This is a genomic window from Flavonifractor plautii ATCC 29863 (genome assembly GCF_000239295.1).
Taxonomy (GTDB): Bacteria; Bacillota; Clostridia; order Oscillospirales; family Oscillospiraceae; genus Flavonifractor; species Flavonifractor plautii.
In genome coordinates this window covers 1-41,146 of the sequence record NZ_JH417652.1, presented here as the reverse complement: position 1 = coordinate 41,146, position 41,146 = coordinate 1, and the positions used below count along the sequence as shown (strand labels likewise).

Here is a 41,146-nt window from a genome sequence, read left to right as displayed (position 1 = left end):
GGTCGAGGGTTCAAGTCCCTTCCGCGTCGCCATTCGCCTCTGTAGCTCAGTTGGTAGAGCAGGGGACTGAAAATCCCCGTGTCGCTGGTTCGATTCCGGCCGGAGGCACCATTTCTCCGGTGGATACCCAAGGTATCCACCGGGGGAATCTTTCAAAAGCAGGTATCAAGCGTGTGTGATCCGCATAGAATGGATCAGGGCATGCAGGTGTAGCTCATCTGGTAGAGCGCCACCTTGCCAAGGTGGAGGTAGCGAGTTCGAGCCTCGTCACCTGCTCCATACAAAAGATAGCAGGAGCAAATCTTGCTCCTGTTATCCATACGGCGACATAGCCAAGTGGTAAGGCAGAGCTCTGCAAAAGCTCCACCCCCAGTTCAAATCTGGGTGTCGCCTCCAAAAAAGAAGCACCTGCTTTGCAGGTGCTTCTTTTTTGCAGTCTGTGGAAAAAAGTCTTAACCATAGCCTGCCGGCCTTTTTAATGGCGTCCGGCGGGAAACGCGGGAGAAAGGAAGGCGCCGCAATGATCTATCTCGAACCGCCCGGTACGGACCCCTATTTTAATCTGGCGCTGGAGGAATATGTCTTTGAGCAGATGGACCGGAGCAGGGCCTATTTTATGCTCTGGCAGAACAGCAACACCATTGTGGTGGGCAAATATCAGAACACCGCCGAGGAGATTAACCAGGCTTTTGTGGATGCCCACGGGATTCGGGTTGTGCGGCGCCTGTCCGGCGGCGGGGCGGTGTACCACGATACAGGCAACCTGAATTTTACCTTTATCGTGGACCAGGACACCGCCCCTGGCCTCAACTTCAAGATTTTTGTCCGCCCTGTGGTGGAGGCCCTGGCCCGCTTCGGCGTCCACGCCGAATTCACCGGCCGCAACGACCTGACCATCGGCGGCATGAAATTCTCCGGAAATTCCCAGTACGCCAAACACGGGCGCCTGCTCCACCACGGATGCATCATGCTGGACTCCAACCTGACCGACGTGGCCGACGCTCTGCGGGTGAGGCAGGCCAAGTTCGACTCGAAGGCCGTGAAGTCGGTGCGCAGCCGGGTGACCACCATCAACACCCACGCCCCCACCCCCATCGCTATGGAGGACTTCAAATCGGCGCTGCGGGCGTGCGCCATGGCCGGTGGAGCACTGGAGCCCTATACTCTGACCGCAGAGGATATGCTGGCCGTACAGAAGCTGCGGGACGGGAAGTATGTCACATGGGCGTGGAACTACGGCTTCTCACCCCCTTATGACATGCGGCGGGAGGCCAGGTTTCCCGCCGGGCTGGTCACCGCCCACCTGCGTGTGAAGCAGGGATGCATTCAGGCCGTCCGGTTCTACGGCGACTTTTTCGGCAGCGGGCCTCTGGAGGAGCTGGAGGCGGCCATGGCCGGTCTGCCCCTGGACGCACAACTGGCGGAGGCCCTGGCCCCGCTCCATGTGGAGCACTATATGAGCGGCATTACTGCGGAGGAGCTCGCCCGTCTTCTGCGGGGGTGAGGCGCGGGGAGCTGCCGGCGGTGGTCAGCCCTCCGCCCAGAGGGACAGCAGCTCCTCCGGGTCGGCGTACAGGGCCTGATACAGCGCATGGTACTGCTCCTGTACCCCCTCCCCCGCCTCCCGCAGGCTGGGCAGCGGGGCCTGGAGGCCATAGAGATAGAGCCAGCAACCCTCCCGGCCGCCCAGCAGGGTATCCCGGCCTGTGAGCACCTCCAGGGGTTCCGTCTCAATGTGCAGCTGCGCGATGCCGCCGCACTCCGGCCCCAAGGCCCGGCAATAGAGCAGCAGACCGCCGCCGTCCAGCGCCTGCACCGCCCCGAGGTCCGGCCAGGGCTCCGGCAGGGCCAGGGAAAAGCCCCTGGCGTCCACATAGAAGTGCTCCCGGAGCAGGGCCCGCAGGTCGATGCTCCTGCCGTGCAGGGCGGCGTCATAGGTTCCTGTCCGGCCGCCGTGGGGCGGCCACACCTCCATGGTCAGCTCGGTGAGATCCGCCGCCTGTCCCGGCGACAGATAGATGCCATAGGTCTTTTCCGCCGTCCAGTCCTCCCCGTCAAAGTAGTGGAGGCTGATTCCCCCCAGCGCCTCTGTCTCCGCCCGGCCGGCGATGTGAAGGTTCCACTCCTCCTCCGGGCCGCTGTGCTCCGGCAGGCGAAAGGAAATGCAGTATTCCAACTCGCCGGGACCTATGTCATACTCCCGCACCTCGATGCTCTCCTCCAGCGCGTCCATGGCCTCCTCCGCCGTGAGGAGCCGCTGTTCACAGGCCGCCAGTGAGGTGACGGCCAGGGCGGCAGCCAGCACGAGGCCGGCCGCCGCCGCCCCCCTTCGCCTGTGCTGGAACAGATTCGCCAGCCGCGCCCGCAGCAACCGTCCTCCCCCGCCGAAGCGGGTGGACAGGACCGGCCCCCGCCCTCCTGCGGCCAGATGCAGGAGGGCGGTGCCGTAGCGGCGGCGGAACGCTTCATCCCTCCCCCGCACCACACGGGCGTCGCAGCACAGCTCCAGGGTGCGCCCCGCCTCCCGGGCCATCCACCACACCAGGGGATTGAACCAGTGGACTGCGCAGGGCACAAACAGCAGGGCCTTGTGGGCCAGATCATGCCGCCGCAGGTGGGTCAGCTCGTGGAGGAGCACCACCTCCCGCTCGTCCGCCGGGAGGGGCCTGCCCGGCAGCAGAAGCACCGGCCTCCCAAGTCCCACCACCAGAGGGGCGTCCGCCTCCCCTGTCCTTAGCAGGCGGGGCGTACGGCGGAGTCCCAGCTCCGCCGCCAGGGCCGCCAGTTGGGCCCTCTCCTCCTCCGTGCCCGGCTGCGCGCCCCGGAGCAGACGGCGGCGCGCCAGGAGATAGGCCGCCCCCTGATAGCCCACCAGAGCCAGCCCGCCGGCCAGCCACACCCAGGCGGCCAGCTCCAGGAGCGGCAGGGGCCTCCCCTCCGGCGCGGCTGCCGGGGGTACCGCCCGGGGCGGTTCCACGCTCTCCGGCCCGGCGGGCTCAGGCACTTCCGCCGGCGCCCGAGGGGCGGCCGGCAGGGTCACAGACGAGAGGGCGGACACATCCACCGTCACCGCCGTCCACGGCAGGGAAAGCGGGACGGGCAGGGCCATCCGCAGGGCCAGTACCAGCCAGAGCACCGAAAGGGTCCCCGCAGCATAGCGGCCCCGCAGGCGGGGCGCCAGCAGCAGGAGGGGCAGCAGCACCGCCGAGCCCGTCAGCGACAGGGTGAGCACCCGTACAAACAGCGACTCCATCCTACTCCTCCCGCCTCAGCGTGCGGAGGTACTCCTCCAGCTCCCGCACCTCCTCTTCCGTCAGGCTCCCGCCGTCGTGGAGGGCGGCGGCAAACCGCCGGAGGGAGCCCGCATACAGTCTGTCCAGCACCGTCCGGCTCTCCTGCTGCTCATACTCCGCCCGGGACACTCTGGCCCGGTAACGGTTGGTCTTTCCCTCCTTGCCGCAGCTCAGAAAGCCCTTTTCCTCCAGGCGCTTGAGGTAGCTGTGCAGGGCGCTGGCAGTCAGGGGCCGCTCCAGCCGCGCCAGGATGCCGGGGGCCGTGGTCCCCTCCTCCCCGGCCTCCCACACCGCCAGCATGAGTTCCAGCTCCGACTCCGGCAAGCGTCCATTCCACTTCATCGCTGCTCCTCCTTTTCTGCATTTGCAAATCTTCCTGTTTCCATTGTAGGATCAGGGCAAAGCTCTGTCAAGCATTATTTTGCATTTGCAGAAAATAAATTCAAAAAAGGGGCGGCCTCCGGCCGCCCTATGGAATGTCCAGCGTCACCACGTCCAGCCCCCGCTTCATGGCATAAGAGATGGTATACATGGTTCCCCCCAGCATGCCGTCGTACACCGCAATCAGCATGGCCGAGTGGTCCACCAGGTAGCGATTCCGCCGGAGCATGCACCCCCGGTCGTAGTGGTGCTGGAGCATGGTCTCATTGTCGCAGCGCTCCACCAGGGAGAACCACCGTTCCCGGTCCCGCTCCCGCCAGCGGGCGGCCTGCTCCTCGCAGGGGATGACCGCCTCCACCGTCACGCCGGGGCGCCGCTCCCGCAGGGCCAGCGCCGCCTCGCAGCAGTAAAAATCCGCTCCCCGGGCCATACCGCACAGGAAATGCCGCATCCCTTTTTCGTAGGCGGCCTCCACCGCCCCGGCCAGCCTGGCCTTCAGCTCCAGGCACCGGGGATCCCCCTCGTCCTCCCGCCAGGGCAGCTTCTCCGGCCTGTGGCCGGTAAAGCAGCAGGTTGTCTCTCGGTTCATTCCGCCCCTCCGTCCTCTGAATGTTGTTCCCATTGTAGTATATCCAGAACGGCAAGTCAATGTTTATCGAACATTTGTTTTTTAAATTGGGGCTTGCATTTTTCCACTTCGTGTGTATAATAGGGATTGGAACAACTGAATGAGATGTCTTCAGGGCAGGGTGAAAATCCCGATCGGCGGTACAGTCCGCGAGCCGGAAACGGCAGACCCGGTGCAACTCCGGGACCGACAGTGACGCGCATATCCCAGGGCGCGAAGTCTGGATGAAAGAAGATGTGTTGAAATTGGGCACGCTCCTTTTGATTTTAACACCTGGAAGGCATACGTCTTTCGGGTGTTACCAAATCAAAGAGGAGTGTTTTATTATGTCCGCCAAATCCGCCCGCGTCAAGAAGCTGGCCCTGTTAGCCATGTTCACCGCCATCGGTGCTGTGCTCATCACGCTGGTGCACTTCCCCCTTTTCCCTGCCGCTCCCTTTCTCCAGTATGATCCTGCCGATGTCCCCATCCTGATCGCCGCTTTCGCCTTCGGCCCAGTAGCGGGCATTCTTGTGACCGTGCTGGCCTCGTTTATTCAGGCTTTCTTTTTGGGCGGCGATGGTATATACGGATTTTTAATGCATGTTATTGCCACCGGTATTCTGGTCACCGTAGCCAGTACACTCTACCGGAAGTTCCATACCAGAACCGGTGCGATAATCGGTTTGCTGCTGGGCACATTTGCTATGGGCGTAGGCATGATGATCGCCAACCATTTCATTACTCCATTTTATATGGGGGCCCCCACTGAGATGGTGGATGCCATGCTGGTAACCGTCATTCTCCCGTTCAATCTGCTCAAGGCTGGTATCAACTCTGTTGTCACCTTCTTGGTCTACAAGTCTGTGTCCAAGTACATCGTCCACGGCGAGGAGTTTGCCAAGGCCCCCAAGAAGGCCGCCGGCGAGATCTGAGCAGATACCAAACGCCCCGCGCCTCCCAAAGAGGCGCGGGGCGTTCCGCTATTTCGCGATATGAACCGGGACGCCATTGACCTCCACGCCCTCGTCGGCGCGGATGAGGATGTACTTGACCCCGTCGATCACCCGTGTGTCCACCAGATCGCTCCGCTCCGGGCTGACCTTGATCACCACGTCAGGAGTACACACCTCGATCTGCTTCTCCACCAGATTGCGGGGGCTGAGGGCCATATCGGCGCCGAAGGCGTCGTCATAGCGGAGGGCGAACTCCTCCACATGGGAGTCGGACACGCCGCAGGACTTGAGGACGCACTTGACCGCCCCTTTGGAGAGGGTCAGGGGCTCCGCCTCCTTCCGCTCCCTGTGCTCCTCCACCAGCTCGCAGAGCTGGTCGTGGACCGCCTGTACCACCTCACAGCTACACTCGTCGGCCAGGGTGTCGCTCAACAGGGTCTGGAACGTCTCCTTTTGCGCGGCGGCGGGCATGGGTGCCTCCCGCCGGAACACCGCCTCCACCAGCTCCGGGTGGTTCTCGCCGCTGTCCCTGGTGTAGTAGAGGGCGTTATACAGGTTGGTGCTGCGGTCGTCAAAGGCGGGAAAGAGGAAGCCCAGCTCCGGCGGGGACACCAGCCAGTCGGCCCGCCGGTTGTGGAACTCGTTCTCCCGCACGTGGTAGCTCAGGGCGGGCTTGGTCTGCTTCACCGGGCAGATGGAGCACAGCAGGTAGGAGTACACCTCGGCGGCGGCGTCCTCCTGCCGCTCCCCGTCCTTGGCGCGGTAGGGCACGTCGTAGCGGTCGTACACCAGGAGGATCAGGTAGTTGCCCTCCAGGGTAAGGGACTGGCGCACCAGTTGGAAGAATTCCTCCACCGCCTCCTCGTCCTTCAGGGCGGTGTCCCGCAGGCGCATGAGCCGGCGGTGCTCCTCCCCCTCCACCACCTGCCGGGTCTCGAAGGAGAGGTCCAGCAGGTTCTTTCCCAGAGTTCCCGACAGGGTGCGGCGCAGCAGGGCCAGCAGGGTCTCGGTCTCCTCCTGGGTCATGAGGGCCAGAGACTGGTCAAACTGGGCCACGCTCTCCCCCATCTCGTTGACATAGCACCCCCGGATGTGGGTAATACTGTTTTTCTCCGGGCGGAGCCGCCGGCGCAGCTCCCCCACCTCTTTTTCATTCATTGCAATACCTCCGGTCAAAAAAGAAGGGGCAAGCCGTCCGGCGGCTTGCCCCTTTGTCTCTTGGGCTTATCATTACATGAGGCGCACGGTATAGTATACCGCCAGGATCAGCAGCCAGGCCACCAGCACACCGTACAGCACGGCCAGCCCGCCCAGCAGCAACGCGGCGATCACCACCGCGGCCACCACGCCGCAGGTGACGTAGAGCAGGGCGTAGTTGGCGCTCTTGGGCAGCACCTCCACCCAGTTCCCCTTCAGGCGCAGCTTGCCCCCGGCGGCCTGCATCACGCGGAACACCACCACGGCCCCCACCAGGGCAACGCCCAGGACGACGGCGTAGCCATAGGCAATGGCCGGGAAGCCGAAGTGGTAGGGCACCACCTTCACACCCAGCAGGCCCAGGGCGCTGAGCACGGCGGCGAAGAAGAACTCCCGCTGGTAGAGGTAGTAGATCAGCGCCAGCACCGCCACGGCGGGCACAGCCACATACAGCAGCCGGATACCGCTCTCGTCAAAGACGCGGATTACCACGGCGCAGACCGCCAGGGCCAGCATCACGCCGGCCAGCACGGAGGACAGGCGGGTGAATTTACCGGACTTGCGGGCCGCGACCGCCCAGATCAGCAAAACGACAAAGCAGATGGGCAGGGCGATCATCAGCACGGAAAAGACATCCCGCAGGGACTTGGCCAGTTCAATCTGCTCGACAGTGTAATTGGCATATACCTTGTTCAGAAGGAGAAGCAGCGCCTCCAACACCACGGCCCCCACGATCCACCAGAGGACCTTGTTCAAAACCACGTCTTCCTGCTTTGCGCGCTGGGCTTGTTGTTCTTTCTTGTTCATGTATCCATCTCCTGTGGCCGGGCGCCCGGTTTCTATAAAAGTGCCCCTCCGCTGGGGCTGAGCGCCTCAGAGTCATCAATCTTCTATATTCTAGCAGAAAATTCGCCGCATTGCAAGTGAAGAATCCCTTTCCTCTTTCCAGCGGCGCGGAACTGTGGTAAACTGTCCTTAATCAACATCATGATTATTAGGAGTATACCATGAAACAGCGTATTTCTTTCCTCCTTGCCTGTGTTTTTCTGTGCTTGACCGGCTGCCGCGCCTCCGGGGCGGAGCAGACCTTTTTCGCCATGGACACCGTGATGTCCGTCCAGGTGTCCGGCCGCCGCGGACCCCAGGCCGTGGCGGCCGCCCGGGAAGCGGTGGAGCGGCTGGACGGCCTGCTCTCCCGCACCGACTCAGACAGCCAGATCGCCCGGCTCAACACCGCCGCCGGGGACGGCGCGGCCGTGGCGGTGGACCCCGACGTGGCGGAACTGCTGGCCTTTTCCCAGGAAATCGCCCGGCAGCTCCCAGGCGACTTTGACATCACCATCGCCCCGGTGATGGACGCCTGGGGCTTCACCACCGAGGAGCGGCACGTACCCGCGCCGGATGCGCTGGCCGCCGCCATGGCCCTGGTGGACAGCGAGGAGCTCTCCGTGGACACGGAAGCCTCTGCCGCCTCACTGGCCCGTGCTGGCATGGAGGTGGATCTGGGCGCCGTGGCCAAGGGCTTTGCGGCCCGGGAGGCCGAGGCGGCCATCCGGGATGCGGGAGGGACCTCCGCCATGCTGGATCTGGGCGGCAACGTCACGGTCATCGGCGCCAAGGAGGACGGCTCCCCCTGGCGGGTGGCGGTGAAGGACCCCCGGGACACCGGCAGCTACCTCTGCGTCCTCGCCCTGACTGACGTGACCCTCTCCACCTCCGGCGGCTACGAGCGCTATTTCGAGGAGGACGGGGTGCGCTACCACCATATCATTGACCCTGAGACGGGCTATCCGGCGGATTCCGGCCTGCTGTCTGTCACCGTTGTCTCCGCCGACCACCTGCTGGCCGACGCCCTCTCCACCGCCCTGTTTGTGGCGGGGCCGGAGGAGGCGCTGGACTTCTGGCGGAGCCGGGACGACTTCGAGCTGGTGCTTTGCACCGGCCAGGGAGAGCTCCTGGTAACCGAGGGGCTGGAGGACGTTTTTACCTTTGCCGGGGCAGACAGGGGGTATACCTATGAGATCGCCCGCCGCTGAGCGCCGCCGGCCCACGCTGCTGGACGGCGCGGCGGCCCTGCTGGTGGCCGCCGCCGCCGTGGCGCTGCTTTTTTTTCTTCAGCCGGAGGAGAGCAACTTTTTGACCGCCTCCGTCGTCTTAGAGGGTGAGACCATCGCGGAGTATGAGCTAAGCACCCTCACCGGTCCCGTCACCCTGGTGGTGGACGAGGCCCCCTATCCCCTGACGATCCAGGCCGAGCCGGGGCGCATCCGCATCGCGGAGAGTGCGTGTCCCAGCCAGGACTGCGTTCACACCGGGTGGATCAGCCGGGCCGGACAGCAGATCATCTGCCTGCCCGACAAGCTGGTGATCTCCCTGTCCGGCAGCGGCAGCCAGGAGTTTGACGCAATCAGCGGCTGAAAAGTTCCCGCTGTTTTCTCATTCTGAAAGGAGGCGCTCCCCCTTGTCCTCATCCCTGCGGCGGCTGACCCGCTGCGCGGTGCTTACCGCCCTGGCGCTGGCCCTCTCGGTGGCGGAGGGGCTGGTTCCGCTGACCATTCTCTTCCCCCTGCCCGGCCTGCGGCTGGGACTGGCCAATCTGGTCACCGTTTATGCCCTTTGCCGCCTGTCCGGGCGGGAGGCCCTGCTGATTCTGGCCGCCCGCTGCCTTCTGGGCGCCCTGCTGGGGGGCAATCTGATGGCCCTGGCCTTTTCCCTCACCGGCGGGCTGCTGGCCTTTGGCGTCATGGCCCTGCTGCTGCGGTGCAGCTTTCTCTCCCTCTTTGGGGTGTCCATCGCCGGGGCCGCCGCCCACAACACCGGCCAGATTCTGGCCGCCATGGCAGTACTGGGCAGCCGGGCCCCGCTGGTGTACCTGCCGCCCCTGCTGCTCTGCTCCCTGGTCACCGGGGCCGTCACCGGCGGCGCGTCCATGCTGCTGGTTCACCGGATTCCCCTTCCGGGTGACATAAAATCGTAAGGATTTTGTCATCCTTTTGTTGTTTCCTTTTGCCGCCCGGTGTCGTAAGATAACAGCTATAGAGATATTATGTGGGAGGAACCATACCAATGAACCATATCATGCCAAAAGCCGTTGCCCTGGCGCTGGCCTGCGCCCTGACGCTCCCCCTGGCCGCCTGCGGCGGGGACAAAACCAACCAGCCGTCCCCGGACACTACCCCTGTAGCCGCGGCCACACCGGAGCCCACCCCCACCCCCGCAGCCGACCCCTACGACGCGGTGCGCACCTACTGGAGCGCGGACCAGCTCACCCAGGCCTGGGGCCCCGACCAGGCGGTGGAGCACCTGTTTTTCCACCCCGTCATCGCCTATCCTGAGTATGCCTTTTCCGACGCAGTGCCCTACGACCGCCAGGTGGGGCTGGACGAGTGGATGGTGACCGCGGACGAGTACAAAAAGATCCTTCAGAGCGTCTACGACAAGGGCTACATTCTGGTCAACATGGGGGACGTGTGGAGTGAAGTCACCGGCGAGGACGGCGTCACCCGCATGGAGCGGAACACCCTCATGCTCCCCGAGGGAAAAAAGCCCCTCATCATCTCTTTTGATGATGTGAACTATTACGACTACATGCTGGCTGAGGGCTTCACCTCCAAGCTGGTGCTGGGGGACGACGGCCAGATCTGGGCCCAGTGCACCGATCCCAACACCGGCGAGACCTTCCTCACCCAGGATCTGGACGCTACCCCGATCCTGGACCAGTTCGTGCTGGAGCACCCCGACTTCTCCCTCAACGGGGCCAAGGCCATCTTCTCCCTCACCGGCTACCAGGGCATCCTGGGCTACCGTACCCAGAACGACATCGACATCGCCGCCGACGATCCCCGCCGCCCCGCCTTTGACGCCAACCGTCAGGCGGAGATCGAGGCCGTCAAGCCGGTCATCGAGCGGCTCAAGGAGACCGGCTGGACCTTCGGCTCCCACACCTGGGGCCACATCCGCCTGGACAGCCGCCCCCTGGAGTCCGTGCAGCGGGACACCGTCCGCTGGGCGGAGGAGGTGGGCTCCCTGGTGGGCCCCACCAACATCCTGTTCTACCCCCACGGCGGCCGCCCCGACGGGGACGACTGGCACTCCACCGGCCCGGTGTTCCAGTATCTCCAGAGCCAGGGCTTCCGCATCTTCGCCAGCGTGGGCATCAACTCCTTCTCCTACATCAAGAAGGACATTTCCGCCGTCATCTGCGACCGGCTCCACCCCGACGGCACCACCCTGCGCAACGGCAAGGCCCTGGAGTGGTACAGCCAGTTCTACGACGCGCGGGAGATCATTGATCTCGATGTGCGCCCCGACCTGGGTGTTACCTGGTAAGGGAACCTACAGCAGCGCCCCCGTCCGGCCGATGCCGGGCGGGGGCGTTTTTTCGGCTTGACTTTCCCCGGATACCGTGGTAGTATAATCACCCTTTACCGCGGCTGGGAAAGGAATGGAACGCTATGATACCACACTGGAAGCAAAAATTCGCCCTCCTCTGGACAGGGCAGGCCCTGTCCATCCTCAGCAGCATGATTTCGCAGTACGCCCTCATTTGGTACCTGACCGACCTGACCGGCTCCCCCGCCGTCCTCTCCCTGGCCACCATGGCGGCGCTGGTCCCACAGGGAATCCTGTCCCTCTTCACCGGAACCTTTGCCGACCGCTTCGACCGGCGCTGGATCATGATAATCTCTGACGGGGCCATCGGGCTGGTGTCCCTGATGCTGGCGGCCGCCGCCTTTGCCGCTCCTCTTCCGGTGGCCCCTATCCTGGCGGTGGCCGCGCTGCGCAGTGTGGGCGGCGCATTTCATGCCCCCTGCATCCAGGCTGTCACGCCCCTGTTGGCCCCTCCCGATGCCCTGACCCGGTGCGCCGGTTGGAGCCAGGGCATCCAGACCGTCTCCATGCTCCTCTCCCCCGCGCTGGCCGCCGTTCTTTATGCCCGCATCCCCCTGGCTTGGATCCTCCTGCTGGACACCCTGGGGGCCGCCTTTGCCATCGCCGGAGTACAATTGGCCCGGCTGCCCGCCCTGCGGGCCGAAGCACAGGGCCGGCCGCTCCGGCTCTGGCAGGACACCCGCGAGGGGCTCACTGTGCTGCGTTCTCACCGCTGGCTGTGGGAGCTGTCCCTCATCTGTGCCCTGTTCTCCGTGGCCTTCCTGCCGGTGTCCGCCCTGTTTCCCCTAATGAGCATGGAGTATTTCGGAGGGGACTCCGCCGCTGCCGCTCTGGTGGAAACCCTGTTTTCTGCCGGAATGCTGGCCGGATCGGTGCTCCTGGGCCTGTGGGGAGGTACCCGGAACAAAATCATCACCATGACGGCGGCAGTGCTGGGACTGGGGCTCACCCTGGTGCTGGCCGGCTTGCTGCCCCCCTCCGGCTTCCGGGCGTTTGCTGGCCTGTCCCTGCTGATGGGCCTGTCCGCTCCCTTTTTCAACTCGGTGTTCATGGCCCTGATCCAAACCAAGGTGGAGCCGGAGTACCTGGGCCGTGTGCTGGGCCTCACCGGGGCCATCATGACACTGGCCTCCCCCCTGGGGCTGGGACTCACCGCCCTGTTCGCCGATGCCACCGGCGTTCCCCTCTGGTTCCTGCTGGCCGGGGTAATCACTCTGACCTGCGGCGGGCTGATGCTCCTGCTCCCGTCGGTGCGTACCTGTGGCCGTCCGTGATTGCGCTGACACGGAAAACGTGGTATAATGGCTTACACCTTTTATACCACGTTTTGATAAGGAGGTTTCCCTATGACCGACCAGGAACTGGTGGAGCTGGCCTTTACCATGCTGGAGCGCTCCTATGTCCCCTACTCCCATTTCCCGGTGGGCGCAGCCCTGGAGTGCGCCGACGGGACGGTGTTCACCGGCTGCAATGTGGAAAACGCGGCCTACGGCTCCTCCATCTGCGCTGAACGCACCGCCTTGGTGAAGGCGGTGAGCGAGGGGCACCGGGACGATTTCACCCGCATCGCCGTGGTGGGCAACTCCACGGAGCCCTGCTGGCCCTGCGGCGCATGCCGCCAGATGCTCTATGAGTTCGCCCCCGGACTCACCGTACTGGTGGCGCAGAGGGATCACAGCTTCGTGAAGCTGCCCCTGTCGGAGCTGCTGGCCCACGGCTTCGGCCCCAAGTCTCTGGGGTAAGTTCCGCGCCCCTCTTGACAGAGGGGCGCGGTTGTGCTATTTTAAACATACCGACGGTATGTATGCAAAGGAGGGGGCCCCATGGCCCGCAACAAGCATCCAGAGGAGACCGTGGCCAAAATTCTGGACGTGTCCATGCGCCTGTTCACCGAGCAGGGCTACGAGCACACCACCATCCAGGACATTGTGGACGCCCTGGGCATGTCCAAGGGGGCCATCTACCACCACTTCAAGTCCAAGGAGGATATCCTGGACCGGATCAACGACCGCTACTACGAAAACCTGGAGTGGTTCTCCGACCCCGCCAAGCTTCCCGGCCGGAACGGCTTGGAAAAACTGCGCCACGCCTTCCGCCACTTTCTCACCGACCCGGCCAAGCGGGAGGTAGACCGGCTGGCGATCCACCACATTGTAAAGAACCCCAAGATTGCCCTGCTCACGCTGGAATCCACCTTTCGGGACGCCGCTCCCTATGTGGAGGGGATGATCCGGCTGGGCATGGCCGACGGGTCCCTGCCCGGCGTGACCCACCCCCACGAGATCGCGGAGGTGCTCATGCTTCTGACCAACGTGTGGACGGGTATGTTCCCCGGCAGCCGGGAGGAGTTCGCCGCCAAGCTGCGCTTCTGCGGGGAATTTCTGGACCGCTTCGGCCTGCCCGTGCTGGACGAGGCCCTCCAGGCCGACGCGCTGAATTACTATGACCAGGTGCTCCAGGACGATTGAGCCGCCCGCTCCTCCACCGCCCCTGCGGGGGCGGTTTTTCCGGGCAAGATACATACCAACCGCCGGTATTAAAAAGAAAGGTGGATCTCTATGAAGAAAACATGGCTTCTCCCCGCCCTGGCCCTGGCGGCCCTCGCCGCCTGCGTTCTGCTCCGGACGCGCCGCTCAGACGGCGCGCCCGCCGCCCGAAAGGAGCCGCCCTATGCGCTCTGACCGCCTGTTTTCCCGCGACTTCACCCTCATGATCCTCGGCCAGATCATCTCCCTGTTCGGCAACGCCACCCTCCGCTTCGCCCTGTCCCTCTATGTGCTGGACACCACCGGCTCCGCCGCCGCCTTCGGCGGCATCCTGGCCGTGTCCATGGTACCCACCATCCTCTGCTCCCCCCTGGGGGGCGTCCTGGCCGACCGCGTCCCCCGGCAGCGCATCATGTGGGGGCTGGACTTCTTCACCGCCGCCCTGGTGCTGGGGTACGGCCTGTTCTTTGCCAGCCGGGGCACGGTTCTGGCCGTCGGGGTGCTGATGGTGCTTCTGGCAGCCATTCAGGCCCTCTACCAGCCCTCAGTGCAGGCCAGCATACCCGCCCTGGCATCGGAGGAGCACCTGCCCGCCGCCAACGGCGTGGTGGCCCAGGTACAGGCCCTGGCCAATCTGCTGGGCCCCATCCTGGGCGGTATGCTCTACGGCTGGGTTGGCCTGCTCCCCATGGTGGCGGTGGGCGGGGCCTGCTTCTTCTGCTCGGCTGTGATGGAGCTCTTTCTCCGCATCCCCTTCCAGCGCCGAACCCTCGCCGGCCCGCCGCTGGCCGCCCTGTGGAGGGATCTCCGGGACGCGGGCCGGTTCCTGACCCGGGAGCAGCCCGGCCTGCTGCGGGTGCTGGCCCTGGTGGCCCTGCTCAACCTCTTCCTCTCCGCCCTGCTGGTGGTGGGTCTGCCCTATCTGGTGAAAATCAGCCTGGGCCTGTCCTCCCTGCACTACAGCTTTGCCGAGGCCGCCCTCAGCCTGGGCTCCATCGTGGGCGGGCTTCTCTCTGGGCTGGTGCTCCGCGGCGCGGATATCCGCCGGGCCTGGCGGTTTCTGCTGGGCACCTCCCTGCTGCTGCTCCCCATGGCCCTGGCTCTGGCGCTGGGAATTCCGTCCCTGGCCGCCTATGGAGTCATCCTGGTCTCTGTTTTGCTGGGCATGGCCTGCGCCATGCTGTTTACCGTCTCTGCCCAGACCTATCTTCAGCGGGCCACGCCGCCCCACCTGCTGGGCAAGGTGGCCTCCTTTGTGGCAGCTATTTCCACTTGTGCCATGCCTCTTGGGCAGGCCTTGTACGGCCTGCTGTTCGATGCCCTTCAGGCCCACGTCTGGGTGGTTGTGGCGCTGGGCATGGGGGCCAGCCTGCTGGTGACCTTTTCCTCCGTCCGGGCCCTGGGCCGCCTCCCCGCCCTTGACGAAGCCCCCTCCGGCGGGTATACTGAACAGAGTTTGGATTCCTAGGAGGGGTTTCATGGAGGGCAACCGGGTCTATCTGGCCGCCTGTCCGGACTACGGACAGGCGGAGGCAAAGCTGCGTGAGGCGGTGGCCGCCTTGGGCGGGATGGAGCGCTTCGTCCGGCCGGGGGAGCGCATCCTGCTCAAGGCCAACCTGCTCCGGGCCGCGCCGCCGGAGAGCGCCATCTGCACCCACCCGGCGGTGGCTGCTGCGGCGGCGAAGCTGGTGGCGGAGGCGGGGGGCACGGCGGTGATCACCGACAGCCCCGGCGGGGCCCTCCACAAGGAGGCCGTCCTGCGGGGCCTGTACGAAAAGACCGGCATGGCCCAGGCCGCCGCCGCTTCCGGGGCGGAGCTGTGCTATGACGCCTCCACCCGCACGGTGTCCCTCCCTGCGGGACGGGTTCTCAAGCAGGCGGAGGTGATCGCCCCGGTGGCGGAGGCCGACGGGGTGTTTGACCTGCCCAAGCTCAAGACCCACGTGCTTATGAGCATGACGGGAGCGGTGAAAAACCTGTTCGGCGTGCTCCCCGGCCTGTCCAAGGTGGGCTACCACGCCACCCATCCCAGCCAGGAGCAGTTTGCCGACGTGCTGCTGGATCTGGCGGAGTACGTCAGGCCCCGGCTGAGCATCATGGACGGGGTGCTGGCCATGGAAGGGGACGGCCCCGGCGCCTCCGGCACCCCCAGGCACGCCGGAGTGCTGCTGGTGTCCGACAGTCCCCTGGCCCTGGACGCGGCGGCCGCCGCCCTCATCGGACTGCCCCAGGCCTCCAATCCGGTTCTGCTGGCCGCCCAGCGCCGGGGGCTGAAGCCTAGCCGCATCGAGGAGGTGGAGCTGCTGGGCGAGCCGCTGGAGGCCCTGCGGATGGACGACTACCGCTTCCCCAGCCGCATCAAGGGCAACCTGATGGAGTTTCTGGGGCCCCTGGCCGGGCCCGCCGGCAAGCTGTGCAAGAGGGTGCTCTCCCAGACCCCAAAGATCCGCACCAACGCCTGTGTGGGCTGTGGCATCTGCAAGAGCGCCTGCCCGGGGAAAGCCATCTCGATGGACGGCCCCGGTGGAAAGGCCCGCATCGACCCCAGGGCCTGCATCCACTGCTACTGCTGCCACGAACTCTGCCCCCAGAAGGCCGTGGCCCTCCGGCAGAACTGGCTGGGCCGTTATTTGAAATAAAATGGTTTTGTATGATTTTCTTCTCACCGGAGATACTAGTCACGGTATCTCAATGTGAGGAGGCAGTACAACCCATGATTTTAGATAAGATTGCCCTGATTCTCGCCATTATCGGCGGGCTGAACTGGGGCAGCATCGGCCTGTTCCAGTTCGATTTCGTCGCCGCTCTGTTCGGCGGACAGGACAGCGCTTTCAGCCGCGTGATCTTCGCGCTCGTGGGCCTGGCGGCGCTCTGGTGCATTTCGCTCCTGTTCCGCGACACCCACGGCAAGGAATAAAAAGCCAAGGCCCTCTGAACAAGAGGGCCTTGACTTTTTTTACGCTTTGCCATATACTACACCCCAGGGGGGTGTTAACCGCATGATGGCAGATGAAAAGAAAGTCCTCCGCCTCCTCAAGACCGCCCGCGGGCAGATGGACGGCATCATTAAGATGGTGGAGGAGAACCGCTACTGCATCGACATATCCCAGCAGCTCATGGCAACCGAGGCCATTCTCAACCGCGCCAACAAGGAAATTTTGGCCGCCCACCTGAAGCACTGTGTGCAGGAGGCCGCCAGCGATGCCGAGCGCGGACAGAAGATCGATGAGTTCGTGGCCACCCTGGGCCGTATTTTGAAGTAGGGGCGGCCCTTGAACCCTCACGCACATTAGAAAGTCTGGTGAACCCTATGAAGCAGAAATTCAATGTTACAGGCATGACCTGTTCCGCCTGCTCCGCCCACGTGGAGAAGGCGGTGCGCCAGGTGGAGGGTGTGGACAGCGTCAGCGTCAACCTCCTGGGCAACTCCATGCTGGTAGAGTACGGCGGCAAGACCGGGCCGGAACAGATCATTCAGGCGGTGACGGACGCCGGGTACGGCGCCTCCCTCCCCGGCCCCGCCGGGAAGGCCGCCCCGGCCGCCCGGCCCGCCGACGCCATGGAGGAGGAGCTGGCAGGGATGAAGCGCCGCTTCCTCACGTCCTTAGTGTTTCTGGCGCCCCTGTTCTACATCGCCATGGGGCACATGATGGGCTGGCCCCTGCCCGCCTTCTTCCACCAGCCGTCCAACGCCCTGGTGGTGGCCTTCCTCCAGTTCCTGCTCACCCTGCCCATCCTGTATATCAACCGCAAATACTATACGGTGGGCTTCAAGACCCTGTGGCACCGCGCGCCCAACATGGACTCACTCATCGCCCTGGGCTCCTCCGCCGCGGTGCTCTACGGCGTGGCGGCCCTGTTCCTCATCGCCTGGCACCTGGGCCGGGCGGCCTATGGCGCGGGCGACGCGGCCGCCGAGCTGGCCCAGGTGGAACACTGGGCCATGGATCTCTACTTTGAGTCCGCGGGCATGATCCTCACCCTGATCACCCTGGGCAAGTGGCTGGAGACCCGCTCCAAGGGCAAGACCAGCCAGGCCATCACCCGCCTGATGGATCTGGCCCCCAAGACCGCCATGGTGCTGCGGGACGGCGCGGAGGTAGAGGTACCCGTGGAGGACGTGGCGGTGGGCGACCTCATCGTGGTCCGCCCCGGCGGCCGCATCCCGGTGGACGGGGTGGTCACAGAGGGGGCCTCCTCGGTGGATGAGTCCGCCCTCACCGGCGAGAGCCTGCCCGTGGAGAAGCTGCCCGGCGCCAAGGTGGCCGCCGCCTCCATCAACAAGTCCGGCTCCTTTACCTTCCGGGCCACCCGGGTGGGGGAGGACACCACGCTGGCCCAGATGATCCGTCTGGTGGACGAGGCGGCCTCCTCCAAGGCCCCCATCGCCAAACTGGCCGACAAGGTGGCGGGGGTATTCGTCCCCGTGGTCATCGCTATTGCCGTCGTCACCGCCGCTGTTTGGCTCATCGCCACCGGCGGGGACGTGACCCGGGCCCTCACCGCCGGGGTGGCGGTGCTGGTCATCTCCTGCCCCTGCGCCCTTGGATTGGCCACCCCCGTGGCCATCATGGTGGGCACCGGCAAGGGCGCGGAGAACGGCATCCTGATCAAGTCCGCCGAGGCGCTGGAGACCCTGCACACCATCCAGACCGTGGTGCTGGACAAGACAGGCACCCTCACCCAGGGCAAGCCGGTGGTCACCGACTGCCGCCCCGCCCCAGGTGTGACGGAGGAGGAGCTTCTGTGCCTGGCCGCCTCCCTGGAGAAGCCCTCCGAGCACCCCCTGGCCGACGCCATCACCGCCGAGGCTCAGGCCCGGAACATCCCCCTGGCCCCTGTGGAGGACTTTCTGGCCACCCCGGGCCGGGGCATCCGCGGCGTCATCCAGGGCCAGCGGCTCCTGGCGGGCAACCGGGCCATGCTGGAGGAGGCCAGCGTCCCGCTGGACGGCTTCGACGCGGTAGCGGAGGGGCTGGCCCAGGCGGGCAAGACGCCGCTGTACTTCGCCGGGGACGGCCGGATGCTGGGCGTGGTGGCGGTGGCCGACACCCCTAAGCCCACCAGCGCAGAGGCTGTCCGCGCCTTCCAGGCCATGGGCATCGACGTGGTCATGCTCACCGGCGACAACGCCCGCACCGCCGAGGCGGTGGGCCGCCAGCTCGGCGTGAACCGGGTGGTGGCAGAGGTGCTGCCCCAGGACAAGGAGAAGACCGTGGCAGAGCTCCAGGCCCAGGGCAAGCGGGTGGCCATGGTGGGCGACGGCATCAACGACGCCCCCGCCCTGGCCCGGGCCGACGTGGGCCTGGCCATCGGCGCGGGCACCGACGTGGCCATCGAGTCGGCCGACGTGGTGCTCATGAAGAGCGATCTGCTGGACGCGGTCACCGCCGTCCAGCTCTCCAGGAAGGTCATCCGCAACATCAAGGAGAACCTGTTCTGGGCCTTCATCTACAACATTATCGGTATACCCCTGGCCGCCGGGGTGTGGTATCCCCTGTTCCAGCTCCAGCTCTCCCCCATGTTCGGCGCGGCGGCCATGAGCCTGTCCTCCGTGTGCGTGGTGTCCAATGCCCTGCGCCTCAAGTTCTTCCGCCCGGAGCGCCGGGAGTCCCCCGCCGCCCCGGTTTCAGAAGGAACCCCCAAATCTGTGGAAACGAAAGGAACGAGTGCTATGACCAAGACCATGAGCATCAACGGCATGATGTGCGCCCACTGCCAGGCCCACGTGGAGAAGGCCCTCAACGCCATCGACGGCGTGGAGGCCAAGGTGAACCTGGAGGCCAAGACCGCCACCCTTACCCTGTCCAAGGACGTGTCCGACGACGTGCTCAGGGGCGCTGTCACGGAGGCGGGCTACGAGGTGGTCTCCATTCAGTAACAGCCCTCCCAGGAAAAGGGCCCGGTGCAGACTGCACCGGGCCCTTTTTTGGTATTTTCATTTGCTTTTATAGTTCCTGGTATGTGGGCACATTCTCCTGTTTTCGATAAAATAAAAGTTTCAGATCAAAAAAAGGAGGACGGAACGTGGCTGGAACAATCTACGGCTATATCCGAGTCAGTACCCGGGAACAGAACGAAGACCGGCAGCGGCTGGCTCTGGCTGCCCTGCCGGTGCCGGAGGAGAACATCTATATGGACAAGCAGTCCGGCAAGGACTTTGAGCGCCCCCAGTACCGACGGCTGGTGCGCCGCCTGCGGCGGGATGATCTTCTGTATGTCAAAAGCATCGACCGACTGGGGCGCAACTACAGCGAGATTCTGGAACAGTGGCGGATGCTCACCAAGGAAAAGGGCGTGGACATCGCCGTACTGGACATGCCCCTTCTGGACACCCGGCGAGGCAAGGATTTGATGGGCACCTTTCTCAGCGACATTGTGCTCCAGGTGCTCTCCTTCGTGGCGGAAAACGAGCGCGACAACATCCGCCAGCGGCAGGCGGAGGGTATCGCGGCAGCCAAGGCCCGGGGCGTACGCTTTGGCCGCCCTCCCCTTCCCCTCCCAGACAATTTCCACATGCTCCATCAGGCCTGGCGGGGCCAAAAAATAACACTCCGACAGGCGGCCAGGGCCTGCGGAATGCCCACAGGGACCTTCTATTCCAAGGCAATAAAACTGGAAACACCGGACTAAACAAATGGAGGTATTTCCGAAAATTTGAAAACCTGTACTTTTTTAAAAATTTAACTCTGTCCCCATATTTCTGAATATGCTGCGTGTTTTACAAGAAATCAATTAGCAGCAACAAGTTATTTAAATCATAAAATGAAGCTGAAAAAGCACACTTTTTCAAACAATTAAAGCTGGTTTTGAGATTCTCTGTTCTCCAATCTTTAATCGGAGCAATCTGGGTTCAAATTAAGCCTTTGCTACAATTTTTTTAATTTTAAAAGGTACACGTTTTCAAACAGAAAGGAGGGCGCGGCGCAGCAGCCAATTCGCGTTCAAGGATGCATCTGTTATGAGAGATAGAGAATAAAGGAGAACATACCTTATGAGAACACAGGAAAAGCGTGCAACACGGTTTCGCTCCATCCAGACCTCACTTATATTCGTTATCGTACCGGTAGTTATTATATCCATGGCAGTCCTCTCGCTGATGGGATACCTGAGCTCCAAGGCCATCATCCAAACCAGCGCAGGCAACGAAATGTCCCAGTGCCTTTCGGTAGCCATGGGTTCCATCGAAATGTCGCTGTCCAATAACCGCATGGTTGCTGAAACTATGGCGCGCGGCGTGGAGGCTGTCCAAAGGCAGGCTGTAAAGGGGGAGCAGACCGCGTCAGATTGGGATGCGGCAGCCTATCAGGAAATTCTGACCTCCTTTGTGGGGAGCAACCCGGAGACGTTCGGCGGCGGGATTTGGTTCGAGCCCTACCAGTACCGACCGGAGCAGCGGTATTTCTCTCCCTATTGCATGCGCCAGAATGGAGCCGTCACTTATGTAGACAACTATTCTCTGGGGGAGGGCGTCTATTATACCGACCAGGATTGGTACACAAACGCCGCCAATACCACTCAAAAGTCCGTTTGGTCTGCTCCATATTACGATGAATTTGCCCAGATTTCCATGGTGACCTCCTCCGCACCGATCTACGACGAGACCGGCCGCCTGCTGGGAGTCGCCACAGCGGATATTGACCTGACTCAGATGCAGCAGATGGTGCTCTCGCTGGACGTTGTGGCCAACGGCCGTGCCTTTCTGATTGATGATACTGGGGTATACATTGCAGACGAGGACAGCGAGAAGCTCCTGTCCGCCAACATATTGGAGGATGACAACCCTTCATTCGCCGCGCTTGGGCGGCAGATTCTGAGCCAGCAGGAGGGCTCCGGCAGCTACACGGCAGACGGTCAAACCTATCTGGCCTGGTACCGCCAGATCCCGGACAGCGGCTGGTATATCGTCACCACAGCCTCGGAGCAGGAGCTGATGGCGGACGCCCATACGCTTGGCATCACGCTTTCCATCCTGTGCGCGGTATTTGCCGCCCTTCTGTTTTTCATCCTTCTGGCCTATCTCCGGCGGAGCATCGTCCGGCCCCTCCACACCCTCCAGGCTACCACACAGAAAATCGCGGACGGAAACCTGTCTGTGGAGATCCCGCGCAATTCCAAATATGAATTTGGGGCTGTAAGCCTTTCCCTGGAGCAGATGGTGGAGCGGTTAAGGCTGTATATTGATTACATCTCCGAGATATCTGCTGTTCTGACCCAAATGGCGGACGGAGACTTTTCCTTTGCCCTCCAGCATGATTACGCCGGAGAATTCTCCTCCATCAAGGAGGGGCTCCTCAACACGAGAGGCCGGGTATCCGATGCACTGAAATCCATCGCGTCGTCTGCGGACCAGGTGAGCTCCGGAGCAGAACAAATTGCCATCAGCGCCCAGTCCCAGGCGCAGGGAGCCACCGAGCAGGCATCCAGCGTCCAGCAGTTGGCTGCCATGATGTCGGAAATGGAGCACGATGTCGATCTGAACACGGAAAAAATCACTGAGGTCAACCAAAAAATGCAGGAGGTTTCACAGGAGGTTCAGGAGGGCGGCCGCAAAATGGAGCGCATGCTGACGGCTATGGATGAGATCACCTCTACCTCCAATGAAATCGGGCAGATTGTCAAAAATATTGAGGATATCGCCTTCCAGACCAATATTCTCGCCCTGAACGCGGCGGTAGAGGCCGCCCGTGCCGGCAGCGCCGGAAAAGGCTTTGCAGTGGTGGCGGACGAGGTACGGAGCTTAGCCGGCAAGACCGCAGCGGCATCCAAGGAAACTGCGGAGCTGATCGCCAATGCCCTCTCAGTGGTGGAGAAGGGCAAGGCTCTCGCCGATGAAACCGCCGCTTCCTTCCGACTCGTCACCCAAGGGGTTACCCTGGCGTCCGACAGCGCCCAGGTCATCAGTGAGCTCTCCCAACAGCAGAAGTCTTCCATTCACCAGGCCAAGGCAGGATTTGACCAGATCTCCAGTGTTGTACAGACCAGCTCCGCTACGGCGGAGGAGAGCGCCGCCGCCAGCGAGGAGCTGTCCGGACAGGCTGAGCTGTTGAAGGAGCAGGCTGCGAAATTCAGGCTGCATACCGAGGAACTGTAACCGTCCTTCCCCCGCCGGAGTCTTGTGGCAGGCTGTACAGACCCTCCCTCCCCTTCCAGAACTTCTGCATTGAAATGCTCCTACTGTTTTAGTATGATAACACCACAGCCCGCGCCGGACGCCGGCCGGGACGTTCAACAAAAAGGAGCATCATCTATGCGAAAGATTCCTGCCGCCCTGCTCTCCCTGGCCCTGACGGCCTCCCTGACCGCCCCGCTGGCCTCGGCCGCCGGAACCGGAAGCACTCTGCCGGAGCTGGACGGCCACTGGAGCCAGTCCGCCTTCGAGCGCTGGCACGCCTACGGCATTGTAGAGGGTGACAGCCGCGGCATGCGTCCCGACGCCAACATGACCGTGGGCGAGTTTGCCGCCATTCTGAGCCGCGCGATGGGCTACACCGAGACTGTGGAGAACCCCTATGCCGATCTGAAGGGCACCGAATGGTACGCCCCCTACATCCTCCAGCTCACCGCCGCCGGGATTCTCCAGGGCGACGGCACCAACTGCAACGCCGAGGAGCCCATGAACCGGGAGCGGGCCACCGTGCTCTTTGCCCGGGCCCTGGGCATCCGTCCCACCGCCCAGCCGGATCTGAGCGGCTTTGTGGACGGCAAGGACGCCGCCGACTGGTCGGCCGGGTACATTGACGCCATGGCGAAGGATGGCATCATCCAGGGCGTGGGCAACCAGACTCTGGCCCTCGGGTCCAGCATCACCCGCGGCTCCGTGGTCAAAATACTGGACAGCTCCGTGGCCGAATATGCCGTGGAGGAGGGCGCCACCATCGACCAAGATGTGGACGGCATCCTGCTGGTGGCCGCCGATGATATCACCGTGGACGGCGCCGCCGTGTCCGGCAATCTGCTTGTAGCCCCCAAAGCCGGCGAGGCCAATCTGACCGTGAAGAACGCCAGGCTGGAGCGGGATCTGCGGGTTTCCACCCACGGCGCCACTCTGACTGTGGCCGATTCCCAGGTGGAGGGCGACGTGGCCCTCTCCGGTGACCGCGCCAGCCTGACCCTGGGCAGCGGCGCGCAGCTTGCCCGTCTGGCTGTGGACGGGGCCGGCAGCTCCGTGTCCGTGAAGAGCGGCGCCTCTGTGGAGACCCTGACCGCCCGCGCCGCCGTCAAGGTGGACAACCAGGGCGCCATTAACAAGGCGGAGGTACAGGCCGACAACGTGGTGCTTGACGGCAAGCGGCCCGCCCACGTGGAGGTCGCCGACGATGTGGCCCCGCCCCAGAACAGTGAGGGCGAGGAGGTCACCGGCTCCGAGGACAGCCAGGAACCCGGCCAGGGTGGCGGCGGTTCCGGCGGGGGCGGCGGCTCCGTGTCTGAGGAGGCCGTAGCCGGCATCGTAGGCGTCCGCCCTGTGGATCAGGACGGGGTCGAGGAGGACATGCCCTCCGTCACCGCCAAGGCCACCAAGAAAACCGGGGAGAATTTTGTCCGCATCGCCCTGTCCACCGACGGCGTGGTGCCCATCCACCAGAGCGAGGGTGCCGGCAAGGGCGCCTGGGTGGGCGTGGCCATCGAGGCCCCCGAGGGCTATGAGCAGGGCACCTTCCAGTACCACTTCGGCACCGAGGCCAGCGCCGAGGCCACCCAAAGCGCGGCCATCACGGAGGACTCCTCCATCGGCCAGGGCAAGTATGCGGTGTTCTTCCTCAACGCCTCCTCCACCGCGCCCAAGACCCACATCACCGTGAAGTGGGAGGGACAGGAGGCCGTGCAGTACGTGGTGGACCTGTCCGGCGTGCAGACGCCCGCCGTCAAGCTGACCGGCGTGACCGTCTCCACCCACGAGATGCCCTCCGGGGTCTCCTCCACCGCCGAAGGCCTGAGCTTTGACGGCAGCACCGCCCTGGTGCAGAACGGCGGCAGCGGCACCCTGACCCACACCCAGGTGGCCTCTATGGGCGGCGGCGGCGAGTATACCGTCTACTACACCGTGCCCCAGGCCATCCCCGGCGGCACCCTCCAGTTTGACAAAATTGCCCGCTCTGTCAACGGCGGCAAGTGGAACACCTGGGCCATGCCCAGCACCACCGAGGCCAATGCCGGCTCCGGCTGGTGGACCCGTGACGGCGAGAACTACTACTTCAAGTGGGGCGCCGTCTTCGCCGAGGAGGCGGAGGGGAGCTACCGGCTCAAGGACGGCGGCGTCTTTGACTACACCCTCTGCTTTATCGACACCGACGGCTCCCAGGACAATATCATCGCCACCTATACCTTCCAGATCGACCTGAGCGGCTACACCATCACTGCCGACGAATAATCTCCGAAGTGCCCCGGACAACGTCCGGGGCACTTTCTTTTCCCGCGGGCCTGTGGTATTATTAAGGGGTGAAAGGAGGCGCTGCCATGGCGTCACGCAGAAAACTTCCCCTTGTACTTTTTCTGATCACCCTCGTCCTTCTGGCCGGGGCGGTCGTTCTGCTCCTGCGGGGGCGTCCCGTCACGCTGGAGCGCATCGCGGCCCGGCAGGGCTACGCCATCACCGGCCAGGAGGAGGCCACCGTCACCCTCACCCTTTCCAGGGAGCAGATGCCGGAGGGCTTTCCCGAGGAGGTCCCCATCAGCCAAGCTGAGGGAGAGCTGAAGCTCCCCCTGCTCCAGGACGGGGACACCACCTTCTATCTCACCGCCTTTGCCCGGTCTGACGAGGACCCCGGCACCCTCTACGCCGTCATTCAGCCGGAGCATCAGCTCTCCCGGGAAGGGGGACAGCTTCTCCTCCCCTACCGGATTGACGAGGATGGCGGCATCACCGCCCAGCTCCGGGTTTCCGACCTGCCCGTGCAGGCCGACGGAGAGGACCGCCCCGATGCGGCCCGGCTGGCCAGCCAGGGCCCGGGTGAACAGTTCGCCCTGTATGTAGACCGGGCTCTCTTTCTCCGCTCCGACGCCATCACCATCCAGCTCGGCAGCTTCTACCGGCTGACCTATGCGCCCGCCTGATTGGGGATTGGAGGTTTTTTATGTCCACTCTGCTGATTAAAAACGCCCGCTACATCGTCTCCTGCGACGACACCGACCGCCTGTATGAGCGGAGCAATCTGTTCATCCGGGACAACGCCATCGAGTACATCGGCCCCGAGCTGCGGCAGGCCGACCAGGTTATCGACGCCTCCCGCATGGTGGTCTACCCCGGCCTCATCAATACCCATCACCACCTATACCAGCTCTTTTCCCGCAATCTGCCCGAAGTGCAGCGGATGGAGCTCTTTCCCTGGCTGGTGACGCTGTACGATGTGTGGAAAAACCTGGACGAAGATGTGGTGGCCACCTCCAGCCTGGTGGGCATGGCGGAGCTGCTCAAGACGGGGTGCACCACCTGCTTCGACCACCACTATGTCTTCCCCGCCCGGGCGGGGGATTTGATCGGCGCCCAGTTCCGGGCGGCTGAGCTGGTGGGCATGCGCTTCCACGCCTCCCGTGGCTCCATGGATCTCTCCCGGAAGGACGGCGGCCTGCCGCCGGACAGCGTGGTACAGACCATCGACCAGATTCTGGCCGACTCGGAGCGGCTGGTGCGGGTGTGGCACGACCCGTCCCGCTTCTCCATGCGCCAGGTAGCCCTGGCCCCCTGCTCCCCCTTCTCCGTGTCCACCGACCTGCTGCGGGAGAGTGCGCGCCTGGCCCGCTCCCTGGAGGTACGGCTGCACACCCACGTGGCGGAGACCAGGGACGAGGAGCAGTACACCCTGGAGCGGTTCGGCCTGCGCCCCCTTGCCTACCTGGAGGGGCTGGGCTGGACCGGCCCCGACGTGTGGTATGCCCATGGCATCCACTTCAACGATGACGAGCTGAAGGCGCTGGCCGCCACCGGTACCGGCGTGGCCCACTGCCCCATCTCCAACATGAAGCTCTCCTCCGGTGTGTGCCGGGTGCCTGAGATGCTCCGCCTGGGGGTGCCGGTGGGTCTGGCGGTGGACGGAGCCGCCTCCAACGACGGCTCCAACCTGCTGGAGGAGCTGCGGGTGTGCTACCTGCTCCACCGCCTCCAGTCCAGCCAGAACGCCCCCACCGGGTACGACATCCTCAAGCTGGCCACCCGCGGCTCCGCCCGCCTGCTGGGCCGGGACGACATCGGCTGCCTGGCCGCCGGCATGGCCGCCGACTGCTTCCTGATCAGCCTGGACCGCATTGAGCTGGCGGGCGCCCAGTTCGACCCCCTCTCCCTGCTGGGGACGGTGGGACTCAAGGGCCCGGTGGATTATACCATCGTCAACGGCGTGGCCGTGGTGCAGAACGGGGAGCTGGTGACCGCCGACGAGGGGGAGCTGGCCGCCCGGGCCAATGCGGCGGTGTGCCGCTACCTGGGCCGTTGCTGAGCCCACGCCCGGAGGCCGGACGGTTTTTCTCCGCCCGGCCTCCGTTTTTTGTGCAGTTCGGCGCTTGTATTTCTGCCTCACAGGAGTAAAATGGTAGAGCTATGTAAAATTCATGTAGAGGAGGCGGGAGAATGCCGGAACAGGCACCGGCCCGCAGCAGCCTGCTCTTTTCCCGCGACGCACTGCTGCGGCTCATCATTCCCCTGGTCATTGAGCAGCTTCTGCTGATGACTGTCGGCATGGCGGACACCGTCATGGTCACCACCTCCGGCGAGGCCGCCGTATCCGGCGTCTCGCTGGTGGACAACATCAATACACTCATCATTCAGGTCTTTTCCGCCCTCTCCACCGGCGGCGCGGTGGTGGTCTCCCAGTATCTGGGGCGGCAGGACACCGACAACGCCAAGGCTGCCTCCAAGCAGCTTCTGTACGCCATGTGCGCCCTGTCCCTGCTGCTGATGGGGGCCGCGCTGGTCCTCCGGCAGCACATTCTGGCGTTGATCTTCGGCCGCGTGGAGGCCGACGTGATGGAGAACGCCCTGGTCTATTTCCTGCTCACCGCCACGGCCTATCCCTTCATGGGCATTTACAACGCCGGGGCCGCCCTGTTCCGGGCCATGGGCAACAGCAAGGTGTCCATGTTCTGCTCCCTGGTTGTGAATGTAATCAACATCACAGTCAATGCGGTGCTGATCTTCGGCTTCGGCATGGGGGCCGCCGGCGCCGGTATCGGCACCCTGGTCTCCCGCATCGCGGCGGCCGTCATTATCATGGCGCTGCTCAACCACCCCGACCATGTGCTCCGGGTGGAGGGTCTGCTGCGTTTTGAGTTCCGGGGTGCCATCGTCAAGCGCATCCTATTTATCGGCATCCCTAACGGTATGGAAAACGGCATGTTTCAGGCAGGCAAGCTGATGGTCCTCAACCTGATTACCACCTTCGGCACCTCCGCCGTGGCCGCCAACGCCATCGCCAACAGTGTGGCCGGGGTCATCAATGTGCCCGGCATGGCCCTGGGACTGGCCATCATTACCGTTATCGGCCAGTGTATGGGGGCTGGCGAGACAGGGCAGGCGGTCTACTACACCAAGCGTCTCGTGGGGGCCAGCTATCTTTGCATGCTGGTCATGAGCGCCGCCCTCTTCTTCTCGGCTGGGGGACTGGTCACCCTGTTTCACCTGAGCCCAGAGGCCTGCGCCATGGCTGCCCAAGTGCTCCGGGCCTGCGCCGTGGGCAACGTCCTGTTCTGGCCCCTGGCCTTCACCCTTCCCAACTCCCTGCGGGCGGCTGGGGACGCCATCTTCACTATGGCGGTCTCCCTGGGCTCCATGTTTGTCTGCCGGGTAGTGCTCAGCTATGTGTTTGCCTGCGCCTGGGGCCTGAACCTGGGACTGCTTGGGGTATGGCTCGCCATGATCGCCGACTGGGTGGTACGGGCCGCATTCTTCCTGTTCCGCTACTGGCGGGGCAGATGGAAACGCATCCGCGTGATTTGACTGCACAAGGAGGGAATCGCATGGAACGCTTCCAAGATCCGGAGCGGCTGGCGGCCCTGTTTGCCCGCTGCCGGATTCCCGAGCGCCTTCCCTGGACCGCCGCCTATCCCTGGACACTTCAGTACTATGAGAAGGGAGAATACCTCTGCCGCCTGCGGGAACCCATGCAGAGCCTCTACCTGCTTCTGGAGGGCGGCATCCAGACCAGCCTGACCAACGCCGCCGGACGCACTCGGCTGGTGGCCACCGCCCAGCCGGGGGAGCTGGTGGGCGGCGACGTAGAGGTGGTGCTGGGCAACATCCAGGCCACCACCGACCAGCGCGCCCAGGAGGACGGCGCGCTGTGTGCGGCCCTCCCACTGGCGGAGTACCGGGAGGCTCTATGCTCCGACCTGGGGTTTCTGCGCTATGCCTCCCGGCGGCTGGCCCGCATTGTGGTAATGAATACCTTCCGCGCCACCAACGACCTGCTGCTTCCGCTGGAAAACCGTCTGGCCGCCTATCTGCTCTCCCAGGCGGAGGACGGCTGGTTCCATGGCACCCTGACCCGCACCGCCGAGACGCTGAGCACCAGCTACCGGCAGCTTACCCGGGTGATGAGCCGCTTTGCCCAGGCCGGATACCTCCGCCGTACCCCCGAGGGCTGGCGTCTGGAAGAGCCCGACGCGCTGCGGGCCCTGGCCGAAAGCGTGGAGCCCTCCCGCATTCTCTGAAAAAAGCCCCGCCGTTCCGATGGAACGGCGGGGCACTTTTCTTTCCTGGGGTAGGACATATGGCCTACCTTCCAGTGGAGAACATCTGCTAAAGTACAGGTATACTCCGTTACCGCTTTCCCTTGTCGTAGGGGATGCCCTCCGCCTTGGGAGCCCTGGACTTCTTGGAGGTGAAGGCCAGAACGACCAGCGTGATAATATAGGGCAGCATCCGGTAGAAGTGGGGGCTGATGCCGAGCTCGGCCAGCAGGAATACACCGTCGCCGTTGATGTCGATGCTGGCATAGGAGGCGGCGATGCACTTGAACAGGCCGAACAGCAGGGCCGCGCCGGCGATGTTCAAAGGTTTCCAGTTGCCGAAGATCATAACGGCCAGCGCCAGGAAGCCGAAGCCGGCCACGTCGCCGGTAGAGGCGCAGTTGGCGGTGGTGAGAGCGTAGACGAAGCCGCCCATGCCCGCCAGGGCGCCGGAGATTGTGGTGCCGGCGTAGCGCATCACATAGACGTTGATGCCCAGGGAGTCGGCCGCCTGTGGATTCTCACCACAGGAGCGCAGCCGCAGTCCGAAGCGGGTCTTGTAGAGCAGGATGGACAGCACCACAAACAGGATAATACAGATGTAGGTGGCCAGATATGCCTTGTTGATGAAGGTGTCCCCGAAGAAGCCCATTTCGTCGCTGCGGCCGTAGCCGAAGAAGCTCTTTTTGAGCATGAACCAGCTTGCCGCGTCGCCCTCCGCCATCTGCAGGGTGTTCTGGTTGGCGATGATGCGGATGAAGAACAGCACCAGGGCGGGGGCCATCAGGTTCAGTGCGGTACCTCCGATGGTCTGGTCCGCCTTCAGGTTGACCGAGGCAAAGGAGAGCAACAGGGAGAACACTGCGCCCAGGATGGCCGCCACCAGCATGGCCAGCAGCATGAAGCCCTGGAGCGCCACCCAGTCCCCAGCCGCCTTGGCCTCGGAGAAGATACCCGCCTTCTGGGTCACGTTGACAAAGAGGACGCCCGCGAACGCGCCGAAGATCATAATGCCTTCCAGGGCCAGGTTGATGATGCCGCTGCGCTCAGCAAACACGCCAGCCAGCGCCACGATCATCAGCGGGACGGCATAGATCAGGGTCTGCTGAATGAGGAACGTCATGCCGACTCGCCTCCTTTCTCCACTTCTGCGCCGCCTCCGCCCTCCGGCGGTTTGGCCGCCGCCTCTGCCGCGGGCAGGGCAGCCTTGCTCCGGCGCTTCCGCTGGCCGCTGATGAACATCTTGATGACCAGGGAGAAAGCGCTGAGGTAGACGATGATGGCGATGATGACATCGGTGATATACTCATTGTAAGCCGTCAGGTTGGTAAGCTGCAGACCCACAATATCCAGCATGGACATGAAGCATCCGGTAAAGATCACACCGATGGGATTGCTGACGGCCAGCAGGGCCACGGGGATGCCATTGAAGCCAGTGGCGGGAAGGGTCTGGTAGGTAGACCAGAAAAACTCCGTGTTACCCGACAGGTAGTACAGGGAGGCGGCCGCGCCGGACAGGGCCCCGGCGATGGCCATGGACAGGACGATGTTGCGCTTGTCGGCAATGCCGGCGTACCGGGCCGCGTGGCGGTTGGCGCCGCAGGCCTTGAGCTCGTAGCCCAGGGTGGTCTTGTTCATAAGGATATAGATCAGAATTGCGATACCGATGGCAATCAGGATGCCGCCATTGACCTGAGAGTTGGGGAACAGTTTGTCCAGACCCAGCTTGGCGGTCTCCACACCATTGAAACTGGTCTTGTAGATATAGGCAGTCTTGGTGTTCTCCACGTGATTCTGGAGGCTCTCAAACAGGCTGCCCTTGTCGAACAGCCAGGTCACCAGGTTGGCGGCGATCCAGTTGGTCATGATGCAGGCCAGCACCTCGTTGATGTTGAGGAAGGCCTTCACCAGTCCGGGGATACAGCCCCACAGGGCGCCGGCCAGCATGCCGCCCAGGAAGGCAATGAGCCACACCAGCGGAGCTGGAACCGTTTCAGTGGGGATGGTGAGTGCCAGAATCAGGGTGGCGGCGGTGCCCATCAGGTACTGGCCCGGCGCGCCGATGTTGAACAGGCCGGTCTTGAAGGCCACAGCCACCGACAGGCCGGTAAGGATCAGCGGGGTGGCCCGGAAGAGCATGTTGCCCAAGTTCGTGGAGTTAAAGCCGAAGGTCAGCGTGCCCGCCGCGTCGCGTCCGGTGCTGAACAGGCCGCCGAACACCAGGCGGATGCCCTCCCACGCGCTGTTCAGCCCCAGGGACGGGTTGGCGGCACCCACGATGATGATAATCAGCGCACCCACCACCATGCCGATGAGGATGGAGATCAGTGAGGCCAGTACAGACTTGGTGCCGTCTTTGCCCCACAGGTTGGAAAGCTTCTGCTTCACGCCCCCTCGCCCTCCTTTTTCATTCGTTTTGCGCCGGCCATATAGAGGCCCAGCTCCTGGACGTCGGTGGCGGCGGGATCCAGCTCGCCCACGATCTCGCCCTCATACATCACGAGGATGCGGTCGGACAGGCTCATGACCTCGTCCAGCTCCAGAGAGACCAGCAGCACCGCCTTGCCCTTGTCCCGCTCGGCCACCAACTGGCTGTGGATGTACTCAATGGCGCCCACGTCCAGGCCGCGGGTGGGTTGCACCGCCACAATCAGCGGCTTCTCCCGGTCGACCTCGCGGGCAATGATGGCCTTCTGCTGGTTGCCGCCGGACATAGAGCGGGCAATGGTCACCGGCCCCTGTCCGGAGCGCACGTCGTACTGCTCGATCAGCTTTTCCGCGTAGGCGCGCACCTCGCCCTGCTTGACAAAGCCCATGTGCTGGAACCGTGGCTCCCGGAAGCGCTGGAGCACCATGTTTTGTTCCAGGGTAAAGTCCAGCACCAGTCCGTGCTTATGGCGGTCCTCCGGGATGTGGCTCATGTCCGCGCTCCGGTGGTGGATGGAGGCGTGGCTGATATCGTGGCCGCAGAGGGTCACCGTGCCGCCGCTGCACTTCTCCAGGCCGGTCAGGCCGTAGATGAGCTCGCTCTGGCCGTTGCCGTCGATGCCGGCGATGCACAGAATCTCACCCGCCCGGGCCTCGAAGCTGACATCATGGACCGCATCCCTCTTTTGGGTATGGGAGGGGACCGTCAGGTGCTCCACCTTGAGCACCGTTTCACCGGGTCTGGCCTTCTCCTTGACCACCTCAAGCTGCACCGGGCGGCCCACCATCATGTTGGACAGGGACTGCTTGTCGGTGTCCTTAGTATCCACGGTGCCGATGTACTTGCCCTTGCGCAGCACTGTGACGCGGTCGGCCACGGCCATAATCTCGTTGAGCTTGTGGGAGATGAAGAGAATGCTCTTGCCCTCCTTGGCAAACTCCTTCATGGTGGCCATCAGCTCATCAATCTCCTGGGGGGTGAGGACGGCGGTGGGCTCGTCAAAGATCAGAATCTCGTTGTCGCGGTAGAGCATCTTGAGGATCTCCACCCGCTGCTGCATGCCCACGGTGATGTTTTCCACCCTGGCGTCCAGATCCACCTTTAGGCCGTACTTCTCCGACAGGGCCTCTACCTTTTTGCGGGCCTCCTTCTTCTGCAGGAAGCCCAGCTTCGTGGTTTCGGCGCCCAGAATGATATTGTCCAGCACAGTGAACACATCCACCAGTTGGAAGTGCTGGTGCACCATGCCGATGCCCAGCGCGGTGGCGTCGTTGGGATTGTTGATCTTCACCACCTTACCGTTTTTCTTGATTTCGCCCGCTTCCGGCTGATACAGACCGAACAGCACGCTCATCAGGGTGGATTTGCCTGCGCCGTTCTCCCCCAGGAGGGCGTGGATTTCCCCTCTTCGGAGTTGGAGTGTGATATCGTCGTTGGCGATGATACCGGGGAATTCCTTGGTAATGTGAAGCATTTCAATGACGTTTTCCGCTTCCATAGTCCTCATCCCGCCTCCTCTATACAGTATAGTTTTATTATATAATACCCCCATGGAAAACACAAGAAATTTGTCCCTTTTCTGTCACAAGAAAAGGGAGAGGGCACAAAGCCCTCTCCCTCTTTCTGAGGTGATTGTGTGAATCAGATGATATTCACATTCACGTTGCTCCAGTTGGTAGCGGTCTCGGCGTTGTCCATCACAGTGTAGTCGTCGTCCACCACCAGGGTGCCGTCCACCATCTGCTGGTACAGGGACTCGTACTCCTCCACGGTGAAGGTCTCGAAGCGCCAGGAATCCGCGCCGGTGGGCAGCTGCACGGCGTTGTCGGCGACGCCCAGGGAGGTCTGCTGGCCGCCGATGGTGTCGAATGTACCGTCATAGACCTTGGCCACGGCCCACTGCACGGCGTCAGCCAGGCCCTTCATGGCGGAGGTGACGACGTACTCGGACTCGCCGGACTGGTCCACGTCTACGCCGATAACATAGCCGTCATTGGCGGAGGCGGCGGCCACGATAGACTGGAACATGGAGCCGCCGCAGGCGAAGACGATCTCGGTGCCGTTCACATACCAGCCGTTGATCATGGTCTGCAGATCAGTGGAGGCGGAGAAGTTGGAGCCGTACTGCCAGGAGTAGTTCATGTCCACGGTGACGCCCTTCTCAAGCGCCGCAGCGTTGGCGCCCTGGACATAGCCGTAACCGAACCGGCAGCAGGCGGGATTGGTGCCGCCGCCGCCGCCGGAGAAGCCCAGCTTGGTAAAGCCGTCCATGACGGCGGCGTAACCGGCCAAGTAGCCGGCCTGCTCCTCCTTGAAGGCGATGCCGGCTACGTTGGACAGGGTGTTGCCGGCGTCATCGGTCAGGGGATAGCCGTCGATGAAGACGAAGGGGGTCTCGGGATACTCGATGGCGGCCTTCTTCAGCGCGGCCTCCTGCAGGTAACCGGCGCACACCACCACGTCAGCGCCGCCCTCGACGGCGGCCTTCATGGCGTCATAGCGGTCATCGTCGGTGGCCTCGCTGCCGTTGGCGGGCTGGTAGTACTTGTAGCTCAGACCGTTGGCGGCGGCGTACAGCTTCACGCCGTCAAAGGTGCCCTGGTTAAAGGACTTGTCCTTCAACTGGCCTACGTCGGTGACGAAGGCCACCTGATACTTGCTGTCGGCGGAGGTCATGCTGTCCTCGATGGCGTCGGGATCGGCCTCGGTCTCGCCGGGGGTCTCGGTCTCGGGCGCGGGGGTCTCGGTGTTAGTGCCAGGCGCAGGGGTCTGGCTGTTGGCGGGCTTGTTGCTGTTGCCGCAGGCGGCCAGGCCGAAGACCATCGCCAGGCACAGGAGCAGTGCAAGGAGCTTCTTGGACTTCTTCATTGTAATCTACCTTCCTTTCAGAAAAATAGCCCAGTTTGGTCCAGACGATTTTGTCCTCCCCTCCCTGAGCGTGTGCCCTTATTATACTCTATCCCTCCGAAAAGGGCAACCACCTTTTTACATGATTCAAAAAATTTTTTACAGAATTGTTACAGATGTGACAGACTTAAACCGTCCTCTATAACCGTGTTTTTTTCAATACGGGTAACGCTCCGTACCTCCGCAGCCTTTACCGGCATCGGCCTCCGGGCCGGCCGCTCCCTCCTGTAAAATTCCCAGCCGCCGATTGACAATTTTTAAAATTTTATATATAATGCGAAATATAAAATACAAGATTTGAGGTGCGACATATTATGCCCTGCAACACCAAGGCCCCCACAATTCGGTGGTTTTATTTGACCATAGGCATCCTTTCCATGCTCTTCGCGGGTATCCTTTACAGTTGGTCCATACTGAAAGCACCGCTGGCCGACGCATTCGGCTGGAACGCCTCCCAACTGACCATGAATTTTACTCTCACCATGTGCTTTTTCTGTCTGGGCGGAGTGGGCGGCGGTCTGCTGGCCAGGCGGCTGGGTACCCGCCTGACCATCGCCCTGGGCGGCGCTTTGGCGTGCATCGGCTTTGTACTGACCGCCCGGCTGGACGGCAGCAGCCTGCCCATGCTCTACCTCAGCTACGGCGTCATCACCGCCACCGGCATCGGCTTTGCCTATAATGTGGTGCTCTCCACCGTGCAGGCCTGGTTCCCTGACAAAAAGGGCACCTGCTCCGGCGCGCTGCTGATGGGCTTTGGTGCCTCCTCCCTCGTGCTCGGCTCCCTGGCCGACGCCCTCATCCAGAATCCCGCCGTGGGCTGGCGGGCGGCCTTCCTCTGCCTGGGCGTCGCCATCGGAATTGTGCTGGTCGCGGCCGCCCTTCTTATCCGCCTCCCCGCCCCCGGCACCGTCCCGCCCCAGCCCAAGGCCGCCGCCAACCGGGTGCAGGAGGACTTTGAGGCCGCCGACTACACCACCGGCCAGATGCTCCGCCGCTTCACCTTCTGGCGTGCCTTCCTGTGCATCATCTTCCTGGCCGCCATGGGCAACACCGTTATCTCCTTTGCAAAGGATCTCTCCCTCTCCGTGGGGGCCAGCGCCGCCCTGTCCACCACCCTGGTGGGCGTGCTCGCCGTGTGCAACGGCCTGGGCCGCATCCTCACCGGAGCCCTCTTCGACACCCTGGGCCGCCGCCGCACCATGCTGCTGGCCAACGGCGCCGCCATCCTGGCCGCCCTGGTCACGCTGCTGTCCGTGGCCGTCCACTCCGTCCCCCTGTGCGTGGCCGGCCTGTGCATCACCGGCATCTCCTACGGCGCCTGCCCCACCATCTCCTCCGCCTTTACCTCCTCCTTCTACGGCGCCAAGTACTTCTCCCTCAACTTCTCCGTCATGAACTTCAACCTGACCGGCGCCTCCTTCATTGCCACCGCCGCCAGCGTCCTGCTCACCCAAACCGGGGGCTACGCCGCCCCGCTGGTGCTGCTGCTGGTACTCGCCGTGGCCGCCCTGGCGCTCAACCTCAACATCAAGCGCCCCTGAGCCTCCTCAGGCCGATAAAAAGCCCTCCGCCGAACGGCGGAGGGCTTTTTTGTGGTTTAGTTCTTGTTGTCTTCCTTCATGCGCAGGATGTACATGCCGTCGTGCCAGGTATCCATGTAGATGTAGCCGCGGTCGTCCACCACGCAGTCCTCGGTGGTGGCCAGCATGGGGCCGGGTACCGGGATATCGAAGAGCAGCTTCTCCGGGTTGGGGGGGATGAAGTAGGCCAGCTCCTTGATGTAGTAGGGGTCGGACACGTCATACACCCGCATGCCCGCGTGGAAGTAGCAGCAGTAGACCCGGTTGGGGTTCTGGTCCAGCCAGGGCTTGTTGCTCATGGGCTCGTGGATGTTGTGGGGGCCGAAGGGGCCCTGGGCGCCGTCCATTCCGGCGGTGTTGAAGTTGGGCCAGGGATAGTTCTCGGGCACCTCGGGGTAGGGGAACTCGGCCACCAGTTGGGGATCGGTGGGATCGGAGATGTCGATCATGTGCAGGTTGTTCATGGGCTGGGCGCCCTTGCGGGGGCCGGTGGTGAGAATCTCTTTGTTGTAGAAGGGGAAGCGCTCGCCCTCGTTGGTGGCCACCAGGAAGCTGCGGCCGGGCAGGGGCAGGCAGGTGTGGGTGCGGGCGCCGGCGAACTTGCCGGAGAAGGGGCCCTTCAACTGGAGCTGGCCGATCTTCTTGGGCCGGGTGATGTCGGAGATGTCCAGAATGATGAGGCCCTCGCAGTAGTAGGACAGATAGGCCAGGTTGCCCACCACGAACGGAGGCCCGTGGAGCTGGGGCCAGTCCATGAACTCCCAGTGCTGGGGGCCGTCCACCGGGTACTCGCCCTCCTTCAGGCCGTCGGTGAACTGGCAGGGCACCCACCAGCGGCCCACCTCCACCGGGTGGGTGGGGTCGATGATGTCCAGGATGCGGTAGATGTTGCCGGTGTAGCCCGGGCAGTCGGCAGACAGGTGGACGTAGCGCCCGCCGTTGTAGAAGAAGCGGTGCACGCCCATGCCGTTCTCCACGCCGGTCTCCCACTTGCCCAGCAGCTTGGGGTGGACGGGATCGGTCTTGATGTCGAAGATCTGCAGGCTGCCCAGGCTCTTGTCGCCGGGCTTGCAGCCGTGGAGGAAGGAGACGCCGCCGCCGGTGGCGCCGATCATCAGGCCGTCGGCCACCTGAATCTTGGGGGTGTTGGTGGCGGGGTACTCCTTGGGATCGCAGGCCTCCAGCCAGTTGACCACCTTGGGCTGGGTGGGGTCGGTCACGTCCACCACGTTCCAGCCGGGGCCGCGGAAGGAGCCGCAGTACATGTAATAGCGCCCGTCGTCGGTCTTATGGAGGGCCATCTGGAAGGCGTTGACGCCGTTCAGATCGCAGAAGCCCACGACCTCCATGTTCTTGATATAGCCCTGGTTCTCCGGGCTTTTGGCGTAAAAGGGAACTGACATAACGTACCTCCTTGGAAATGGATCCAGGCGCACCCGAAGCTGGTGCGCCCAGATCGCTGTTTGATTAGGGATGGGCCGGCATCTTGGGGGGCTTCCGGCACAGGGCGATGGTCAGCGGCATACCGAAGGCGAAGGTGATGAACGCCACCACCAGGGCCACCACGTAGGTCAGGGGGAAGCTCATCAGATAGGCCATGAAGAAGGCGCCCGCCGGCATGGTGTAGCCCACGGCCAGGAACATCATGACGAGGCTCATCAGCACGGCCATGACGAACGTAATGGAGGCCACCCGCAAAATGTGGAACAGCAGGCCGTTTTCATTCTTGACCCCGCACAGCCGGGCGAAGCCGTCGCCCATGGCCTTGAGATCAATGTAGGTGCCGATGGCGAAGGCCACGGCGAAGCCGGGGATGAAGTCCTTGGTGAGCTGCTGAACCAGCGGCCCCCAGAGGATGGCGCCCGCCTCCCGGAACATGTTGCTGCCGTCGATGTAAAGGGGCAGAAAGATGGCGAACATAAGCGAGAAAATGGTGTTGAAGACAATACCGAATTGATCCTTGCGGAACATGGGGAATCCCTCCATCCTTTTGTGTTTCCGGCCCCCCGGCGGGAGGCCGGCGCGTCGCTCCGCCCGGGGCGGAAGGCGCTTAACGCATGGTGATGTAGCCGCGGAACTGGGTCAGGTTGTCGCTGGTGGGGATGTCGGTGAGGAACATGCCCACAATGTTGAAGTTGGATTTCAGGAAGGGGAAGCGCTCCTGCTGCGCCCAGACGGGCTTGGGCAGGGCCTTAGCGCCCTCCACCGCCGCCTGATACCACTCCTCGGGGCCGTCGAACCACAGCTCCACCAGGCGGTGGAAGGTGCAGCCCACCACGTCGTGGTAGATCCGGCTGGACAGGAAGCGGTTGACCTCCGGCCGGGCCTGGAAGTAGGGGACGATCTCCTCATGGAACCAGCGCTCGCCCTCCTCCTCGCTGACGCCGTCGGGGTACTGGATGACGAACTGCCAGCGGTAGTTGGGGCCGTCGCACACCATGCGGCCCTTGCCCTTGAAGTCCTCCTCCCAGGAGATGGGCACATGGGCGAAGACGAAGGGCGGGCAGCCGTTGTCGCCGCCGATGGAGCGGCCCACGTCGCCGTCCAGGTTCTCGTGGGGGGTCTCGTCGGTGTCGGGCACGCAGCCCTGCCAGCGCAGCACGTCCATGGGCATATACTCGGCAATGGCCTTGTTGCGCATCTCAGGCTCCATCTCGTTGACCAGCCAGTAGTGCTCGGTCATTTGCATCCGCCGGGTGCCGAAGCGCTCCCCCTCCGGGGGCACGGGCAGGGCGTTGTAGAAGGCGTACTTGGTCACATAGGGGCCGAAGTTAGAGATGGAATCCTGAATATGGTGGCCGTACAGCCAGTGCTGAAGGCGGTGGCGGTACTCCTCTCTGCAGACGTCCACATAGATGACGCTGCGCATGGGACGAAATTCCACGGACATCCCGAACCCTCCTTCTCAGCCCTTCTCGGGCACGGTGGCGGTGATAAAGGCGCGGTACGCGGCCTGGCGGGCCTTGTACTTCTCGGTCTGCATGTTGGCAATCTTCTTGCCGGTGTTCTCCTTGATGTCGTTGCCGTGGATGAACTTGCCGGACAGGGTGTCGTGGGCGTGCTCCAGCTGCTCGGCGGGGAAGGTGAAGGAGTACTTGCCGCCCTCGTTGTGGATCTCGCCCTCCAGGCCGCACAGGCAGCAGATGGCCTTGCCGTCCTGCAGGTGGAAGTTGCGGCTGTGGCAGTGGGGGCACACGCCGGCGTCGCCCTGGTACTGGGCGTGCTCGATGTCCTTGGCGGCCTCGGCGATGTTGCGGCCGATCTGGTGGGCGCGGGCCACCCGCTCGTCCTCCACCAGGATGGACAGCGCCCAAGGGAACACCTCGTTGTCAATGACCTTCCACATGGGGGTCAGGGCCAGCATGCCGGCGTCGCACTGGGTGCGGGTCACCCAGTCGGAGCCGCCCACGGACATGAAGGAGATGACCTTGTCCTTCAGGATGCGGGGATCGGGGGCGGTGCCGCCGGTCTCCTCGGCGATCTTGGTGCCGATGATGTTGTTGCCGCGGTCCATGCGGGGGCCAAAGCGGTCGGTAATCGTGTGGAAGAGGCCGGTGGCGCCCTTCTCAAAGATGGGGGTGGAGAAGACAATGCCGTCGGCGTCCAGCATCTTGTCCAGCAGCCAGTCAAAGTCGTCCTTCAGCACGCACTTGCCGCCGCGGCCGCCCAGCACGCTCTGCACGCAGGCGGTGCAGCCGGTGCAGTGCTCGATGTGCAGGTTCTGCAGCTGGATGAACTCCACCTCGGCGCCCATCTCCTTGGCCCCCATCAGGGCCTCGATGCACATACCGTCGTTGCTGCCGTTGCGCATACCGCCGGAAATACCCAAAATTTTCATCTGTACTTCCTCCTTCTGAAAAGCAAAAAGTTTAGTTTGCCTTCGTTTCCCCTGCATATTACCCGTTCTTTGCCTTTGTGTAAAATGCCGGTTTTGTATGGCTGAAATGCAGCTTTCGATTAGATTACTGCAATTCGACTCCAATCTTCCATATAGAGGAATTTAACAGGTTCAGTATTGTTTGTTTTGCACAAAAATAAAAGTGTCTCTCTGTGGCTAACCATGAATTGATGCACAGTTACCATATGGCTACTATCTCCTAACTGCATAAAACCCCGTGCGCACAGGGCGCACTACGAAACTATGCAAAGGCTTAGACGCATGAAGTCTTTGCGCATGTGGGCCGTCCCGGCCCATGTGCGATAATCTCATGGCCGTGCCGCTGTAAGCGGCACATGGCCAACTTTGCTATGCTTTTGCATAGCAAACAGGTCGTGACAAGCCGCACGAATTTTGATATACTGATATCCCCAACTTATCGAACGTGTGGAGGGATTCCCAGTGACTCTAAATCAACTGGAGTGTTTCATGGTGCTGGCACAGCGTCTCAATTTTACCCAGGCGGCAGACGACCTGTTCATGGCCCAGCCGGCTCTGAGCCGGCTGATTTCCGCATTGGAAAAAGAGCTGGACCTTCAGCTTTTCTACCGCAACTCCCGCAGCGTAGCCCTCACCCCGGCCGGCACGGTGTTTTTCAAAAAATGTCCGAAAATTCTGGACGAATACCGGGGCAGCGTGGTGGCCGCCCGGCTGGCCCAGGAGGGCTATCGCGGTTCCCTGACCCTGGGCATCATGCGGGACACCTTCGAACCCAAGCTGCCCACACTCTATCAGCGCTTTCGCACGGCCTATCCCCATGTCTCGCTGCTTATCCGTGGCTATAGCCACTCCAGCTTGCTGTCCGCGCTGGAGCGTGGAGAGGTGGACGCCATCCTGAACTATATGCCAATGCCCTCCGGGCAGGAGTCCCCCTCCATCCTGCTGCACAAAAACCACCAGTGCATCATCACCGCTTTGGACCACCCGCTGGCCTCCCGTGGCAGCATACGGATGGAAGAGGTGAAGGACGAGCCGTTTGTGGTCATGGCCCGCACCGCCTCCATCCCCGGCCACGATTTTATCTGGAAGACGGCGGCTGATGCAGGCTTCGCCCCCCATGTGGTGGCGGAGGCCACTCATGTGCCGGTTCTGCTCACCTTGGTTTCCTGCGGTATTGGAATCTCTACCCTCAGCGATGATATGGCCTGTCTCTGCCAGGGCAAGGTGGCTTTTATCCCCCTGCTGGGGGTTCCCTTTGCCAACGTCCGCCTGATGTGGAACCAGGACAACCAGAATCCCGCCCTGCCCCACCTGCTGGACGTATTCCGGTCCATCTGTTGAATACAGCGCAAGCAGCAGCGCCGCCGATCCGTTGGGATCGGCGG

General features: G+C 63.1%; 37 protein-coding genes, 3 tRNA genes and 1 riboswitch. Of the genes, 27 read left to right on the top strand and 13 right to left on the bottom strand.

Annotation, left to right across the window (positions count from 1 at the left end):
• Positions 1–35: 35 nt before the first annotated feature.
• From HMPREF0372_RS02280 to HMPREF0372_RS02265, 4 genes are all read left to right on the top strand, one after another.
• Positions 36–111 (top strand) — tRNA-Phe (locus HMPREF0372_RS02280).
• A gap of 92 nt (positions 112–203) precedes the next feature.
• A tRNA-Gly gene (locus HMPREF0372_RS02275) sits at positions 204–279 on the top strand.
• 43 nt (positions 280–322) lie between these two features.
• Positions 323–396 (top strand) — tRNA-Cys (locus HMPREF0372_RS02270).
• Between the two features lie 124 nt (positions 397–520).
• Entirely contained in the window at positions 521–1,504 is a 984-nt protein-coding gene (locus HMPREF0372_RS02265; protein WP_039996528.1) for a lipoate--protein ligase, read from the top strand.
• A gap of 24 nt (positions 1,505–1,528) precedes the next feature.
• Here HMPREF0372_RS02265 and HMPREF0372_RS18635 read toward each other — a convergent pair whose 3' ends face one another.
• The 3 genes from HMPREF0372_RS18635 to HMPREF0372_RS02245 form a co-directional block, all read right to left on the bottom strand.
• The gene (locus HMPREF0372_RS18635) at positions 1,529–3,253 is read right to left on the bottom strand and encodes a M56 family metallopeptidase (RefSeq protein WP_007488610.1); all 1,725 of its coding nucleotides are present in this window, start codon (positions 3,251–3,253) and stop codon (positions 1,529–1,531) included.
• A 1-nt stretch (position 3,254) separates the two neighbouring features.
• The gene (locus tag HMPREF0372_RS02250) at positions 3,255–3,635 is read right to left on the bottom strand and encodes a BlaI/MecI/CopY family transcriptional regulator (protein ID WP_007488608.1); all 381 of its coding nucleotides are present in this window, start codon (positions 3,633–3,635) and stop codon (positions 3,255–3,257) included.
• 127 nt (positions 3,636–3,762) lie between these two features.
• A complete protein-coding gene (locus HMPREF0372_RS02245) occupies positions 3,763–4,263 on the bottom strand; it encodes an SLOG family protein (RefSeq protein ID WP_007488606.1) in 501 nt (166 codons plus the stop codon).
• 142 nt (positions 4,264–4,405) lie between these two features.
• Positions 4,406–4,542: riboswitch (FMN riboswitch) on the top strand.
• A gap of 86 nt (positions 4,543–4,628) precedes the next feature.
• Here HMPREF0372_RS02245 and HMPREF0372_RS02240 point away from each other — a divergent pair.
• Positions 4,629–5,216 carry an ECF transporter S component gene (locus HMPREF0372_RS02240; protein ID WP_009257624.1) on the top strand — a complete coding sequence of 196 codons (588 nt, stop codon included), beginning with the start codon at positions 4,629–4,631 and terminating at the stop codon, positions 5,214–5,216.
• Between the two features lie 48 nt (positions 5,217–5,264).
• On the opposite strand, the gene HMPREF0372_RS02235 is transcribed toward HMPREF0372_RS02240, so the two are convergent.
• A complete protein-coding gene (locus HMPREF0372_RS02235; protein ID WP_007488603.1) occupies positions 5,265–6,395 on the bottom strand; it encodes a DUF4317 domain-containing protein in 1,131 nt (376 codons plus the stop codon).
• Positions 6,396–6,467: 72 nt separating this feature from the next.
• Positions 6,468–7,241 carry a hypothetical protein gene (locus tag HMPREF0372_RS02230; RefSeq protein ID WP_007488602.1) on the bottom strand — a complete coding sequence of 258 codons (774 nt, stop codon included), beginning with the start codon at positions 7,239–7,241 and terminating at the stop codon, positions 6,468–6,470.
• A gap of 200 nt (positions 7,242–7,441) precedes the next feature.
• Between HMPREF0372_RS02230 and HMPREF0372_RS02225 the strand changes: the two genes are divergently transcribed.
• The 20 genes from HMPREF0372_RS02225 (at position 7,442) to HMPREF0372_RS02135 (ending at position 28,951) form a co-directional block, all read left to right on the top strand.
• Complete coding sequence (locus tag HMPREF0372_RS02225; RefSeq protein WP_007488601.1) at positions 7,442–8,470, top strand: FAD:protein FMN transferase; 1,029 nt, start codon at positions 7,442–7,444, stop codon at positions 8,468–8,470.
• Positions 8,451–8,852, top strand: a complete 402-nt coding sequence (locus HMPREF0372_RS02220) for a NusG domain II-containing protein (protein WP_007488600.1) — start codon at positions 8,451–8,453, stop codon at positions 8,850–8,852. Before HMPREF0372_RS02225 ends, HMPREF0372_RS02220 begins: the two co-directional genes overlap by 20 nt.
• A gap of 43 nt (positions 8,853–8,895) precedes the next feature.
• Complete coding sequence (locus tag HMPREF0372_RS02215) at positions 8,896–9,411, top strand: Gx transporter family protein (RefSeq protein ID WP_009257622.1); 516 nt, start codon at positions 8,896–8,898, stop codon at positions 9,409–9,411.
• An 89-nt stretch (positions 9,412–9,500) separates the two neighbouring features.
• Positions 9,501–10,763 carry a polysaccharide deacetylase family protein gene (locus HMPREF0372_RS02210; RefSeq protein ID WP_007488598.1) on the top strand — a complete coding sequence of 421 codons (1,263 nt, stop codon included), beginning with the start codon at positions 9,501–9,503 and terminating at the stop codon, positions 10,761–10,763.
• Positions 10,764–10,888: 125 nt separating this feature from the next.
• Complete coding sequence (locus HMPREF0372_RS02205) at positions 10,889–12,100, top strand: MFS transporter (protein WP_007488597.1); 1,212 nt, start codon at positions 10,889–10,891, stop codon at positions 12,098–12,100.
• Positions 12,101–12,172: 72 nt separating this feature from the next.
• Positions 12,173–12,568 (top strand): cytidine deaminase, encoded by a 396-nt coding sequence (cdd, locus tag HMPREF0372_RS02200; protein WP_007488595.1) that lies wholly within the window; start codon positions 12,173–12,175, stop codon positions 12,566–12,568.
• Positions 12,569–12,649: 81 nt separating this feature from the next.
• Positions 12,650–13,294: a TetR/AcrR family transcriptional regulator gene (locus tag HMPREF0372_RS02195; protein ID WP_007488594.1), complete on the top strand. Its 645-nt coding sequence runs from the start codon at positions 12,650–12,652 to the stop codon at positions 13,292–13,294.
• Between the two features lie 90 nt (positions 13,295–13,384).
• The gene (locus HMPREF0372_RS19955) at positions 13,385–13,507 is read left to right on the top strand and encodes a lipoprotein (RefSeq protein ID WP_007488592.1); all 123 of its coding nucleotides are present in this window, start codon (positions 13,385–13,387) and stop codon (positions 13,505–13,507) included.
• On the top strand, positions 13,497–14,780 hold the full coding sequence (locus HMPREF0372_RS02190) for an MFS transporter (RefSeq protein WP_007488591.1): 1,284 nt from the start codon (positions 13,497–13,499) through the stop codon (positions 14,778–14,780). The genes HMPREF0372_RS19955 and HMPREF0372_RS02190 overlap by 11 nt, the downstream gene beginning before the upstream one ends.
• Before the next feature lie 10 nt (positions 14,781–14,790).
• Complete coding sequence (locus HMPREF0372_RS02185) at positions 14,791–15,951, top strand: DUF362 domain-containing protein (protein WP_007488590.1); 1,161 nt, start codon at positions 14,791–14,793, stop codon at positions 15,949–15,951.
• A gap of 74 nt (positions 15,952–16,025) precedes the next feature.
• Complete coding sequence (locus tag HMPREF0372_RS02180; protein WP_009257617.1) at positions 16,026–16,229, top strand: DUF378 domain-containing protein; 204 nt, start codon at positions 16,026–16,028, stop codon at positions 16,227–16,229.
• 82 nt (positions 16,230–16,311) lie between these two features.
• A complete protein-coding gene (locus HMPREF0372_RS02175) occupies positions 16,312–16,575 on the top strand; it encodes a metal-sensing transcriptional repressor (RefSeq protein WP_007488587.1) in 264 nt (87 codons plus the stop codon).
• Between the two features lie 47 nt (positions 16,576–16,622).
• The gene (locus HMPREF0372_RS02170) at positions 16,623–19,193 is read left to right on the top strand and encodes a heavy metal translocating P-type ATPase (protein WP_007488585.1); all 2,571 of its coding nucleotides are present in this window, start codon (positions 16,623–16,625) and stop codon (positions 19,191–19,193) included.
• Between the two features lie 146 nt (positions 19,194–19,339).
• Positions 19,340–19,945 carry a recombinase family protein gene (locus HMPREF0372_RS02165; protein WP_007488583.1) on the top strand — a complete coding sequence of 202 codons (606 nt, stop codon included), beginning with the start codon at positions 19,340–19,342 and terminating at the stop codon, positions 19,943–19,945.
• Positions 19,946–20,306: 361 nt separating this feature from the next.
• Complete coding sequence (locus tag HMPREF0372_RS02160) at positions 20,307–22,406, top strand: methyl-accepting chemotaxis protein (protein WP_039996524.1); 2,100 nt, start codon at positions 20,307–20,309, stop codon at positions 22,404–22,406.
• Between the two features lie 156 nt (positions 22,407–22,562).
• Positions 22,563–24,683 carry an S-layer homology domain-containing protein gene (locus HMPREF0372_RS02155; RefSeq protein ID WP_007488580.1) on the top strand — a complete coding sequence of 707 codons (2,121 nt, stop codon included), beginning with the start codon at positions 22,563–22,565 and terminating at the stop codon, positions 24,681–24,683.
• A gap of 86 nt (positions 24,684–24,769) precedes the next feature.
• A complete protein-coding gene (locus HMPREF0372_RS02150; RefSeq protein ID WP_007488578.1) occupies positions 24,770–25,366 on the top strand; it encodes a hypothetical protein in 597 nt (198 codons plus the stop codon).
• A 20-nt stretch (positions 25,367–25,386) separates the two neighbouring features.
• On the top strand, positions 25,387–26,742 hold the full coding sequence (locus HMPREF0372_RS02145) for an 8-oxoguanine deaminase (protein WP_007488577.1): 1,356 nt from the start codon (positions 25,387–25,389) through the stop codon (positions 26,740–26,742).
• 131 nt (positions 26,743–26,873) lie between these two features.
• Entirely contained in the window at positions 26,874–28,238 is a 1,365-nt protein-coding gene (locus tag HMPREF0372_RS02140) for an MATE family efflux transporter (protein ID WP_007488576.1), read from the top strand.
• A 20-nt stretch (positions 28,239–28,258) separates the two neighbouring features.
• Positions 28,259–28,951: a cyclic nucleotide-binding domain-containing protein gene (locus tag HMPREF0372_RS02135; protein WP_007488575.1), complete on the top strand. Its 693-nt coding sequence runs from the start codon at positions 28,259–28,261 to the stop codon at positions 28,949–28,951.
• Positions 28,952–29,060: 109 nt separating this feature from the next.
• Here HMPREF0372_RS02135 and HMPREF0372_RS02130 read toward each other — a convergent pair whose 3' ends face one another.
• The 4 genes from HMPREF0372_RS02130 to HMPREF0372_RS02115 all read right to left on the bottom strand — a co-directional run bounded on the left by HMPREF0372_RS02130 (position 29,061) and on the right by HMPREF0372_RS02115 (position 34,265).
• The gene (locus tag HMPREF0372_RS02130) at positions 29,061–30,092 is read right to left on the bottom strand and encodes an ABC transporter permease (RefSeq protein WP_007488574.1); all 1,032 of its coding nucleotides are present in this window, start codon (positions 30,090–30,092) and stop codon (positions 29,061–29,063) included.
• Entirely contained in the window at positions 30,089–31,357 is a 1,269-nt protein-coding gene (locus HMPREF0372_RS02125; RefSeq protein WP_007488573.1) for an ABC transporter permease, read from the bottom strand. The genes HMPREF0372_RS02130 and HMPREF0372_RS02125 overlap by 4 nt, the downstream gene beginning before the upstream one ends.
• A complete protein-coding gene (locus tag HMPREF0372_RS02120) occupies positions 31,354–32,904 on the bottom strand; it encodes an ABC transporter ATP-binding protein (RefSeq protein ID WP_007488572.1) in 1,551 nt (516 codons plus the stop codon). Before HMPREF0372_RS02120 ends, HMPREF0372_RS02125 begins: the two co-directional genes overlap by 4 nt.
• Positions 32,905–33,038: 134 nt before the next feature.
• Positions 33,039–34,265 (bottom strand): BMP family lipoprotein, encoded by a 1,227-nt coding sequence (locus HMPREF0372_RS02115; protein ID WP_007488567.1) that lies wholly within the window; start codon positions 34,263–34,265, stop codon positions 33,039–33,041.
• Positions 34,266–34,618: 353 nt separating this feature from the next.
• Here HMPREF0372_RS02115 and HMPREF0372_RS02110 point away from each other — a divergent pair, with 353 nt between their 5' ends.
• A complete protein-coding gene (locus HMPREF0372_RS02110; RefSeq protein WP_007488565.1) occupies positions 34,619–35,845 on the top strand; it encodes an MFS transporter in 1,227 nt (408 codons plus the stop codon).
• Positions 35,846–35,901: 56 nt separating this feature from the next.
• On the opposite strand, the gene HMPREF0372_RS02105 is transcribed toward HMPREF0372_RS02110, so the two are convergent.
• From HMPREF0372_RS02105 to HMPREF0372_RS02090, 4 genes are all read right to left on the bottom strand, one after another.
• On the bottom strand, positions 35,902–37,287 hold the full coding sequence (locus HMPREF0372_RS02105; protein WP_007488564.1) for an LVIVD repeat-containing protein: 1,386 nt from the start codon (positions 37,285–37,287) through the stop codon (positions 35,902–35,904).
• Positions 37,288–37,351: 64 nt separating this feature from the next.
• Positions 37,352–37,855 carry a hypothetical protein gene (locus tag HMPREF0372_RS02100; protein ID WP_110503351.1) on the bottom strand — a complete coding sequence of 168 codons (504 nt, stop codon included), beginning with the start codon at positions 37,853–37,855 and terminating at the stop codon, positions 37,352–37,354.
• A 79-nt stretch (positions 37,856–37,934) separates the two neighbouring features.
• Positions 37,935–38,774, bottom strand: coding sequence for a hypothetical protein (locus HMPREF0372_RS02095; RefSeq protein WP_007488562.1), 840 nt, complete (start codon positions 38,772–38,774; stop codon positions 37,935–37,937).
• A gap of 15 nt (positions 38,775–38,789) precedes the next feature.
• A complete protein-coding gene (locus HMPREF0372_RS02090; RefSeq protein ID WP_039996523.1) occupies positions 38,790–39,722 on the bottom strand; it encodes a flavodoxin family protein in 933 nt (310 codons plus the stop codon).
• Between the two features lie 501 nt (positions 39,723–40,223).
• Between HMPREF0372_RS02090 and HMPREF0372_RS02085 the strand changes: the two genes are divergently transcribed.
• On the top strand, positions 40,224–41,102 hold the full coding sequence (locus tag HMPREF0372_RS02085) for a LysR family transcriptional regulator (protein ID WP_080567983.1): 879 nt from the start codon (positions 40,224–40,226) through the stop codon (positions 41,100–41,102).
• The last annotated feature ends 44 nt before the right edge of the window (positions 41,103–41,146 follow it).

Bases quoted from the DNA above. Each gene is read 5' to 3' on its own strand.
- HMPREF0372_RS02115 (WP_007488567.1), bottom strand. From the start codon at position 34,265: ATGAAGAAGTCCAAGAAGCTCCTTGCACTGCTCCTGTGCCTGGCGATG.
- HMPREF0372_RS02135 (WP_007488575.1), top strand. From the start codon at position 28,259: ATGGAACGCTTCCAAGATCCGGAGCGGCTGGCGGCCCTGTTTGCCCGC.
- HMPREF0372_RS02105 (WP_007488564.1), bottom strand. From the start codon at position 37,287: ATGTCAGTTCCCTTTTACGCCAAAAGCCCGGAGAACCAGGGCTATATC.
- HMPREF0372_RS02220 (WP_007488600.1), top strand. From the start codon at position 8,451: ATGAGATCGCCCGCCGCTGAGCGCCGCCGGCCCACGCTGCTGGACGGC.
- HMPREF0372_RS02095 (WP_007488562.1), bottom strand. From the start codon at position 38,774: ATGTCCGTGGAATTTCGTCCCATGCGCAGCGTCATCTATGTGGACGTC.
- HMPREF0372_RS02145 (WP_007488577.1), top strand. From the start codon at position 25,387: ATGTCCACTCTGCTGATTAAAAACGCCCGCTACATCGTCTCCTGCGAC.
- cdd (WP_007488595.1), top strand. From the start codon at position 12,173: ATGACCGACCAGGAACTGGTGGAGCTGGCCTTTACCATGCTGGAGCGC.
- HMPREF0372_RS02170 (WP_007488585.1), top strand. From the start codon at position 16,623: ATGAAGCAGAAATTCAATGTTACAGGCATGACCTGTTCCGCCTGCTCC.
- HMPREF0372_RS02175 (WP_007488587.1), top strand. From the start codon at position 16,312: ATGATGGCAGATGAAAAGAAAGTCCTCCGCCTCCTCAAGACCGCCCGC.
- HMPREF0372_RS02110 (WP_007488565.1), top strand. From the start codon at position 34,619: ATGCCCTGCAACACCAAGGCCCCCACAATTCGGTGGTTTTATTTGACC.
- HMPREF0372_RS02235 (WP_007488603.1), bottom strand. From the start codon at position 6,395: ATGAATGAAAAAGAGGTGGGGGAGCTGCGCCGGCGGCTCCGCCCGGAG.
- HMPREF0372_RS02240 (WP_009257624.1), top strand. From the start codon at position 4,629: ATGTCCGCCAAATCCGCCCGCGTCAAGAAGCTGGCCCTGTTAGCCATG.
- HMPREF0372_RS18635 (WP_007488610.1), bottom strand. From the start codon at position 3,253: ATGGAGTCGCTGTTTGTACGGGTGCTCACCCTGTCGCTGACGGGCTCG.
- HMPREF0372_RS02265 (WP_039996528.1), top strand. From the start codon at position 521: ATGATCTATCTCGAACCGCCCGGTACGGACCCCTATTTTAATCTGGCG.
- HMPREF0372_RS02210 (WP_007488598.1), top strand. From the start codon at position 9,501: ATGAACCATATCATGCCAAAAGCCGTTGCCCTGGCGCTGGCCTGCGCC.
- HMPREF0372_RS02190 (WP_007488591.1), top strand. From the start codon at position 13,497: ATGCGCTCTGACCGCCTGTTTTCCCGCGACTTCACCCTCATGATCCTC.
- HMPREF0372_RS02150 (WP_007488578.1), top strand. From the start codon at position 24,770: ATGGCGTCACGCAGAAAACTTCCCCTTGTACTTTTTCTGATCACCCTC.
- HMPREF0372_RS02180 (WP_009257617.1), top strand. From the start codon at position 16,026: ATGATTTTAGATAAGATTGCCCTGATTCTCGCCATTATCGGCGGGCTG.
- HMPREF0372_RS02100 (WP_110503351.1), bottom strand. From the start codon at position 37,855: ATGTTCCGCAAGGATCAATTCGGTATTGTCTTCAACACCATTTTCTCG.
- HMPREF0372_RS19955 (WP_007488592.1), top strand. From the start codon at position 13,385: ATGAAGAAAACATGGCTTCTCCCCGCCCTGGCCCTGGCGGCCCTCGCC.
- HMPREF0372_RS02225 (WP_007488601.1), top strand. From the start codon at position 7,442: ATGAAACAGCGTATTTCTTTCCTCCTTGCCTGTGTTTTTCTGTGCTTG.
- HMPREF0372_RS02185 (WP_007488590.1), top strand. From the start codon at position 14,791: ATGGAGGGCAACCGGGTCTATCTGGCCGCCTGTCCGGACTACGGACAG.
- HMPREF0372_RS02120 (WP_007488572.1), bottom strand. From the start codon at position 32,904: ATGAGGACTATGGAAGCGGAAAACGTCATTGAAATGCTTCACATTACC.
- HMPREF0372_RS02245 (WP_007488606.1), bottom strand. From the start codon at position 4,263: ATGAACCGAGAGACAACCTGCTGCTTTACCGGCCACAGGCCGGAGAAG.
- HMPREF0372_RS02205 (WP_007488597.1), top strand. From the start codon at position 10,889: ATGATACCACACTGGAAGCAAAAATTCGCCCTCCTCTGGACAGGGCAG.
- HMPREF0372_RS02230 (WP_007488602.1), bottom strand. From the start codon at position 7,241: ATGAACAAGAAAGAACAACAAGCCCAGCGCGCAAAGCAGGAAGACGTG.
- HMPREF0372_RS02195 (WP_007488594.1), top strand. From the start codon at position 12,650: ATGGCCCGCAACAAGCATCCAGAGGAGACCGTGGCCAAAATTCTGGAC.
- HMPREF0372_RS02160 (WP_039996524.1), top strand. From the start codon at position 20,307: ATGAGAACACAGGAAAAGCGTGCAACACGGTTTCGCTCCATCCAGACC.
- HMPREF0372_RS02090 (WP_039996523.1), bottom strand. From the start codon at position 39,722: ATGAAAATTTTGGGTATTTCCGGCGGTATGCGCAACGGCAGCAACGAC.
- HMPREF0372_RS02130 (WP_007488574.1), bottom strand. From the start codon at position 30,092: ATGACGTTCCTCATTCAGCAGACCCTGATCTATGCCGTCCCGCTGATG.
- HMPREF0372_RS02250 (WP_007488608.1), bottom strand. From the start codon at position 3,635: ATGAAGTGGAATGGACGCTTGCCGGAGTCGGAGCTGGAACTCATGCTG.
- HMPREF0372_RS02140 (WP_007488576.1), top strand. From the start codon at position 26,874: ATGCCGGAACAGGCACCGGCCCGCAGCAGCCTGCTCTTTTCCCGCGAC.
- HMPREF0372_RS02155 (WP_007488580.1), top strand. From the start codon at position 22,563: ATGCGAAAGATTCCTGCCGCCCTGCTCTCCCTGGCCCTGACGGCCTCC.